Raw genomic sequence first — 57,671 nt, forward strand, 5'->3', positions numbered from 1 at the left:
CTCGGCGCCAACAGCTATGTGCGCAAACCCGTGGACTTCTCTGAATTTGTCGAAGCGGTCAAGGTGCTCGGCATCTATTGGCTCGCGCTCAATCAAATGCCGCCGTGGCCGTCCTCGTCATGAATGAAGTACAGCCGATCAAGGTTCTTGCCATCGAAGATTCGGAGAACGATGTCCGCCTGGCCATGCGCCTGTTGCGTCGGGCCGGTTTTGATCCGGACTGTCATCGCGTCGAGGATCTGGCCGCGCTGCGCTTGGCGTTGGACCAAATGGACTGGGATGCGGTGATCTCCGACTTCAGCATGCCCGGCTTCAGCGGGCTGGAGGCCCTTCATACGTTCCGGGCCGCGGGCCTGGATATTCCCTTCATCTTTGTCTCCGGCACGATTGGCGAGGAGACCGCAGTCGCCGCGATGAAGGCCGGAGCGAGCGACTACGTGATGAAAGACAACATGAGCCGGCTGGCGCCGGTGCTGGAGCGTGAGCTTGTCCAGTCCGCGCGCCGTGCGGCCCATCGCGAGGCGGAAGCGGAACTGAGACGCTTTGAACTGCAACTGGCCGAAGCGCAAAAGATGGAGTCGCTCGGGACATTGGCGGGTGGCATCGCCCACGACTTCAACAACATCCTGAGTGCGATTCTTGGCAACGTCGAATTGGCCCGGGGCCAACTCGGACCTGACCATCCGGTGCTGGTGTTGCTCGGCGAGATCCAGAAGTCCGGTCTTCGTGCCCGCGATATGGTCCGCCAGATCCTGACCTTCAGCCGCCGCGAGCCTCAGCAGTTGCGCCAGATTGCCCTGCATACCATCATCCAGGAGACCTATGGCCTGCTGCGCGTGACGCTGCCTGCCGTGGTGGACCTCGAATTGCTCCTGAGCGAGTCGCCGCTGCACGTCAACGGCGACGCCACGCAACTCCAGCAAGTGCTGATGAACCTGAGCACCAATGCCTGGCATGCGCTGCCTGGGGAGGCTGGCAAGATCGTGATCGGTCTTGAGCTGATGGATCTCGACGCCGCTGCGGTCAAGGCGCTTTCGGGCCTGGCAGCGGGGGCCCATGCGCACTTGTGGGTCAGCGATAACGGCATGGGCATGGACGACGCGACGCGCAAACGGATCTTTGAACCCTTCTTCACCACCAAACCCACCGGCAAGGGGACCGGCCTCGGTCTGTCAGTCGTTCACGGCATTGTCACCGCGCACCATGGCAGCATTGCCGTGGACAGCTGGCCTGGCCAGGGCAGCACCTTCCATCTCTACCTGCCCATCGTCCCGTCTCCCGCGCCAGCGACGAACGTTCATCCCGGCCAAGAGGCGCCCATCCGAGGGAACAGCGAGCACGTGGTCTACCTGGACGATGATGAGACCGTTTCGCTGGTGGTCGTTGGTCTCCTGGAACGCGCCGGCTACCGCTGCAGCAGCTTTACCGAGGCTGCTGCAGCGGTCGCCGCCATTGCCTCCCCGTCGGATACGGTGGACTTGTTCGTGACCGACTACAACATGCCAGGCCGCACCGGCCTCGACGTCGCCCGAGAGGTGGCTTCCCTGCGGCCTGCGTTGCCCATCGTGATCAGCTCCGGGCTGATCACGGATGAACTGCGCGAGAGAGCCGCAGAAGCGGGCATTCGCGCGGTGCTTGAAAAGGAAGACACGTTTCGCGACCTCACCACCTTGGTGAGAGAGGTGTTGGCTTCGCGACAATGAAAGCTGGCGCCAAGACAGGTCGATGCGCCGCGAGGATCTGGCGGCGATTCAGCGCTTTTTGGCTTTCAGTGGCGCCACGCTCTGTTGCAGGCGCCGCCACTCGTCCACCTCGGCGGCGGACTTCCCGCCCGGTGCCGCTGGTTTGCCTGCAGCGGAGGCGGTGGCACCCGCACGACCTGCGGACGGCGCGGGAGGTGCTGGTGCATGTGTAGGTGCGGGTGCCAATGCAGCCATGCCAGGGGTCAATACTTCGCCCAGCAGATCCAGCAGCCGGGTGCGTGCCCGCTGCGGGTGCCGACGGTAATACGTCAGCACCAGACCGACGATGAAACGCTCATCATCGTCCTGGGGCAGCCCGGAGGGGGGCTCGGCCCCACCCGACAAACCCGGCGCGCCTGCTGAACCTGCTGAACCTGAAACAGCCGCAGCAGTGTTCCCAGGCCCATGCTCCTGATCCATCCACCCCATCGGTTTGTGGCTCAGCTGTTCAAACTGGCGTGCCAGGCGCTCACCGATCTGCCGCGAACGGCTCTTGATCTGGCTCCAATAGCTGGGTTGGATCTGCAAACGCTCGGCAAAACGCCGCTCCAGCCCGCGCAGGGCGGCGGCGTCCGGATGTTTGATGGTGGCGGCAACGAATTCGTCGAACAAGCGCATCGCGTTGTCCAGTCGGATCTGCGCGACGTCGCGGGGGGCGGAACACATGTCCCCATGATAAAGCTTCGTTCACCTTTGCTGCGGCCGCCCCCGTCCACAGCCGTAGGTTTCTTGAGGAAACCAGGCTACTCCTCATCCTTCCATTGGTATTGAGACGCCAACTGCGCCTGCACCGTGGGCGGCACCGCTTCGTAATGGGACAGCTCCAGCGTGTAGCGGCCCTGGCCGCTGGTCAGCGCATTGAGCCGGTTTTGATAGGCCAACAGCTCCGCCAACGGGGCCGAGCCCTGCACCACGATCTGACCCGGCACCGAACTGCGGGTGCCGCTGACCTGCCCCCGGCGGGATGCGAGGTCGCCGGTGATGTCGCCGGTGGCCGCTTCCGGTGCGGTGATCTCCACCTGCACGATCGGCTCCAGCACCAGGGGCCGGGCCTCGCGCACCGCTGCCACCACAGCCTTGCGCGCCGCCGTGATGAAGGCCACCTCCTTGGAGTCCACCGAGTGGTGCTTGCCCTCCAGCACCGTGACCCGCAGGTCCTGGAGCGGGTAACCGGCCACCACGCCCTGTGCCAAGGCCTGGCGCACACCTTTTTCCACCGCTGGCATGAACTGCCCCGGAAGAGTCCCGCCCTTGACCTCGTCCCGGAACTCAAAACCCGCGCCGCGTTCCAGCGGCTCGACTCGCAGCCACACCTCGCCAAACTGGCCGGCGCCGCCGGTCTGCTTCTTGTGCCGGTGGTGCCCCTGGGCCGGGATGGAGATCGTCTCGCGATAGGCCACCCGGGGCGGCTGGGTGTGCACCTCCATCTTGTACTGATCTTTCAACCGCTCCAGCAGGGTGCGCAGATGCAGTTCCCCCAGCCCATACACCACCGTCTCGCTGCTTGGCGAGCCGCCCCCGTCGTGCTCACCGCCACGCTCCAGCCGCAGGCAGGGGTCTTCCTCCACCAGGCGGCCCAGCACCTCCCACAAGCGTTGCTCATCGCCATGGCGAGTGGGGCGGAGGGACACACCATGCACGGGGGCCGGCAGGCTCAACGGGGCCAGATGCAGATGCTCATCTTCCGGTGCGTCATGCAGCACGGCATCGTTCTGCAGCTCGTCCAGTTTGGCCAGTGCGCAAAGGTCGCCGGGCAGGGCATGGTCGATCTCCACATGCTCCTTGCCCTGCAGCCGCAGCAGATGAGCCACCCGGACCGGCTTGCGTGCATGGCCCACATACAGCTGCGCATTGCGCCGCAGCGTGCCCTGATGCACGCGCACCATGGCCAATTTGCCGAGGTAGGGGTCGGACTGGATCTTGAACACGTGGGCCACCACGTGCTGCGCCGGGTCCATGGCCACCTGCAGCGGCTCAGCCTCCGGGCCTTCCCCGCGCAGGAACTGGGGCGGATTGGCCTCATAGGGATTGGGCAGCAGCTTCTCGATGATGCCGAGCAACTCCTGCACGCCCACGCCCTGGCGGGCGGAGGTGAAGCACACCGGAATCAGATGGCCCTCGCGAAAGGCCTGTTCCAGCGGGGCATGCAGCTCGGTGGCGGGCACGTCACCGTCGTTGAGGTAGCGGTCGACGAACGCCGGGTCCACCTCCACCACCTGCTCCACCAGGGCCCGGTGAGCGGCCTCCACGGATCCGAAGTCCGCCTCGCCGCTGCATCCGAAGAAGCAGTCCTGCACCCGGGTACCGCCGTCGGCAGGCAGATTCAAGGGCAGGCATTCTCGGCCGAAGGTCTGCTGCACCTGGGCCAGCAGGCCTGCAGCATCCACCCCGGGCGCATCGATCTTGTTGATGATCACCAGCCGCGTGAGCCCCCGCTGGGCGGCGGCATCCATCATCCGTTGCGCCATCAGCTCAATGCCGGTCTGGGCATTGAGCACCACGGCGACGGTCTCCACCGCCTCCAGGGCCGGTAGTGCCTGTCCGATGAAATCGGGGGCGCCGGGCGTGTCCAGCCATCGCAGGTGGACGCCATCGTGCTGCGCATGCAGCAGCGACGTCTGCAGGGAATGCTGTGCCCGTCGCTCCTGCGGGTCGTGATCGCTGACGGTGTTGCCCTTTTCCACCGAGCCGGCAGATTGGATGGCGCCCGCTTTGAGCAGCAAGGCTTCAGCCAGGGTGGTCTTGCCGGCGCCTGCGGGGCCGGTCAGTGCCAGTGTGCGGATCGCCGCGATGCCCGGATGCGGGCGCGAGTCCGGGGCATTCGCGGCGCTGGATCGGCTGCCCGCTGTGGGGCCCTCCGATCCCGCAAGGGACGGGGATGGGGTGGTGGGCATGGCTCGTTCCTCTCGTTCAAGAGTTGGACTGCGTAAGAGCCTGACTACGGCCAGCGTAGAGGAAGCGCGACGCGGGCACAAGGCTGCAAGTGCGGGGCGAACGGCTGGGTCGTCCTGCGGCGTTCCCCTCGGATGTTGCGCAGGAGGGGACAGACGGACACTCGCCTGCGAGCCGCAGCGTCCACAGGTCTCGACATAGACTCCTCCTTTGGACACAACGACAGGGAGACACGGTGATGGTCAGTGGGGAATGCCGGACGGAATGCCGGACGGAATGGCGGACGGAATGGCGGACGGAATGGCGGACGGCTCGGCAGACGACAGGGGCTTCGCAGGCGGGTCGTGTGAGTCCGGTGTGTGGCGAGACACAGACCCGGCTGCCCACGCAGGCCACCCTTCCCGTGCCCATGCCCATGCCCATGCCCATGCCCATGCCCATGCCCATGCCCGTGCCCGTGACACGCCAAAGCCATCCCGCGCGCTCGCCTGCGTCCCTGCTGTCCGCCCTGGTGTTGTCCCTGGCGGCCCTGGGCGGTGCGTCCCCCGTGCAGGCCGCCGCACCACTGATGCAGGACAAGGTCGGCACCGAAAAGCCCGACGCCGAGATCCCGCTCCAGACCCTCAACAGCGAGCTGGACCGCCCCTGGGGCCTGGCCCAACTGCCTGGCGGCGATCTGCTGGTCACCCAGAAAGGCGGCGTCCTGCTGCGGCTCAGCGCCAGCGGCAAGACGCTGACCCCCATCACCGGCGTACCCGCCGTGAACGACCGAGGCCAGGGGGGGCTGCTGGGCATCGCCATCGACCCTGATTTCGGCGCGGGCAGTCCCTGGGTGTATCTGTCGTATTCCGAACCTGGCACGGGCAAGGAATCCGGTCTGGCCGGCACCTCGGTGGCACGTGGCCGCCTGGTGGGGCAGGCGTTGGTCGATGTCCAGGTCATCTTCCGCCAGCAACCCAAGGTCGAGGGCGCCGGGCATTACGGCTCCCGCCTGGTGTTCGGCCGTGACAAGACCCTGTTCATCACCACCGGCGAACGCATGAAGGGCGAGCCGTCTCAGGACCTGATGCAGACGCTGGGCAAGATCATCCGCCTCCAGCGCGACGGGACCGTGCCGGCCGGGAACCCGGACTTTGGCAAACCCGCGCTGCCCGGCGTGTGGAGTTATGGCCACCGCAACGTGCAGGGCGCCGCACTGCATCCGGTCACCGGCGAGTTGTGGATCACCGAACACGGGCCGCAAGGCGGTGATGAACTCAACATCGCACGTGCTGGCCGCAACTACGGCTGGCCGGTGAAGAGCTACGGCTGCCCCTACGGCTCACCGGTGGGCGAAGCCTGCCGCATCGGTGGTGGGACGCAGTCGCCGCAGTTCGAGGAGCCGCTGATCACCTGGGTGCCGCTGTCGATGGCGCCGGCCGGGCTGACCTTCTACACCGGCGCCATGTTCCCGGCCTGGCGGGGCAAGCTGTTCTCCGGTGCATTGGCCGGGCAGGCGCTGTGGCGGCTGACCCTGGATGGGGACAAGGTGGTGTCCCGCCAGCGGCTCTATGCCAGCCTGGGGGAACGCTTCCGGGATGTGATCCAGGCGCAGGACGGGGCGCTGCTGATGCTCACCGACAGCGGCAAGCTGCTTCGGCTGGCCCGTTGAACCGGCCGGAACTCTGGAACCATAGGAACCACAGCAGGCTCTGGCGGTGGCGTAATGACCAAACGCGATTCAGGCCAGCAGCTTCCAATACAGCGCCGTCGCATGCAGGCTGCCATCCGGGTTGGCGGCGAAGTTCGGAATCTCGCCGGTACGCTGCCATCCCTGCGACCGATAGAAGTCTTCAGCCGGTGACTGGGCCTCGGTGTCCAGCACCAGCAGGCTGAGCTCAGCCTCCCGGGCGGCGGCCTCCACCGCTTCCATCAACTGGGCTGCCACGCCGCGCCGACGCGCATCGGGATGCACCATCAGTTTCTGCACCTCGGCGCGATGCCGCCCGTTCGGCTTGCCACAAAGAGCCAGTTGCACGGTACCGAGCACCTGGCCGCGTTCCTGCAGCACCCACAAGCGGTGGCGCGGCCCGAGCTGGTCGAACACCGCCTCCCAATACTCGCGCATCTGCGGCTCATCCACATCCGACAGAAAGCCCAGCGAGGCGCCGCCATCCACCACCTGGAAGAACACTTCGCCGAGCGCGGGGATCCATTCCCGGTCTTTCGGGGTGAGCGGAATCAAGGTCATGAGCTCAGTCGTGTTTGTGGGACAGCACACTCTAGGTGTGGATGATCGGCAAGGCGGTCGGACAACAGGCCGTCACACCAGGTGGGGCAGCCGCTTGTAGTAGATGGCCACATTCTGCAGTTGGCCTTCGGCGCCGTGGCAGTGATCCGGAATCTGGCCGGCCCGCTGCCACCCCAGATGGGCGAACACCGCTTCGGCCTGGGAGTCGGCGCAGGTTTCGAGTTGCAGCAGATACCGCCCCTGGGTGGCGGCGGTGCATTCCACCCGGCTCATCAACTGGCTGGCCACGCCACGTCCGCGTTCATGCGTATGCACCATCAACCGCTGTACCTCCCCACGGTGGTGCGCATTGGCCAGCGGGCACAGGGACAGCTGCACCGCACCGAGCAAGCGGCCGGGCCCGTCGGATTCGCAGGCGATCCACAGGCTGTGATGCTGGCCCAGGCGGGCGAACACACCGTGCCAGTAGTCGAGTGCGGCATAACGCGACAAGGGCGCCAGAAAGCCCAGCGTGGCGCCTTGATGAACGTTGTCGATCAGCAAGTTGGTGAGCGCTGGCAGCCATTGAAGATCGCGTGAAGTCAGCTTGACGATCTCCATCGGCGCGCGCTGCGTGGCGGGTGCAACAACGACATCGCTGGCCAGTGTGGTGGGCGTGCGGGGCGCACGGACAGGCACGGTGACGGGGCTGAGGGCAAACATCAACAGGCAACTCCAGGTCGGAACGACTTCACCGTCTTGTGGACGGGACCTGGAAAACCCTGACGCAAGGCGTGTGCCAACGCACAGTCCACGCGAGCGGATGGCGCGACGTGTGGGCGGCAATCGCGCAAATGGCCCGGGTCAGGCGGATGCGGCCACGCTGAGTTCGGCTTCCAGTCCCGGCTCCGCACACAGCCGTCCGCGCCCCTGATGCTTGGCGGCATACAGGGCGGTTTCGGCGCGCCGCAACAAGTCCTCCAGATTGCGATCCCCGGGGCGGAGCTTGCCCCAGCCGGCAGAGAAGTTCAGCGCAATGCCCAAGGCCTGGGGGGCGGCTTCCTGCAGGGCCTGGCGAAGTCGTCGGTCCAGCGCCGGTGGTCCCACCAGATCTGACCGGGCCATCAGCACTGCGAATCGCTGGCCATCAATCCGGGCCACCAGGTCCCCGAGCCGTTTCTGCTCATCCAGGCAGCGGGCAAACCATTGGATGGCCGCGTCGCCACGATCCTCCCCGAGGTCGGCATTCAGCGTCTTCAACCCATCCAGGTCGATCACCACCAGCATCAGCGGCTCGTTGTAGCGGCGCGCCATGGAAATCATGTCCACCGACCGCTGCTGAAACGCCCGCCGGTTGGCCAGGCCGGTGCTGGTGTCCACCTGGCTGAGCTGCCGCAACGCCGCTTCGCTCTCCCCACGCCAGGCGACCAGCACACCGATGGCTGCGGTCAGCACACACACGTTGGCGGTGAGCGCAAACACCACATTGAGCGGATGCGGTGCATCGAAGCGGGGCAGGGCGCCCGTGTCCATGCCCGCCAGCCAGGCGCGAGCCAGGTTGAGCAGACCCGCCAGCCCCAGGCTCACCGCCAACAGCAGCCGCCAACGCAGGTGACCCACGGGCCCTCGCTTCACCGGCTGCATCAGGCTGGCCGCCAGCGCCAGCATCTGCAAGCCCAGGCAGCCGTTGGACCAGGCCAGCCGGAAGCCCGGGTTCTCCCACCCCAGACCGAATCCCAGCATCACCACCCCTGGCATGCCCCAGTGCAGCCAGCGCCCCAACCGGCCGGGCAGCCAGTGGTAGGTGGCCCTCCACAGCAGGCTGAGGCTGGCGCTGAGCAGCCCCAGGGCCAGGGTGGCCGTCGGCCGATGGATCTCTTGCGGCAGCAGCAGCAGTGCCCAGCCCGCCGCCTGGGCCGCCGCACTGAGTTGCGCATGGCGGGCACCGAGGCTGTGGCGCCAGCCCAGTTGCAGCGGCAGCAACACAGCCAGCGCCAGTGACAGGATCAACAGCAGACTGAACAGGGTCGGGACATCGAAGCGCATCGCGAAGGGGCCGGGCGCAACTGCCGGCCGGGAATGGGCTGACCCATTGTGACCTCTGGTCGACCGGGGCGGCGCTGGGGGCCACCCGGCGCCTTGACGCACGTCATCCGAATTGGCGACGGTAGCGGGACGGCGCCGGCAGCCCCAGCTGACGGAAGTGGCGACGCAAGGATTCGGGCGACCCCAGCCCGGAGAGGTCGGCCACGGCCTCCACATCCAGCTGCGGACGCGTTTCCAGCAGTTCCTTGGCCAGGCCCACCCGCTCGCGCACCAGCCAGTCCATCAGCGCCAGGCCGGTGCTGGCTTTGAAATGCCGCTGCAAGGAGCGTGGGCTCATACCGACATGACGCGCGAGGCTCTCCACGCGATGGTCGTCGCGCGGATGGGCCCGCAGGTGGGCCTGCAGGCGCGCCATCGGGCTGTCGGCGCGGGACGGCATGGGGCGCGGCACGAACTGGGCCTGACCGCCTTCCCGCTGCGGCGCCATCACCAGCCGTTGTGCGACGGCATTGGCCACCTGGCTGCCGTGGTCCTTGCGCACCAGGTGCATGAGCATGTCCAGGCCGGCGGCCGATCCGGCCGAAGTGATGACCTGGCCCTCGTCGATGTAGAGGGAGGAGGAATCGACCTGGATGGAGGGGAAGGTGTCGGCCAGCCGCTGCGCATAACGCCAATGGGTCGTTGCGCGGCGGCCCTCCAGCAGCCCGGCATGGGCCAGCACAAAGACACCCGAGCAGATGCTGCAGATCCGGGCGCCGCGTGCATGCGCCTTGCGCAGGGCCGCCAGCAGCGGTTCCGGGGCACGTTCCGCCGGGTCGCGCCAGCCGGGCACCACGATGGTGTCGGCGCGGCGCAGGGCGTTGAGCCCATGGGGGGCCTGGACCTGGATGCCGCCGGTACCGCGCAGCGGACCCGGCTCCACCGCGCAGATCAAATGCTGATACCAGTCCACCTCCAGCTCCGGACGCTCCAGGGCAAACAGCTCGACGGCGCAGCCGAATTCGAACATGCAGAGGCGGTCATACGCCAGGATCGCGACACGGTGAGGCATGGCGTGATCTTACTGATCACTGTCAGAAGCGCCACTGGCCAACAGCGACGGCGACCGGGACACTGACGGACATCACAGCCGTCATGCCCCCCTGGTGCGACGCCGTTGTGCCCCACCCTTCGTCCTTGTCTGCCCAGGAGCCCTTGATGCCGTCTTTTGTCTCCACGCCCCCCGCCGCCAGCAGTGCCGAGGCCTTGACTCATTTCGAGCAAGCGCTTCGCTTCGAAACCGACTGCTGGGATGTGCATGCCTCCATGTCTTCCGGGGCGCCCGACTATGTGCTGCTGGATGTGCGCAGCCATGAGCTGTTTTCACGCGGCCATGTGCCGGGCGCGCTCAGCCTGCCGCATGGCAAGATCACGGAGGGCAAGCTGGCCCATTACCCGCCGGACACGCTGTTTGTGGTGTATTGCGCCGGGCCGCATTGCAATGGCGCCCACCGGGGCGCGGCTCGTCTGGCTCGCCTGGGACGGCCGGTCAAGCTCATGATTGGCGGCATCACCGGCTGGGTGGATGAGGGCTTTGTCCTGCAGGTGGACGCCGCCCTCTGATCGGCGGGGGCAGCCTCCCCTGCGATCACTTCAGCGGGATCGGCGTGCCACGGTCCACCGGCACGGCCGTGACGCTGTTCTGAGGCGACCCCTCGATCACCCGATCCGAATAGGTCAGGTACACCAGCGTATTGCGCTTGGGGTCCACCATGCGGACCACCCGCAGCCGTTTGAAGACCAGCGAGCGGCGTTCAGAAAACACTTCTTCCTTGCGTGGCAGCGGCTTGGGGAAGCTCACCGGGCCCACCGCGCGACAGGCAATCGATGCTTCGGACTTGTCTTCGGCCAGCCCTAGCGCGCCCTTGACGCCGCCGGTCTTGGCCCGCGACACATAACAGGTCACGCCCTGCACGCCGGGGTCGTCGTAGGCGTCCACCACGATCTTGTGGTCGGGCCCGATCCACTTGAAGACGGTGTCCACCTCGCCGATGGCGTCGGATTCGACCGCATGGGCGGCGCCGGGCCCGGCAGCGAGCAAGGCGATCAAGGCGATGCCAGCGGCCGCCATCAGCCCAGACGCGGCCAGCCGTTGGACGAGCCGGTGCTGGTGCGCAGCGGGCGCGTCCGGTGAAGCGCCTCGATGAAGAGCCGCAGCGCGGGCCTGGATGGGCCGGCGGAGCTGGGTACGGTCAGAACGCGGATCGTGGGATGAATCAAACATGCGGAGCACTCCTCGAATGCGCCGTTGTAGCACGAGCGTTGCAAGCTGCCAGTGTGGTGCCCGTGTGGTGCCGGAGCCCCCTGCGGGCACCGGCTTGCCGTCATGATTCGGTTGAGCATCGAACTCAGCCGGCACCGCTCTGCGCTGATCAAGCGCTGGCGCCTACGCCAGGCCGCCGCGCACTCAAGGTCACCCGCTGCGGCGAGACGCGGCGGCATGGACTGCTGGAGGATTCATGAGCACAAGCATGGGCACCATCCGGGCAGCTTCCGGGATCCGGCCTTCCTGGCGTCGCTGCGACAGCACCACGTGGGGGTGGTGTTCACCGAGTCGGAGGACTATCCGCCGATGCCGGACCTCACCAGCGATATCGTCTGCACCCGCATCATGCGCACCCGATCGGCGCTTGTCACCGGCATTGATGACACGGTGCTGGACGGGCTGGCCCGATGCACACGTGCCTGGCAATCCGGACATCAGCCCACCGGCCTGGCCCTGATCGACCCCAGCCATGTGCCACCGATGCAGCCGCGTGATGTCTATGTCTTCTTTATCAGCGGAGCCAAGGAGCGCGCACCGGCTGCGGCCCAGGCGCTCCTGAGCCGCCTGCGCTGATGTCGATGAGGACCTGATGCCCTGATGCCCTGATGCCCGGATGCCCGGATGCCCGGATGCCGCTGACGGTCCCCCGTCTCGCACCTTGACCCAGGGTGTGGACCGCCCGCCACGGCCCGGCGGCAAGCCCGAGTGCGCACGTCTGGTGCGGCAGCCAAAAGCGGCGGGGCGGCGTTAGGATGTTTTGATGATTCACATCCCCACATTGATGCTGGCCCTGCTCAGCGGATTTGCGATGCTGGGGATTCAGCTTTGGATGGCGCGCCGCAGCCGGCTGCGTTATCTGGACCTGGGGGTCTGGACCTGGGGCTCCTGGATTCTGCTGCTGGGCTTTTCGATGTTGGCGTCGCGGGTGTTTCTGCCCACCTGGATTTCGGCGCTGGCAGGGAACGGGCTGATTGCCCTGGGCATCGTGGTGTATTGCGAGGGCATCTACCGGCATGTGCTGGGGCGTTCCATGCCGCGCTGGTGGTGGTGGTGCGGCCCCGGCGCGGCCTGGTTGCTGACTGCGTGGATGCTGACCTGGCCGCTGTACCTGCGCACGGCCGCCATTTCGCTGGTCTTTGCGAGCCTGCTGCTGCCGGGCATCGCGGTGCTGCTGAGCGTCGGCTGGCGTTCGGAATATTCCCTGCGCAGCGTGGGCATCACGCTGGTCATGGCGGCGGCCAGCCTGGTGCTGCGGGCGGTGCATGCCTGGCGCCATCCCGAGGACTATCAGAACCTCATGCAAAGCAGTCTGGGCCAGGGCCTGACCTTCCTCTTCAGCTTCATCTGCCTGATCGGCGCCGGCTTCGGATTTGTGCTGGCCAATTTTGAACGGGTGGCGCGGCGCATGGAGGACATGGCCTCCATCGATGCGCTGACCGGCTGCCTCAACCGCGGCACGGCAGACGCACTGCTGCGGCACGAACTGGAGCGCGGTCGCCGCGAATTCCAGCCGGTCGCCTTGGTGCTGCTGGACCTCGACCACTTCAAGGTGATCAACGATACCCACGGTCACAGCGCGGGCGACACCGCCCTGCAGTACTTCGTGACCGAAGTGCGGCAACGGCTACGGGCCTCCGATGTGATGGGCCGCTGGGGCGGGGAGGAGTTCGTGCTCGTACTGCCCGGCACCGACACGGTGGGGGCCACACGCCTGGTGGAGCAGATCCGCGAGGGCGTGGCCGCGCTGCAGATCCGCCATGACGGTGGGGAGCCCTTTGGCCTGACCGTCTCCGCCGGCATCGCGGTGGCCCAGCCCGTGCAGCAACTCGGCGCGGAGCAACTCTTCACGAGGGCCGATCAGGCGCTGTATGTCGCCAAGGGCGAAGGGCGCAATCGCGTGCATGTCTATCAAGAAGGCATGACCAGCCGGGCGCATCCCCAGGATCCCGCAACGGCTTGAACCCAGGGCCTGAGCAAGCGTCGTCTATGCTTGGCCCATGGCCCGAACCTCACACTCCTCCACCTCCTTCCTGGCTCGTCTGCCTGCGGCGCTTCCCCTCTGGACCTTGCTGTCTCCGGTCGCTGCCGTCGCGGGCCTTTTGGGGCTGGGCAACAGCGGCAGCTGGATGGTGCTGTCGCTGGTCAGCGTGCTGCTGATCGCGGCGGTGCTGGCTGCCGTACACCATGCGGAGGTGGTGGCCCACCGCGTGGGTGAGCCGTATGGCTCGCTGGTGTTGGCCGTGGCGGTCACCATCATCGAAGTGGCGTTGATCGTGTCGCTGATGCTGGCCGGCGGCGAATCCACCAACACGCTGGCGCGGGACACGGTGTTTTCCGCCATCATGATCGTGTGCAACGGTGTGCTGGGCCTTTGCATCTTGGTGGGCGGCTGGAAGCATCAGGTGCTGAAGTTCCGTGTGGACGGCACCAGCCCCACCCTGGCCGTGCTGGCCGCCTTGTCGGTGCTGACGCTGGTGCTGCCGGCCTTCACCACCAGCTCCCCCGGGCCGACCTTCACCCGTACCCAGCTCTTCTTCGCCGGGGCGGTGTCCCTGGTGCTGTATGGGGCTTTCGTGTTTGTGCAGGCCATCCGCCACCGCGATTACTTCCTGCCGGAGACCGGCGCGGATGACCAGCATGCACATGCGGAGCCGCCCAGCAACCAGGTGGCGCTGGTCAGCCTGGCCCTGTTGATGGGCTGCCTGGTGGGGGTGGTGGGGCTGGCGAAACTGCTGGCCCCCACCATTGAGCAGGCGGTGAGCGGCATCGGTGCGCCGCCGTCGCTGGTGGGCGTGATCGTGGCGCTGCTGGTGCTGCTGCCGGAAACCCTCGCGGCGGTGCGGGCGGCGCTTCACAACCGGCTGCAGACCAGCCTCAACCTGGCCTTGGGATCGGGCCTGGCCAGCATCGGCCTCACCATCCCGACGGTGGCGGTGCTCTCGCCGCTGTTCCCGCATTCGCTGGTGCTGGGCCTGTCGCCTTTGAGCATGGTGCTGCTGTTTCTCACCTTTCTGGTGGGCGGGCTGACCCTGGGCGGGGGACGGGCCACCGTGCTGCAGGGGGCCGTCCACCTGGTGGTGTTTGCCGTGTTCCTGTTCCTGGCGGTGATTCCCTGATCAATGACGCGCCAGACGGAAGGCACTCACCAGTTCATTGAGCTGTTGCGCCTGGTTCTGCAGGGACCCGGCTGCGGCGGCTGATTCCTCGACCAGCGCTGCATTCTGCTGCGTCATTTCATCCAGGCGCTGCACAGCCACGTTCACCTGGCCGATACCACCGCTCTGCTCCGAGGCAGCGGTGGCGATCTCGTTGACGATTTCCGCCACGCGGCGCACGCCCTGAACGATCTCGCTCATGGCCTCGCCGGCATCCGTCACCAGCCGGGTGCCCGACGCCACCCGGTCCACGCTCTCGCCGATCAGCATCTTGATCTCCTTGGCAGCCGTGGCGCTGCGTTGGGCCAGGGCCCGCACCTCGCCGGCCACCACTGCAAATCCGCGCCCCTGCTCCCCGGCCCGCGCGGCCTCCACGGCGGCGTTCAGCGCCAGGATGTTGGTCTGGAAGGCAATGCCATCGATCACGCCGATGATGTCGCTGATCTTGCGCGAGCTGGTTTCGATCTGCTGCATCACCTGCACCACTTCGCCGACCACGGCGCCGCCCTTGGAGGCAGAGCTGCGGGCCTCGCTGACCAGTTCGTTGGCCTGACGGGCTGAACTGGCGGTGTGCGCGACGGTGCCGGTCAGCTCTTCCAGGGACGATGCGGTCTCTTGCAGATTGGAAGCGGTGGATTCGGTCCGTGCTGACAGGTCCTGATTGCCGGTGGCGATCTCGCGGGTGGCCACATTGATGGTCTCCGTGCCTTCGCGCACCTGGCTCACCATCAGGCGCAGCGAATCCTGCATGCGGCTGAGTTCTCGCAGCAGCACACCGATTTCGTCGCTGCGTTCAACGTGGATGTCCTGGCTCAGGTCGCCGCTGGCAATCGTCGCGGCCACCGCGCCGGCATGCACCATCGGGGCCCGCACCGAACGGGTGATGCGCCATGCGATGACGATGCCCAGCACAACGGCCAGGGCGGTGAGGACCAGCATCAGCGTGGCGGCCTGCTGGGCCTGCACCGCCTGCTGCTTGGCAAAGGCGTCGGTGTCTTCCGCAATCAGCGAGGCCAGCTTGTCCACGCTGGACAGGTACTCCGCCGCAACGGGCGCGAGGGTCTGATCCACCTGGCGCTGGCCGGCGGAGGGATCGGCCTTGATGGCCTCCATGACCGACTTGCGGATGTCCACGTAACGCTTGCGCGCCTGAGCAATGACGGCCAGCTGGGCCTTCTGCTCCGAATCAGCGATGCCGCGCTCCAGCGTGGCCTGCAGTTCGTTGATGCGCTCGGTGGTCTTTGCCATCTGGCCGCCCAGATAGTCGCTGAGCTGCTGTTGGCCGCCGGACTTGGCCATGGACATCACCCGGTTGAGGTTGAGCTCGGTCGCGCCTCGCCACTGGAACGCCAGGGTGCGCCGTTGCTCTTGTTCGTGCAGGGCATCGCTGAGGCGCATCATCTCGCGCAGTTTGTACACCCCGACGCCGGTCATCAGCGCCGCCATCACCAGCACCGCCGCAAAGCCGACCTGCAGCAGCGTGGTGATCTTCATCCGGTTGAGTCTTTGGAACAGCATGGAGACCCCCAACGTCGTTTGATCTATGTACGATCGATTATGGGAGTGGCGTTTGCCGCGCTGCAAGCGGCGGCGCCCCCGTGGCTGCGGCACTTGTCACGGCGGCAGTGACCGTTGGGCACGGACTTTTCCCCGATCTACGGGGGAAACGTTGTCATCGGGCCGCGAGTGCCGTGGGGCAGCACACGCGACCCGCTTGAACACCCGCACCAGGCTGGTTGGTTGCTCCATCAACGCTGCCTGTTGGCGCCGAGCGCCGCCCCCAGCCGGACCGTTTCATCGATGCTTGAACCCACCTGGCGCTCTTGCAGGTCGCCACCGGAGGGCTTACATGCTGCGGCGGTACTGGCCGCCGACCTCGAAAAGCGCCGCCGTGATCTGGCCCAGCGAGCACACCCGCACGGCGTCCATCAGCACCTCGAACACGTTGCCGTTGTCGATCACCGCCTGCTGCAGGCGCTGCAGCAGGGCCGGGCTGTGGGCCGCGTGGCGGGTCTGGAAGTCCGCCAGGCGCTGCAACTGGCTGGTTTTTTCCTGCTCGGTGGAGCGCGCCAGCTCGATGTGTTCAGGCACCGGATCACCCTGCGGATTGCGGAAGGTGTTCACACCGATGATGGGGTATTCGCCGGTGTGCTTGAGCATCTCGTAGTGCATCGATTCCTCCTGGATGCGGCCGCGCTGGTAGCCGGTCTCCATCGCACCCAGCACGCCCCCCCGCTCGGCAATGCGTTCGAATTCTGTCAGCACCGCCTCTTCCACCAGTTCGGTCAGCTCTTCGATGATGAAGGCACCCTGGCTCGGATTCTCGTTCTTGGCCAGTCCCCATTCCCGATTGATGATCAACTGGATGGCCATGGCGCGGCGCACCGATTCTTCGGTCGGTGTGGTGATGGCTTCGTCGTAGGCGTTGGTGTGCAGGGAGTTGCAGTTGTCGTAGATGGCAATCAGCGCCTGCAGCGTGGTGCGGATGTCGTTGAACGCGATCTCCTGCGCATGCAGGCTGCGACCGGAGGTCTGCACGTGGTACTTCAGCTTCTGGCTGCGCTCGTTGGCACCATAACGGTCCCGCATGGCCACGGCCCAGATGCGGCGGGCCACACGGCCAAGCACGGTGTATTCCGGGTCCATGCCATTGCTGAAGAAAAAGCTGAGGTTGGGCGCGAAGTCGTCGATGTGCATGCCTCGCGCCAGATACGCCTCCACAAAGGTGAAGCCGTTGGAGAGGGTGAAGGCCAGCTGAGAGATCGGGTTCGCGCCCGCTTCGGCAATGTGGTAGCCGCTGATCGACACCGAGTAGAAGTTGCGCACGTTGCGCCGTACAAAGTAGTCGGCGATGTCGCCCATCACCTTGAGCGAGAACTCGGTCGAGAAAATGCAGGTGTTCTGGCCCTGGTCTTCCTTGAGGATGTCGGCCTGCACCGTGCCTCGCACCTGGGACAACACGGTGGCCCGGAGGGCAGCGTCTTCGTCGGGCCTGGGGGCGCGCCCCTGCTCGGCCTTGAAGCGGTCCAGCCGCTGATCGATGGCCGTGTTCATGAACATCGCCAGGAGGGTGGGCGCCGGGCCATTGATGGTCATGGAGACGGAGGTGGCCGGATCACACAGGTCAAAGCCGTCGTACAACACTTTCATATCGTCCAGCGTGGCGATGCTCACGCCGGAGTTGCCGACCTTGCCGTAGATGTCCGGCCGGGGCGCGGGATCGGCGCCGTACAGCGTGACGGAATCAAAGGCGGTGGACAGGCGCTTGGCCGGCATGCCCTCCGAGACAAGCTTGAAGCGGCGGTTGGTGCGGAAGGCATCCCCTTCACCGGCAAACATCCGCGTGGGATCTTCCCCTTCCCGCTTGAACGGGAACACACCTGCGGTGAACGGGAAATAGCCCGGCAGGTTCTCCAGCATCAGCCACTTCAGCAGTTCGCCATGGTCTTCATAACCCGGCAGCACCACCTTGCGCACACGCGTGCCTGAAAGGCTGGTGGAGACCAGCGACGTGCGCTGTTCACGGTCGCGGATCTTCACCACGAATTCGTCACCGGCATAGGCCTGCTGCACGTCGGGCCAGCGGGCCAGCAACTGGCGGGCGTCGGCATCCAGACGGGCCTGGCGCTCTTCGGCCAGGCTCTGCAGGGCGCTGACGTCGGCCCCGGCCTGCGCCTGCGTGAGCATGGTGGCGCTGGCCTGGAGCTGCTGCACTTCACGGGCCAGCCGCGCCTGGGCACGTGCGCGCCGCTTGTAGCCCCGCACCGCATCGGCAATCTCGGCCAGATAACGGGCACGGGCCGGTGGGACGATGGGGGTCTGATGGGTGCTGAACCGGGTGGGGGCCACGGGCAGACGGCCACCGGTGAGCGAAAGCCCCAGCTCGGCCAGCCGTGGCTTGAGGGCCTGATACAGCGCGGTCACGCCGTCATCGTTGAAGCGGCTGGCCATGGTGCCGAACACCGGCATCTCCTCGGGCTTGCGGCCCCAGGCTTCGCGGTTGCGCTGCACCTGCTTGGCGACATCACGCCAGGCATCGGCAGCGCCCTTGCGATCGAACTTGTTGATGGCCACGAACTCGGCAAAGTCGAGCATGTCGATCTTCTCGAGCTGGCTGGCCGCACCGAATTCGGGCGTCATCACATACATCGGAACATCCACATGCGGCACGATGGCGGCGTCACCCTGGCCGATGCCGGATGTCTCCACAATCACCAGATCAAAGCCAGCCACCTTGGCCGCAGCGATCACATCCGGCAGTGCCTTGGAGATTTCCGAGCCGAAGTCCCGCGTGGCCAGGGAGCGCATGTACACCCGCGGGCCTGCCGCCCACGGACTGATGGCATTCATGCGGATCCGGTCACCCAGCAGCGCGCCGCCGCTCTTGCGCCGGGAGGGGTCGATGGAGATCACGGCCACACGCAGCCGGTCGTCCTCATCCAGCCGCAGGCGACGGATCAATTCGTCGGTCAGGCTGGATTTGCCAGCGCCACCCGTGCCCGTGATGCCCAGCACGGGCACGCGCACACCCGCAGCGTGATCGCGCAGGGCCTGGGTGAACGTGTGGAAGTCCGGATCGGACTGCTCGTTCTCCAAGGCGGTGATGGTGCGGGCCAGGGCCCGCCAGGCGGCTTCATCATGGCCCTGCAGCGATTCCAGCCGATAGGGGGCCTGTGCAGCCAGGGCCCGATCGCAGCGCATCAGCATCTCGCCGATCATGCCCTGCAGGCCCATGCGCTGCCCATCTTCGGGGCTGTAGATGCGCACGCCATGTTGGTTCAGGTCGCGGATCTCGGCCGGCACGATCACACCGCCGCCGCCACCGAACACCTGGATGCCCTCACCGCCGCGCTGCTTCAGCAGCTCGACCATGTACTTGAAGTATTCAACATGGCCGCCCTGGTAGCTGCTGACGGCAATGCCCTGGGCATCTTCCTGGAGCGCAGCGGTCACCACTTCATCCACCGAGCGGTTGTGCCCCAGGTGGATCACCTCGGCGCCCATGCCCTGCAGAATGCGCCGCATGATGTTGATCGCCGCATCGTGCCCGTCAAACAGGCTGGCGGCGGTCACGAAGCGGACCTTGTGGGTGGGGCGGTACTCGGCCAGGGCCTGGTACTCGGCGGACAGCTCGGTCATGGGTAGTCTCCAGCACGGCCACCCGCGTCCGTCATGCTTGCGGACTGTGCCGCTCGTGGCGGCGCTGGGTGTTCCGGTTGCGCTTGATTCTAGGCGCCGATTGACGTTAACGTAAACGGTATCCGAGGGTATACCCTCGATGGAATCACACAGAGAGAGGGCGAGCGCGGGGGCCGGTGCAGCGAGGGGCTTGAAGATGTTGCCGGGCGGGACGGCATGAAACTTGCGCCGCGCCGGTCGTGAATGCTCCCCGTCCACCCTCCTCTCCACCGGCCGGCCCCGGCGAAGGCCCGGAAGCGTCTCCACCGGCGACGCAGGGCCTGCGGGTGCTGCTGATCGATGACGGCGCCCATCGGGTGCATCTGCTCAGCGAGGAACTGGCCCGGCAGGGCTGCGAGGTGGTGGGCGTGATTGAGCAGGCCACGCTGATCCATGACTGTGTGCTGCGGCTGCAGCCGGACGTGGTGATCGTGGATGCGGAATCGCCCACGCGTGACACGCTGGAGAACCTGGCCACGCTGTCGGCGCGCATGCCGCGCCCGGTGGTGGTGTTTGCCGAAGATGCCGACCAGACGCCGATGCGCCGCGCCATCAAAGCGGGTGTGAGCGCTTATGTGGTGGCCGGGCTGCAGACGCAACGCCTGGCACCGGTGCTGCAGGTGGCCATTGCCCGCTTCGAACAGGACCTGGCGCTGCGGGAGGAGCTGAACAAGGCCCAGGAGCAACTGGCCTCGCGCAAGCGCATCGAACGGGCCAAGGGCATTTTCATGAGCGAGATGGGACTGGATGAGGACAAGGCCTATCAGCGCCTGCGCAAGCTGGCCATGGACCGGGGCGAGACGCTGGTGCAGGTGGCGCAGCGGGTGATCGATGCGCATGAGCTGTTGCGGCCGGGTTGATGGGGGCGGACGTCGATCGACCGGGCTTGTGCGAGCGTGCGGCGGTGAGATGTCCGGGGAACTCCGTGCGATGCACCAGCCCCGCGCACCAACTCAGCGCGCTGTGCCACCAAAGTGTGCGCCCCAGGCCCCTGCGGCCGGCATCGCTGTGAGGGCTTCTCTCTGAACGCCAGTGCTGCGCGGCGCTGGCATGCTTCATGCAATATCTGCGGTGAGGCCCACAACGGCGTGGGCCTCGAGCCATCGGCGAAATTGGACAAAGGCGTCTGATCCGGTGCCCGTCGCAACTTGCGGCGTGCACGTGATCGGCGCCTTTTTTGTTTTTGTCTGTCGACTTCCGCGTGCAGTGATCACGCGGCTTCGGAGGTCTTTCGCATGCAGCAAGGTTCGAGTGGTTCCCAAGGTTCCGGAACATCCAGGGAGGGTCTGATGAGTGCTGAGCGTCGCCAGTTGCTCGCCACGGGCGCCGCGTTGTCCGGCTTGTCGGCGGTGCCGGCGGCCTGGGCTGCAGGGTCGGACAAGCCGGAGAAGGAAGAAGTCCGTATCGGCTTCATCCCGCTGACCGACTGCGCCTCCGTGGTCATGGCCGCCACCTTGGGTTTCGACAAGAAGTACGGCATCAAGATCGTGCCGACCAAGGAAGCCTCCTGGGCTGGCGTGCGGGACAAGCTGGTCAATGGCGAGCTGGACATGGCCCATGTGCTGTATGGGCTGATCTACGGGGTGCATCTGGGCGTGGCCGGTCCGAAGAAGGACATGGCCATCCTGATGACCCTCAACAACAACGGCCAGGCCATCACCTTGTCGCGCAAGCTGGCGGACGCAGGCGCCACTGACATCACGTCGCTGGCCAAGGTGATGCAGAAGGACAAGCGGGACTACACCTTCGCCCAGACCTTCCCCACCGGCACCCATGCGATGTGGCTGTATTACTGGCTGGCCAGCGCCGGCATCCATCCGATGAAGGATGCCAAGGTCATCACCGTGCCGCCGCCGCAGATGGTGGCCAACATGCGGGTGGGCAACATGGACGGCTTCTGCGTGGGGGAGCCCTGGGGGCACCGCGCCATCATCGATGGCATCGGCATCACGGCCGTCACCACGCAGGACATCTGGAAGGACCATCCCGAGAAGGTGCTGGGCACCACCGGGGACTTCGTCAAGAAGTATCCCAACACCGCGCGGGCCGTGATCATGGCCGTGCTGGAGGCCAGCCGCTGGATCGATGCCAACCTGTCCAACAAGCAGAAGATGGCCGAGACGATTGCCGACAAGGCCTATGTGAACACCAGCGTGGATGCCATCAACCAGCGCATCCTGGGCCGCTACCAGAATGGCCTGGGCAAGACCTGGGATGACCCCAACTACATGAAGTTCTTCAACGACGGCGCGGTGAACTTCCCGTATCTGTCGGACGGCATGTGGTTCCTGACGCAGCACAAGCGCTGGGGCCTGATCAAGGAGCATCCGGACTATCTGGGTGTGGCCCGTCAGATCAATCAGATTGATCTCTACCGCAGTGCAGCGTCGGCCCTGGGCGTCAATGTGCCCAAGGAAAGCATGCGCAGCAGCAAGCTGATGGACGGTGTGGTGTGGGACGGGAAAGACCCGGCCCGCTATGCCGACAGCTTCAAGATCAAAGTGTGACGGGGCTTGTACCCCGCCCAGCCTCGCGGCTTCCAGGCCACCCGGAGAGCGACATGGTCAGTGCAGTGTTCCATTCCCCCCGCGACAGCAGCCCCGCCCCGGTGACGGTGGCGGTGCTGCCGCCACCGCCGGCCCCGGCCGGAGCGGCCCGTCCGTCCGCAGGCGGCAAGGGCGATTCATCGTCGCAGCGGCAGCGAGCCTCACAGGCCCTGCGCGCCATCGGCATGCGTGTGCTGCCCCCGATGGCCGGCCTGCTGCTGTTGCTGCTGCTGTGGCACATCGCCACGCTCAAGGGCGGCGCGTTTCCCACGCCGGCGTCCACCTGGGAAGCGGCCGTCAAGCTGTTTGCCGACCCGTTTTATCGCAATGGCCCGAATGACCAGGGCATCGGCTGGAATGTCCTCAACTCGCTTCAGCGGGTGGGGGTGGGGTTTGGCCTGGCCGCTGCCGTGGGCATTCCGCTGGGCTTTCTGATCGGCCGCTTTGAATTCGCCAGCCGCATGCTGAACCCGCTGATCAGCCTGCTCAAGCCCGTGTCCCCGCTGGCCTGGCTGCCCATCGGCCTGCTGGTGTTCAAGAGCGCGAATCCGGCCGCCATCTGGACCATCTTCATCTGCTCGATCTGGCCGATGGTGGTGAACACGGCGGTCGGTGTGCAACGGGTGCCGCAGGACTATCTCAATGTGGCCCGGGTGCTGCGCTTGTCGGAATGGAAGCTGGTGACGCGCATCCTGCTGCCGGCAGTGCTTCCTTATCTGCTGACCGGTGTGCGCCTGTCGGTGGGCACCGCCTGGCTGGTGATCGTCGCCGCCGAGATGTTGACCGGCGGGGTGGGTATCGGCTTCTGGGTCTGGGACGAGTGGAACAACCTCAACGTACAGCACATCATCATCGCCATCTTTGTGATTGGCATCGTGGGCATGTTGCTGGAATGGGCGCTGGTGTCGATGGCCCGCCGCTTTGAATGAGGAGCCGATCATGAACCCAGCCTTTGTGAGCGTTCAGCAGGCCGAGATGACCTTCATCACCCCGCAGGGCCGCTTCCCGGCCCTTCGGGACATCAACCTGGACATTGGACGGGGGGAATTCGTGTCGCTGATCGGCCATTCCGGCTGCGGCAAATCGACCCTGCTCAACCTCATCGCGGGGCTGCTGCGCCCCACCTCCGGCGGGCTGCTGTGTGATGGACGCGAGATTGCCGGCCCCGGCCCCGAACGCGCGGTGGTGTTCCAGAACCATTCGCTGCTGCCGTGGCTGAGCTGCTTCGACAACGTGATGCTGGCGGTGGAAACGGTGTTCGGACCGCGTGAAGGCAAGGCGCGCCTGGCCGAACGCACCGAGGCGGCGCTGCAACTGGTGGGCATGGGCCACGCCATGAGCAAGCGGCCGCATGAGATTTCCGGCGGCATGAAGCAGCGGGTGGGCATTGCGCGCGCCCTGGCCATGGAGCCCAAGGTGCTGCTGATGGATGAGCCCTTTGGCGCGCTGGATGCCCTGACCCGCGCCCATCTGCAGGACGAGTTGCTGAAGATCGTGGCCGCCACGCAGAGCACAGTGGTGATGGTCACCCACGATGTGGATGAGGCCGTGCTGCTGTCGGACCGCATCGTGATGATGACCAACGGACCGTCGGCCACCATCGGCGAGATCCATGCGGTGGCGCTGCCGCGTCCGCGCGACCGGGTGGCACTGGCCGAAGACCCGGTCTACATGCAGGCCCGCAAGGCGGTCATCGACTTCCTCTACACCCGCCACCGCCACGGCGAACCCTCGGCGGCCTGAGCTGAGGCCGCGCCCTGCGCGACTCGCCGGTTCAACGCTGCCCGGACAAGGCCGCGACGGGCCCCTGTTTTCTCCGGAGATTCCCCCATGAAGAAGATGAAGCTGGTGATGGTGGGCAACGGCATGGCTGGTGTGCGCACGCTGGAAGAGCTGCTCAAGATCGCCCCGGATCTCTACGACATCACCGTGTTCGGCGCCGAGCCGCATCCCAACTACAACCGCATCCTGCTCAGCCCGGTGCTGGCGGGGGAGCAGACGCTGGACGAGATCATCCTCAATCCGCTGAGCTGGTATGAAGAGCACGGCATCACGCTGCACCTGGGCCAGCGGGTGGACCGGATCGACCGGGTCCGCCGGCAGGTGGTGACCGAAGACGGCACGGTGGCCGATTACGACCGCCTGCTGCTGGCCACCGGCTCGACGCCGTTCATCCTGCCGGTGCCGGGCAAGGATCTGGCCGGCGTCATCGCCTACCGCGACATTGCTGACACCACCACCATGATCGAGGCGGCCCGCAAGTACCGCCATGCCGTGGTCATCGGCGGGGGCCTGCTGGGCCTGGAGGCGGCCCATGGCTTGATGCTGCGAGGCATGCAGGTCACCGTGGTCCATCTTCATCCCTGGCTGATGGAGCGTCAATTGGACGATCAGGCCGGTGAGCTGCTGCGCAAATCGCTGCAGGACCGGGGCCTGCGTTTCCTCCTGGGCGCACAGACCGATTCGCTCATCGGCGGCGCGGACGGTCGGGTGATGGCGGTGCGGTTCAAGGATGGCCAGGAGATTCCGGCCGATCTGGTGGTGATGGCCGCCGGCATCCGCCCCAGCACCGCGCTGGCGGAACGCGCCGGCCTGCACTGCCATCGCGGCGTGGTGGTCAGTGACACGCTGCAGACGGTGACCGATCCCCGCATCTACGCGGTCGGCGAATGTGCGGCCCATCGTGGCATTGCTTATGGGCTGGTGGCCCCGCTGTTTGAGCAGGGCAAGGTCTGCGCCAATCATCTGGCCCAGTTCGGCATCGGTCGATACCTCGGCAGCCAGACCAGCACCAAGCTCAAGGTCACCGGCATCGACCTGTTCTCCGCCGGAGACTTCATGGGCGGGGAGGGCACCGAAGAGATCGTCATGAGCGACCCGTTTGCCGGCGTCTACAAGAAGCTGGTGATCAAGGACGATCGGCTGGTGGGCGCCTGCCTGTATGGAGACACCGTGGATGGCAGCTGGTATTTCAGGCTGCTGCGCGAGGGCCGCAAGATCGGCGATATCCGCGACAAGCTGATGTTTGGCGAGAGCAATATCGGGGATGTCGGCCATCAGGGCCACAACAAGGCTGCCGCGATGGCCGACAGCGACGAGGTCTGCGGCTGCAACGGCGTCAGCAAGGGCGCCATCTGCAAGGCCATCAAGGACAAGGGCCTGTTCACGCTGGAAGAGGTGAGAAAACACACCAAGGCCAGCGCGTCCTGCGGGTCCTGCACCGGGCTGGTTGAGCAGCTGCTGATGTTGACGGCCGGTGGGGACTATTCCGCCGCACCGCGCAAGAAGGCAATCTGCGCTTGCACCGAGATGAGCCATCAGGACGTGCGCGAGGCCATCGTTGCCGAGCATCTGGTGCGCATGGGCGATGTGTTCACGCGCCTGCACTGGTCCACCCCCAACGGCTGCGCCACCTGCCGGCCGGCGCTGAACTACTACCTGATCTCCTCCTGGCCCAAGGAGGCGGTTGATGACCCGCAATCGCGCTTCATCAACGAGCGCAGCCATGCCAACATCCAGAAGGACGGCACCTATTCGGTGATCCCGCGCATGTGGGGCGGCGAGACCAGCGCAGCCGAGCTGCGCCGCATTGCCGATGCGGTGGACAAATACCGCATTCCCACCGTGAAGGTCACCGGCGGCCAGCGCATCGATCTGTTGGGCGTTCGCAAGGAAGACCTGGTGAACGTGTGGCGGGACATCGGCATGCCCAGCGGCCATGCCTATGCCAAGGCGCTGCGCACGGTGAAAACCTGCGTGGGCTCTGAATGGTGCCGCATGGGCACCCAGGACAGCACCCAGATGGGCAAGGACCTGGAACGGGCGATGTGGCGGATGTATGCGCCGCACAAGGTGAAGTTCGCCGTGAGCGGATGCCCGCGCAACTGCGCCGAAGCGGGCATCAAGGATGTCGGCATCATCGGCGTGGATTCCGGGTGGGAGATGTACATCGCCGGCAACGGCGGCATCAAGACCGAGGTGGCCCATTTCTTCACCAAACTCAAAACCGCCGAGGAAGTGCTGGAGTACACCGGCGCCTTCATGCAGCTCTACCGCAAGGAGGGCTGGTATCTGGAGCGCACGGTGCATTACGTCAGCCGAGTGGGCCTGGACCATGTGAAGCAGCGCATCCTTGAGGACCACGCGGGTCGCAAGGCTTTGTGGGCCGAGTTGCAGTTCGCGCTCGATGGTGAGCCGGACCCGTGGTTCGAATTCACCCAGGCGCAGGTGGACCTGCGTCAGTTCGAGGCCTTGCCGGCCCTGTCTTCTACCCGCTGAGCGAGCACCATGCCGACCTGGATCCCCATCTGTACCGTCTCCGACATCCCCGTGCTGGGCGCGCGCCGCGTGGCGCGGGCACGAGGTCCGGACGTGGCCCTGTTCCGCACCTCGGACGATCAGGTGCATGCGTTGCTGGACCGTTGTCCGCATCGGGCCGGACCGCTCAGTCAGGGCCTCGTGTTTGGTGCTGCAGTCGCCTGCCCGCTGCACAACTGGACGATTGCGCTGGACAGCGGCTGCGCCCGCGAGCCGGATGAAGGCCGGACGCCGGTCTTTCAGGTGCGGGTGGAGGGCACGCAGGTGATGCTGGACCGTGAGGAGCTGGACACCGTCGGCATTGACCTGGCGCCGGTGCAGGCCGGCCCCTGCACCCGCATGGCCTGCTGAGCAACGAAGCATGAATCGCACCACCCGTTCGACCTGCCCGTACTGCGGCGTCGGCTGCGGCGTGCTGATCGATTCCGTTCATGATGACCAGGGCGAGCGCATCACCGGCGTGCGCGGCGACCCGGACCATCCGGCCAATGCCGGGCGCTTGTGCACCAAAGGCTCGACGCTTCACCTCACGGCGACACCGCTGGTGCGGCAGCATCAACGGCTGCTGCAGCCGGCCTGGCGCACCGACCGCCGGGCACCTTTCGAGCCGCTGGGCTGGGAGACGGTCCAGCAGCAGCTCGCCGACCGGCTGCTCGCGGTGCGGGCGCAACATGGACCCGATGCGATCGGCTTCTACATTTCCGGCCAACTGCTCACCGAGGACTATCACGCCTTCAACAAACTGGCCCGGGGGCTGATAGGCACCAACAACATCGACAGCAACTCGCGTTTGTGCATGAGTGCGGCGGTGGTGGGCTACAAGCAGACGCTGGGTGCGGATGCACCACCGGCCTGTTATGACGATCTGGATCAGGCCGATTGCCTGTTTCTGGCCGGTACCAACACGGCATGGGCCCATCCGGTGCTGTTCAGGCGGATTGAAGCGGCCCGGCAGGCCCGGCCCGGTGTGAAGATCATCGTGGTGGACCCGCGCCGCACCGAGACAGCGGAATTCGCCGACCTGCATCTGGCGTTGCGGCCTGGCACCGATGTGGCGCTGTTCCAGGGCATGCTGCATGCGTGCATCTGGGAAGGCTGGATTGATCGGGCGTTCATCGACCAGCACACGGAAGGCTTTGATGCACTCAAGGCGCTGGTGCGCGTAATGACACCCAGCGAATCGGCGCGGCTGACCGGGCTCAAGGAAGCGCAGGTGCTGGAAGCAGCGCAGTGGTTTGCACGCTCGCCGGCCACCTTGTCGCTCTACTGCATGGGCCTGAACCAGAGCAGCAGCGGCGCAGCCAAAAACACCGCGCTGATCCATCTGCATCTGGCCACCCATCAGATCGGACGCCCGGGAGCCGGGCCTTTTTCCTTGACCGGCCAGCCCAATGCGATGGGCGGGCGGGAGACGGGCGGCATGGCCACGCTGCTGCCCGGCCACCGCGACCCGATGGTGGCGGCGCATCGCGATGAAGTGGCGGCGCTGTGGGGCAGTGACCCCTTGCCCGACCGCCCGGGCAAGACCGCAGTGGAGATGTTTGAGGCCGCTGCGCGCGGTGAGATCAAGGCCTTGTGGATGGCGTGTACCAATCCCGCCCAGTCCATGCCGGATCAGGCGCTGGTGCGTGCGGCGCTGGCCCGCTGTGAACTGGTCATCCTGCAGGAGGCGTTTCAGGGCACGGCGACCGCCGGGTATGCCGATGTGCTGTTGCCGGCCGCCACGTGGGCAGAGAAAGAAGGCACGGTCACCAACAGCGAGCGGCGAATCAGCCGGGTGCGTGCGGCGCTGGCACCGGCGGGGGAGTCTCGTGCGGATTGGGAGATCGTGCGGGATGTGGCCCGGCGGATGGAAGCCCGGTTGCGGCCGCAAAGGCCCAGCCTGTTTGCCTGGGAGCAGCCGCAGGCGCTCTGGGAAGAACATCGTGCCGCCACGCGCGGGCGGGATCTGGATATCACTGGGCTGAGTTATCCCATGCTGGAGGCTGCGCCTCGGCAGTGGCCATGGCCGGAAGGCGCGGATCAGGCCCAGGCGCGCTTGTATGAGGACCGACGATTCGCCCATCCCGATGGCCGTGCCCGCTTCGTGTCGCGGCCCTTTGTCATGCCGATGGATCGGCAGGACGCCCGGTTTCCGTTGGCCCTCAGCACAGGCCGGATGCGGGACCAATGGCACGGCATGAGTCGCAGCGGGACGGTGGCGCGCCTCTTTGCGCATGATGGATCGCCAGCGCTGGGGCTGCATCCGGCCGACATCGAGCGGCGCCGTCTGGTGGACGGGGATCTGGTCCGGGTGCAGTCCCGGCGGGGTGAATTGATCGTGCCGTTGCGGGCGGACGCGGGCTTGCCCCCCCAAACCGCCTGGCTGCCCATGCATTGGGGTCAGGAGTTTCTCGGCGGGCAGGGCCAGGCGGGCGTGAATGCGCTGACACAGCCCGCGTTCTGTCCGGACGCGCGTCAGCCGGAATTGAAGTTCGCCGCCATCTCGGTGTCTGCGGTGGATCTTCCCTGGCGGGTGGTGGGGGCAGCCTGGGTCGAGCCGGGGGCAGGGGCGGCACTGCGCAGCCAGTTGCGCGCCCTGATGGATCAGGCCGCTTATGCGAGCTGCCTGCCGGCCGCCGGTGCAGGCCCACAGGAAGGTTGGCTGCTGGACATGGCCTTGGCCGAACGCCCCAGCGATGCGGTGGTGCAGGCGCTGGCCCGTGCGCTGGGACTGACCGGCGCCGGGGTGCTGCGTTATGCCGACGGGCGACGCGGACGCAGCCGGATGCTGCGTCTGGAGGGTGAAGGCCAGGAGGCGCGGCTGCAGGCGCTGCTGCGGGTTGGAACCGGCCAGGAGGCCCGTTGGCTGGATGCGTTGTGGCGGGATCGGGTCCCAGTGGCGCCTTTCAGCCGGCGCTTGCTGGCGCCGGAGGCGGATCAACCGGCACCGCCGGCCAGCCCGCAGGTCTGCAACTGTTTCGACGTGCGGGAGGATGCCATCAAGGCCTGCCTGGCCCGCCAGCCCGCCGGCAGCCCGACCGAGCGTCTGGCCGCCTTGCAGGCGACGCTGCGTTGCGGCACCTCCTGCGGCTCCTGTCTGCCTACGCTGCGGCGCTGGGTGCAATCAACCGAGGACGTGACATGAGCAGGACTCTCGATGGGCACACTCGCAGCTGCACCCACGGGAACAGCGGCGTCGGCACTGACGCGGGCACGGGCGCCCACCCGGGGACTGGCCCCGACCCCCATGGCGGCGGCCATGACCTGCAGCGGCGCTCACCGATGGTGTCTCTGGTGGGGGCTGGCCCGGGGGATCCGGAACTGTTGACGATCAAGGCCCTGCGATGCCTTCAGCGCGCCGAGGTGGTCCTCACCGATGACCTGGTGGACGCGCGGGTGCTGGCATGCGTGCCGCCGCAGGCGCGTGTGCTGAAGGTGGGCAAGCGTGGTGGATGCGTATCGACCGAGCAGCGGTTCATCCACGAGCTGATGATTCGCGAGGCCCGAGCGGGAGCGCGGGTGGTGCGGCTCAAGGGCGGCGATCCGTTTGTGTTCGGACGCGGCGGAGAAGAAGTGGACGCGCTGCGCGAGGCGGGGCTGGAGGTGGAGGTGATCAACGGCTTGTCCGCCGGGTTGGCAGCGCCAGCGTCGGTGGGCGTGCCAGTGACGGATCGCCGCTGCACGCCGGGCGTGGCCTTTGTGACCGGACACAACGGCGAGCAGGGCACGCAGCCGGATTGGGCCGTGCTGGCGCGCTGCCGCCTGACGCTGGTGGTCTACATGGGTCTGACGCGGGCGGCGGTGATCTGCGACGCGTTGAAGGCAGGCGGGCTGGCCGCAGAGACGCCTGCGGTGATCGTCAGCGCGGCCCATACGCCTCGGCAGCGGGAGTGTTTCACCACGCTGGGCGAGCTGCCGGCGGACATCGAGCGACACGGCTTGCCCAGTCCGGCGTTGCTGGTGATTGGCACGGTGGTGGCGTTGTCGGAGGGGTGGCGGGCGGCAGTGGGGCTGGGTGGATTCAACGGGGCCGTTCCCGGCGTTTTTCCACCTGTTGAAGAGCGACCACAAGCATCAGCCCGATGACCAGCACCAGCGCCGTGACCCATAAGGCACCGCGATAGCTGCCGCTGGCCTGGGCCATGGCGCCCGCCAGCGCCGGTGCCGTGACCTGCGCGGCACCATAACTCAGCGTCAGCCGTGCCATGGCCTTGCCGGGATTGCCGGGCGAGCGTCGGCCCACCAGCGCCAGGGTGAGGCTGACCAGTCCGATGAAGGTGGCCCCGTAGAGCAAGGCGCCGGTCAGTGCCGCTGCAAGGTTGTTGGACAGGGCCGGTAGCACCACCGACACGGTCTGCAGCGCAAAGGCGGTGATCAGTGCCTGCAGATCACCGAAGCGCCGCGCGATCCGATCCCAGACAAAGACGGCCGGCGTGGCCGCAACACCCACGAGCAGCCAGGCCCATGGGCCCTGACCCTGCAGCAGCGGCTGGCGCTCGACGATGGCCACGGTGAAGGTGGCATGGATGACAAAGCCCCAGCCCGCACAGAAATAGGCCGCCAGCATCAAGCGCATCCAGGTCTTGCCGGGTGCGCCTTGCGGCATGGCGCTTGGCGCGGTGGGGGGCGGCAACGGGGGGCGCCAATGCCAGGCCACAGCCAGCAGGGCCAGCCCGATGCCGACAAACCCCCACCAGTGGGCCGCCCAGTCCCAGCGCAGGGCGTCCATGGCCATCGCCCCGAGTGCGGACAGCACGATGCCCAAGCCCAAGCCCATGAAATGCACACCCAGCTCCGGGCGCCGACCGGAGCGCATGAGAAATCCCAGCACGAGGCCAGAGCCCAGCAACATGGCGGCGGCGCCCGCGAGCCCACCGAGATAGCGCGACAGGGCCCACAACCCGACCGAGGTGCCCAGCGGCATCAGCGCGGTGGACATCAGGCCCAGCAGCAGCCCGGCCAGATAGAGCCGGTAGCGCCAGTGCGGGGCTTCCACCAGCGAGGCGATGAGCGCACCGCTCATGTAGCCGGCATAGTTGATGGCCGCCAGACCACCCCCTAGCGCATCGCCCACGCCTGCCTGCGCCTGCATCAGGGGCAGCAGAGGGGTGTAGGCAAAGCGGGCGATGCCCACTGTGAGCATCAGGGCGGTGATGCCGCCGATGGAGACCTGCCAGGGCTGGCGGGCATTGGAGGGCATGGCGTCATGAGAGGGCATTCCGCAGAGCTTACGCTGCTCCCGCAGCACGGGCTTAGCGGCCCGTCATCCGAAAATGCGCCACCAGTGCCGTCAGCCGTCGCGCCTGCTCATTCACTGATTCCGCTGCAGCCGCCGACTCTTCCACCAGCGCGGCGTTCTGTTGCGTCATCTGGTCCAGTTGCGCCACGGCGCCGTTGACACTGCCGATGCCCTGGCTCTGCTCCACCGTGCTGGCGCTGATCTCGCTGATGATGTCGGACACCCGCTGGACGCTGGCCACGATCTCCTGCATGGTGGTGCCCGCCTCGCGGACCAGCTGTGACCCTGCTTCCACCTTGGAGACGCTGTCCCCGATCAGGGTCTTGATCTCCTTGGCCGCACCGGCGCTGCGCTGCGCCAATGCACGCACCTCGCTGGCCACCACCGCAAAGCCTCGACCCTGCTCACCCGCCCGCGCGGCTTCCACGGCCGCATTGAGCGCGAGGATGTTGGTCTGGAAGGCAATGCTGTCGATGACGCCGATGATGTCGCTGATCTTCTTGGCGCTGGCATCGATGTCCCCCATGGTGCCCACCACCTGCCCGACGACCGCGCCGCCGCGCTGGGCCACTTCCGCCGCGCTGCCCGCCAGTTGATTGGCGGTGCGTGCACTGTCCGCGCTTTGCTGCACCGTGCCCGTCAACTGCGACAGGGACGACGCGGCCTGCTGGAGGTTGGACGCGGTCTGTTCGGTGCGATGGCTCAGGTCGGCATTGCCGCTGGCAATTTCCTGGCTGGAGGTCTGCATGCTTTCCACGCTGCTGCGGAAGCCCTGGATCACGGTGCGCAGGGATGCGGTCATCTGCTGCAGGGCGCGCTGGACTTCACCGATTTCGTCGCTGCGCAAGTCCTGCGGTTGATCGGAGAGGTCCCCCTCGCCGATACGGCCGGCCTGCACCACCAGCTGCTTCAGCGGCCAGGAGATGGTGCGCACGAAATACGCGGTGGCCACCGCCAGCAACAGCACGATGAGCCCCATCACCGCCGAGACGCCCCAAACGGTGCGCATGCGTTCCGCGCCGCCGGCCTCGCGCAGGGCGGTGGCCTTGGCCTGCTGGAGCTTGATGAAGGCCTGCTGGGCTTCCAGGTATCGGTCGATGGCCGGCACCACCTTCTGCTTGAGCGCTGCATGGGAGGCTTCGACCTGACCCGAGCTCTTGAGCTTGCCGGCCTCGTTGCGCGCGGCGATGTAGGCTTTGCGGCGCTCAGCCACCGTCGCCATGGCGGTTTTGTCGGCCTCATCTTCGACCAGCGCTTCCAGCTCCTTCTGGATGCCGCTGATGATGTCGGTGGTACGGGCGATGTCGGCCTTCAGCGCGTCGGCCACCGCCGAGTCGTTGGCCGCCAGGCCGCCCTGCACACGGCTGGCATTGGCCTCCGTCAGGCCGCGCCAGCGCAGGGCCAGTTCAAACCGCTGCTGCTGCCGTTCCTGTGTGGTTTGTGAAACCGCCAGCAGGGCCTTGGTACGGACCGCCGCCCCCACGGACATCACAACCGTCATCACCGCCATCACGATCACAGGCATCCACAGGCGCGTGGCAATCGAAAACTTCATCGTTGGTGCTTTCGAAGAAGCCGGGGAAAGGGCTGCAAAGCCCCGTTGCCCCGGTATGGTGCATCAAGAACCGGAAAAAAGAGAGGCAGCTCTCCAACCCCAGTCTCTTCGACGACAGCGTGCACCGTCTTGAGGAAAAACGCTGCTACCCTGCCGGTCTGTCGCAGCGTAGCGCGTGAACTTATGAGCTTTTTGGCCATCGACATCGGTAACACCCGCCTCAAGTGGGCGCTGTATGCCGGGCCTCAGCCAGGCTGCCCGATGCTGGCGCATGGGGCCCAATTCCTGGAAAACATCGAGAAGCTGGCCGAGCATGACTGGGCCAGCCTGCCCCCGCCGGGCAGCCTGCTGGGCTGCAATGTGGCGGGGGATGGCATGCGCCATCGGGTGGAGGAGCAGCTGGAAGAGCTGTGGGACCTGGAACCCCGCTGGGTGGCGTCGTCCGCGCAGGCGGGGGGCGTGGTGAATGGGTATGACCATCCGACCCGCCTGGGCACGGACCGCTTTGTGGCGATGATCGGTGCCCGCCACCATGTGCTGTCACGCTCTCAGGGCCGCGCGCCGCAGCCGGTGCTGGTGGTGATGGTGGGCACGGCGGTGACGGTGGACGCGTTGGACGCGGAAGGCCGTTTTCTGGGCGGCCTGATCCTTCCGGGCCACGGCATCATGTTGCGGGCCCTGGAGGGCGGCACAGCAGGTTTGCGGGTTCCTACCGGGGAGGTGCGGGAGTTCCCCACCAACACGTCGGATGCGCTGACCAGCGGTGGCAATTACGCCATCACTGGCGCCATCGAGCGCATGCATCGGCACATGGTCCGACGCTGCGGGCAAGTGCCCGTCACCTTGATGACGGGGGGCGCCGGTTGGAAGGTGTCGCCAGCCTTGGACATTCCGCACGAGCTGGTCGATTCACTGATCTTCGACGGGCTGCTGGCGTTGCAGTCGCATCGCCTGGCCCTGTGAGCGGCCACTCAGCCCCAGGTTTCCTGCAGCACCGTACGGAAAAGTTCTGACAGCAGCGGCTCCACTTCCGCGCGTGGTTGCGGGTCGGGACGAAGGCTTTCGAGCCGCTGGAGCTCCTGTTCAATGAAGTGCTGGATCGGGGCCACACGAGGGGAGAGCCCCATTTCCGGGGAGGCCTGTTTCAAGGCCAGCAGGTCCTGGATGGCCGAGAGCAGCGCCTTGTCCTTGTCGATCATTTCCAGCAGGCGTTGGAACTCGATCGGTGCCGGCCGCTGGTAGCGCTCCAGCCAGCGCACCGACAGCAGCGGGCGCAGGACGTAGAAGTATTTCTTCAGCGGCACCTGGTCGTTCAGCAGATGACCCCGATAGTTGGTCTGGGCCATGCTGCGGTAGTGATAGATGCCGCGCTCCACCGAATAGACGGTCGGCAGCAGGGCCAGCGCCCGGCGATGGAAGCTGCCATGCTTTTCGTAGACGATTGGCGACTGGACCCATTCCACAAAGCCCGGATTGGACTTCCAGAACAGCCGCAGGGCCTTGCGCAGGTCCCAGCCGTTGATGTCCATGTCATCAACGATGGGGTATTCGATGACATCGCGCTGTTCTTCCAGGCCGACGGACAGATAGCGCTTGGGGCGATGCACGTAGATGAAGCGGGCGTCGTAGTCGCTGTTGGGCGAGGCGAACCCCCAGGCGCGACTCCCGGATTCCACCGCCAGCAACACCTTGGCCTCATGTTCAATTTCGGCGCGCCGCAAGCGGGCCTGGACTTCTCGTCGGGCGGAATCGTCAATCATGATGCTTCAAACGGATGAGGACGCGCGGCGGTTGTCCGTGCAGGGGAAGGCCGGATGCGGCCTGAGGCGCTGGCGGCGGACTGTAGGCATTTCCGAAGTACCGCCAATGGAAAAAACGCCAGGGGAGACCCTGGCGTCTTGTTTTTGCGACGAAGCTGTGGAAAGTCCTGACTGGCGGTGTACGCCAGTCGTCGCTCAGAGGATGAAGCGGCTCAGATCTTCGTTCTGCGCCAGGGCGCCCAGTTTGTCGTCCACGGAGCGGCCGTCCAGCGTGACGGTCTGGCCGGCATGCTTGTGGGCGTCGAAACTGATGTCGTCGAGCAGGCGCTCCAGCACGGTGGAGAGGCGTCGGGCGCCGATGTTTTCGGTGCGCTCGTTCACTTCGTAGGCAATCTGTGCCAGGCGGCGGATGCCGTCGGCACTGAGTTCCAGGGTGAGGCCTTCGGTGGCCAGCAGCGCCTGATACTGTTTGACCAGGCTGGCGTGGGTGCTGGACAAGATGGCTTCAAAATCATCCACCGAGAGTGACTTGAGCTCCACCCGGATGGGGAAGCGGCCCTGCAGTTCGGGGATGAGGTCGCTGGGTTTGCTGAGGTGGAAGGCACCGGAGGCGATGAACAAAATATGGTCGGTCTTGACCATGCCATATTTGGTGTTCACCGTGGTGCCTTCGACCAGCGGCAGCAGGTCGCGCTGCACGCCCTGGCGCGAGACATCGGCACCGCCGTGCTCGGCCCGGCTGGCCACCTTGTCGATTTCATCGATGAAGACGATGCCGTTGTCCTGGGCGTTGGCCAGGGCGGTGGCCTTGATCTCGTCTTCATTCACGAGTTTGGCGGCTTCCTCTTCCACCAGCAGCTTCATGGCTTCGCCGATGCGTACCTTGCGGGTCTTGCGGCGACCCTGGCCCATCTGGGAAAACAAGCCCTTGAGCTGCTCGGCCATTTCTTCCATGCCCTGGGGCCCCATGATTTCCATGGTGGGCTTCGGTTCAGCCAGCTCGAGTTCGATTTCCTTGTCGTCGAGCGAGCCTTCACGCAGGCGCTTGCGCATGGTCTGGCGTGCGGTGCCTTCTCCGTTGGGGGAGGCGGTGGCGCTGGTGTCGCTGGGGGCGAATCCGGTGGAGGAGCGGGGCGGTGGCACCAGCACATCCAGGATGCGCTCTTCCGCAGCATCTTCGGCGCGGGTGCGCTGGAAGCGCATCTGGCGCTCGCGCTCTTGTTTGACCGCAATGTCGACCAGGTCGCGGACGATGCTGTCAACATCTTTGCCGACATAACCGACTTCGGTGAATTTGGTGGCTTCCACCTTGATGAAGGGCGCATCCGCCAGCTTGGCCAGGCGGCGCGCAATTTCGGTCTTGCCGACGCCCGTGGGGCCAATCATCAAAATGTTCTTGGGCGTGATTTCAGAGCGCAGCTTGTCATCGACCTGCTGGCGACGCCAGCGGTTGCGCAGGGCAATCGCCACCGCGCGCTTGGCATCCGCCTGGCCCACGATGTGGCGGTCCAGCTCAGAGACGATTTCCTGGGGTGTCATGCCAGAGCTCATTCAAGGACCTCCAGCGTGTGGTTGCCATTGGTGTAGATGCAGATCTCGCCCGCAATGACGAGCGATTGCTTGACGATGTCGGCGGCGCTCAACTCGCTGTGGTTGAGCAGCGCCTTGGCCGCCGCCTGGGCATAGGCACCACCAGAACCGATGGCCACAATGCCTTGCTCCGGCTCCAGCACATCGCCGTTGCCAGTGATGATGAGCGAGGCGGAACGGTCCGCCACCGCCAGCATGGCCTCCAGGCGCCGCAGGACACGGTCCGTCCGCCAGTCCCGCGTCAGTTCCACAGCCGCCTTCGTGAGGTTGCCCTGGTACTTCTCCAGCTTGGATTCAAAGCGCTCAAACAAGGTGAAAGCGTCCGCCGTGGCGCCAGCAAAACCAGCGAGGACCTGGCCCTGGTACAGCTTGCGGACTTTGCGGGCCGTGGATTTGACAACGATCGTTCCGAGGGTGACCTGACCGTCCCCGCCGATAGCAACCTGGTTGCCGCGACGGACACTGACGATGGTGGTGCCGTGGTACTGCGGCAAGGGTGAAGATGCTTGTGACATGGCTTGGCTGGGGGTCATCACAGGCCCAAGTGTGGGGCTGAAGTGGGAATCACAAGAGGGAAGGCAGGTTGGGGGTGGGGTTTGTGCGAGGTGTGGATGCTGCCCTTTGCCTTTTGCCCAGTGCCCAGTGCCCAGTGCCCAGACCGAGGCGGCGGGGCATGCCGATGCCTGCGGGGCGGGTGAGTCCGGAGGTCTTGAGGGCCCCCGCCCTCAAGACTCCCCTGCGGTGCTCAGGAGTCGGGGCGGGCCCAACTCGCTTCGCTCACCTTCGGCTCGCTTCGCTCAAACAGCCGGTCCCTCTAGCTAGTCATTGATGCGCGCTCCGCCCGCCCCCCGACTCCCTCCGCTCCTCGGCTCCTCCCACACCCACCCCGCAGGCATCGGCATGCCCCGCTTTTCATCACCGTGGTCATCACATCCCACGCATTGGGAGCATCGTGCAGTGCAGTGCCGTGCACGGCCACTTGCGCTCAGCAGAATCCCACGAGCGAAAGGGACAGCGGTGCGGTGCGGTGCGGTGCGCTGAACTGAACTGAGAAGGCGGTCGAGGGAGCGTTGGGGCAGAGGGTCCGTGAGGCGCCTGGCAGTGGCAGCTCACCACCTCCCTCATCAAGACCCAGCAGCCCGGTTCGTCGGCTCCTCTGCCACACAGGGCAGAGAAGCGCGGGACGGCGTCAGACGTGCCGGACTTTCACCCGCGCATGCTCGTTGATGCCCATGGCACCAAAGAACAGTGCGACAAGGCGGTGCGCGTCGGTAAATTGCACAGCGCGGTTTTCGCTGCGGCGAGCCAGGACCCAGTTCAGCAGGTCGCCCGCCGCCATGAAGTCCAGACGGATCAGCTTGGGGCAGGCAATGTTGACCAAGGAAGCCGGGCCGAGCTGGTCGGTCATGAGCTTCAAGGTTTCACTGATGTCGCCACTGAGCTGACCCGATAGTTCCATCTGGGCTGCAGTACTGAGCGCGTCAGTGATGGTCGATTCGAGGAAGCTGATGCCAGTGTCCATCGCCGGCAGCACCGACGGTTGGGGAGACGCTGTCGAGAGGCTGTTACCGCTGACACGCACATGCGCCTCGGCCTTCTCCCAGGAGGGCGGTGACACTTCGTAGGTGACGCAGTAGTCGATGGCCACTTCGTCGAACTGGTCCGGGCGGTTCGCCAGGCGCAGAGCCTCCAGGCGAAGCATCCAGTACACCGGGTCCGCATCCCGTGCCCCCACCGGCGCCTGATCCTTCAGCACCTGGAAGAAGTGGTCTCCGGCCAGCCAGCGCAGGTCCAGGGCCTGGGGAGCCCAGGCACGGAAGACTTCACGCATGCGCGCGCAGGCTTCGGGGTCGATCTGGCGCAGGTTCTGGAAGTCCAGCACCCAAGGCAGCGGCAGGTTTTCGCAGCGGCTGCGCATCTGCAGCACACCGTCCACGTCCAGGTATTCCGGCGCGGACCAGGCCACCGTGTTGGTGTGGCCCCGCGGCGCACGCTCCTGCTGCACCGCTTCCGCCACCAGCTTGGGCAGGGAGAACCATTGCGGAGAAGAGAGGCCGAATTGTTGGGCGTAGTCGTTGGCCAGGTGTTCGAACTTGCCCTGCTGGCCGGTGGCCCGGTAGAGGTCAAAGAGCACCAGCCACGTCTCTGCATGGGTGTGGCGGGCGCCACCTTCACGCGTCAGGTCGGACAGGCTGCGTTCGCAGTGTTCATAGTCGCCGTTGGCAAAGGCAATCACAGCCTCGTCCAGCTCGGCGTCATGCACCACTTCGTTGACCTCGACCTCGGCCGGGTCCGGCACATGGAAATTCAGGGTCGGGATGGCCGTCTTGAGTTCCGGGATCGGCGCGGCGCCTGCAGCACTCTGCGGCGACAAACCCTTGCCCATGTTGGCGGACGCCGGGGCGGGCGACAGGTTCAGGCGGTCAACGCTGGCCGGCGGTGAGGTGAAGTCCGCCACACGGGCCGAAATCTGGTCGTCCGGCAGGGTCGGGTTGAAGTTGACCGGACGAGTGCTGGTCTCGAAGAAGGCGGGCGGGTGTTGGCCCTGCACCTGCGTCGGCGCAAAGCTCTCCCCCACCATCTGTTGCTCGATCTGGTCGATCTTGGACTTGATGCTGGTCTGGCTGCCGTTGATCTCGCTGATCCGGCCCAGTTCGTCGATGCCCGAGGTGGCATGGCCGCCCAGCGCCGCCAGTTGCTCCGGCGTCAAGCCTTCGCGGCGGATGCGGCGCAGCATGTCCAGCTCACGCTTGCGGACGAAGTCATTGCGCCGCTTGCGCTCGACCATCGCCCGCAGTTCGGCCTTGGCCGCATCCGCTTCCGGATCGTCCTGGCGCGAGTTGATTTCCGCCCAGTCCGTCGTCGGGTTGGCGACAAAACGGGCCACCTTGCGGAAGAAGCTCTCGCCGTCTTTGGTGGTGGGATCGGTCATGCTGGGTGGCGTCTCTCTGGGCAGTCTCGGAAAAGTCTCAGGACAGGTCAGCAGTCCAGGCTGTCAGTGGCAGGCAGCAGCGCCGGGAATCAATCCCCAAACATCTTCTGCTTGAGCTCACGGCGCTGCTGCGCTTCCAGCGACAGGGTCGCCGTCGGACGCGCAATCAGCCGGCCCAGACCAATGGGCTCGCCGGTTTCATCACAGTAACCATACTCGCCGCTGTCCAGACGGGTCAGCGACTGCATGATCTTTTTCAGCAACTTGCGCTCGCGGTCACGCGTGCGCAGTTCCAGGGCATGTTCTTCCTCGATCGTGGCCCGGTCAGCCGGATCGGGAACGATGGAGGTGTCTTCACGCAGGTGCTCGGTGGTTTCACCGGCGTTGGACAGGATGTCTTCCTTGAGCTGGGTCAGCTTGGCGCGGAAGAACTCCACCTGCTTGTCATTCATGTACTCGCTGTCCGGCATGGCCAGCACTTCAGCGTCTGTCAGTTCAGCACCGGGCTTGGATTTCCAGGCATTGGCGAGTTTGGGATCGGCTTTCACGGCGGGGCGGGGGTTCTGATTCAAGGTTGAAGAGGCAGTCGCGCGATGGACGGGTGCGTCCAGCGTGGCGACCGAACTGTCTGGAGCGTCCGCTTCAGGGGCGTCAGCGGCACTGGCGGCCTTGGCCGCCACAGGCTTGGCAACCTTGGCGCCTGCCTTCGGCGCAAGGGTCTTGGAGGCCGGGGTCTTGCTCACGTTCACTCTCCTAGCGGCTCTTTATACCTGCTCGTGGGTGCGGGACAACGCGACGCGCTGACGCCAAACCCGCCCGGGTTCGGGACAATTCCCGGTCCGCCAGGGCGGACGTGCCAGTCCGGTCATGGGCGCGGCGATTGTAGCCACGTCCACAGACCCCGGACCGGTCAATCAGTGTGTCACTAAGCCAGGCAGCCATCCAGCCCCTGGAGCAGGATGTCTTTCGGCAAATCAATACCAATGAACACCAATTTGCTGATCCGGGGCTCGTTGGGCGCCCACTTGGGGCCCAAGTCCGAGCCCATCAGCTGGTGGACACCCTGGAAAATGACCTTCTTGTCGGTGCCCTTCATGTTCAGGACACCCTTGTAACGCAGCATCTTCGGCCCGTAGACCTGGACGATGGCGCCCAGGAAGTCCTCCAGCTTTGCCGGGTTGAAGGGCCGGTCCGAACGGAAGACAAACGACTTCACATCATCGTCATGATGATGGTGATGCGGATGGTCGCAGTGCTCCCCATGGGCGTGATCGTGGCCGTGATCATGATCGTGGTGGGCATGGTCGTGGTCATGACCATGGTCATGTTCGTCCACATTCAGGAATTCCGGGTCGATTTCCAGCTTGGCATTCAGATTGAAGCCGCGCAGGTCAAACACCTCGGAAATGGGCACTTCACCAAAATGCACCCGGCGCTGCGGCGCCCGCGGGTTCATGTGCTTGAGACGGTGCGCCAGGGCCTCCACCGCCGCGTTGTCCACCAGATCGGTCTTGCTCAGGAAGATCTGGTCGGCAAAACCCACCTGACGGCGTGCCTCCTGCCGGGTGTCCAGCTGTTCACCAGCGTGTTTGGCATCCACCAAGGTCAGGATGGAGTCCAGCAGAAACGTTTCTGCAATTTCGTCATCCATGAAAAAGGTCTGCGCCACCGGGCCCGGATCCGCCAGACCCGTGGTTTCAATTACCACCCGCTCAAAATCCAGCTCGCCCGTGCGGCGGCGGCGGGCCAGGTCGGCCAGCGTGGTGCGCAGGTCTTCGCGGATGGTGCAGCACACGCAGCCGTTGCTCAGCTGGATGATCTGCTCCTGCGTCTCGCTCACCAGGATGTCGTTGTCAATGTTTTCCTCGCCGAATTCGTTTTCGATCACGGCGATCTTTTGCCCATGCGCCTCGGTCAGCACGCGCTTGAGCAGCGTCGTTTTGCCCGAGCCCAGGAAGCCGGTGAGGATGGTGGCAGGGATCAGGCTGGTGGAACCGGGGGCTCCACCTGGAGTGTCATTCGGTGCGGCTGTCGACATGATGTACGGCAAAAGTAGGAAGCTTGGGCCCGACAAATGGGGGCGAAAGACTGTGGTTCAAGCGAATGTCAATGTCAATCGGTTATTCTGACGCCTCATCAACGACGGCACACACTGCAGTGTCTGAACCTCAGCCTAGTCGGCCCGCCAAACATGGCGGGCGTGGCAACGACCATCGCGGTCTGCTGGACCGCGTCCTTGAATTCCTCCATCCCGGGCCGGACTCCACCAGCGAGTTGATCGAGACCCTGGCGGAGGCCGAAGAGCGTGAACTCATCGCACCCGAGTCCCGGCAGATGCTGGAAGGCGTGCTGCGCATGGCCGAGCTGAGCGCCGGCGATGTGATGGTGGCCGCTCCCCGCATGGACCTGCTGGACATCCACGCCACGGTGGATGACCTGCTGGCCGCGGTGATCGACACCGGCCACTCCCGCTTCCCCGTGTATGACGGTCAGCGGGACAACATCATCGGCATTCTGCTCGCCAAGGACCTGCTCAAGCTCCAACGAGCACCCGAGCTGAACCTGCGTGCGCTGCTGCGCCCGGCAGTTTTCGTGCCCGAGAGCAAGGGCCTGAACGAACTCCTGCGGGATTTCCGTTCCAACCGCAACCACCTCGCCATCGTGATCGATGAGTTCGGCAATACCGCCGGGCTGATCACCATCGAGGATGTGCTGGAGGAAATCGTCGGGGAAATCGAGGACGAATTCGATGTGGGTGACGGCGACGCCGGCATCTACACCCTGGCCGATGGCAGCTACCGGGTGGCCGGCGATGCCACGATCACCGCCGTGAACGATGCCTTTGGCCTCACGTTCTCGGACGAGGATTTCGACACCATCGGTGGCCTGGTCGCCCAAGAGCATGGCCGGGTGCCCCGGCGCGGCGAGGCGGTGGAAGTGGGCGGCCTGCGTTTTGCGGTGATGATCAACCGTGGCGGCGCCGTTCGCTGGTTCAAGGTCACCCGTGCGCCGACGTCCGAGGCGGACGACAACACCGGTTGATGGCAGTGTTGGGTCGTTTCCGCAGGCACGGTGCTGCGTCGGGCGCCCCCTCTGGGGCCCCGTCGGGCGCTCCTTCCGATGCGCCCCCGAGGGCTTCCGGGCTCACCTGGCTGTCCGCATTTCGCCATCCCTGGGTAGCGCTGCTGGCCGGCGCGGTCCACACCGGTTCCTTCGCGCCCAGCCCGGCCTGGTGGCTGCAGCCGCTGGCTCTGGCCTGGCTGTGCTGGGCGGCTCTTGGGGCCCGTCCCCGTCGGGCCGCCCTGCTGGGCGGGTTGTTCGGCGTGGGCTGGCTGGCGTCCGGCCTGTGGTGGCTCTACATCAGCATGCATGATTTCGGCCACCTGCCGGGGGTGGTCTCCGGTCTGGCGGTGGTGCTGCTGGCGGCCTTTCTGTCGCTGTATTACGCCTTGGCGGTCGGGCTGGCTGCACGCGGGTCCGGCCCCCCATGGGCTCGGGCCCTGGCATTTGCCGCCCTCTGGCTGGCGGCCGAACTGGCACGTGCCACCCTGTTCACCGGCTTCCCCTGGATTGCCAGCGGGTATGCCCATACCCAGGGGCCGTTGGCGACGTTTGCCCCCTGGGTGGGGGTGTACGGCATTACCGCCTTGTCCGCCTGCGCGGCATCGGCGTTGGCCACTCGCGCCTGGCGGCTGTTGGGCGTGATGCTGCTGATCGTGTCGCTGGGGCAGGTACTGCCCTCCGGCTTCACCCAGCCTGCCGGCGAACTGGCGGTGTCGCTGGTGCAACCCAACATCCCGCAGGACCAGAAATTCGATCGGGACCGGTTTGAAGACAACCTCAACCAGCTGTCCACCCTGATCGAAAGCGCCCGGGGGCAACTGGTGATCACGCCGGAATCGGTGCTGCCGCTGCCGCTGGCCTGGCTGGATCCCGTCCAGACGGAACGGCTGCAACGCGCGGCCGCCCAGCGTCCGCTGCTGCTGGGCACCTTCCTGGGCAATGAGCAGGCGGGGTACGTGAACTCGCTGGTCGCCCTGGGTACCCCGGCACCGTACGACTACGGCAAGCGCCATCTGCTGCCCTTTGGTGAATTCATCCCTCCCGGCTTCCACTGGTTCGTGCGCGCCATGCGCATTCCCATGGACGACCAGGCTCACGGCACCCATCAACGGGCCTTGAGCTTCGCCGGGCAGCGTCTTCGCCCGCTGATCTGTTATGAAGATCTGTTTGGCGAGGATGTGGTGGCCAGTGCGCTGGACCAGGGCGAAGCTTCGGCCACCGTGCTGGTCAACGCCAGCAATCTGGCCTGGTTCGGCCCCCGCATGGTGCAGGACCAGCATCTGCAGTTCTCGCAGATGCGCGCCCTGGAGTTCCAGCGTCCGCTGGTGCGGGCCACCAACACGGGGGCGACCGCCCTGGTGGACCACGAGGGGCGGGTGGTGTCCCGGCTGCCCGCCGAGCAGGCCGGTGTGCTGGAGGTGCGGGTGCAGGGACGCCGCGGCGAGACCCCGTATGCCCGCTGGCTGGCGGCTTTTGGCCTCTGGCCGCTGTGGGCGCTGGCGGTGCTGGGGCTGGTGCCCGTGCTGATCCATCGCCGCCGGGCGCGCTGAGTCGACCGGATCGCGCCTCATCCGGCCGGATCCGGGCTGATCCGAGCGGGTCTGGCCCAAAGCGCGAAGCGCATGGGCGGGGGAGAAGCCCAGAACTTCCCTAGAATGGGTTCTTTCTCCAATATGCCCCGTTGTCCAGGGGGCCATGCTCCATGCTGACTTTCCAGCAACTGATTCTTCGCCTGCAGGAATACTGGTCCAAGCAAGGCTGTGCCTTGCTGCAACCCTACGACATGGAAGTCGGTGCCGGTACCAGCCACACCGCCACCTTCCTGCGCGCGCTCGGTCCGGAGCCCTGGAAAGCCGCCTATGTGCAGCCCAGCCGCCGCCCCAAGGACGGTCGCTACGGCGAGAACCCGAACCGCCTGCAGCACTATTACCAGTTCCAGGTCGTCCTCAAGCCGGCGCCGGACAACATCCTCGAGCTCTACCTGGGCTCCCTCGAGGCCCTGGGTTTCGATCTGAAGAAGAACGATGTCCGTTTTGTCGAGGACGACTGGGAGAACCCCACCCTCGGCTGCTGGGGCCTGGGCTGGGAGGTCTGGCTCAATGGCATGGAAGTGACGCAGTTCACCTACTTCCAGCAGGTCGGCGGCATCGACTGCAAGCCGATCACCGGCGAGATCACCTACGGCCTGGAACGGCTGGCGATGTATCTGCAGAACAAGGAATCGGTCTACGACCTGGTCTATTCCGACGCCACCTCGCCGTCCGGCCGCGTGCTGACCTACGGCGATGTGTTCCACCAGAACGAGGTGGAACAGTCCACCTACAACTTCGAGTTCAGCGACGTGGACTTCCTGCTGCAGGCCTTCGGCGCCTACGAGAAGCAGTCCAAGTTCCTGATGGAACAGCAACTGGCCCTGCCGGCTTATGAGCAGTTGCTCAAGGCGGGCCACACCTTCAACCTGCTGGACGCCCGCGGCGCCATCAGCGTCACCGAGCGGGCCGCCTACATCGGCCGTATCCGCAATCTGGCGCGGGCGGTGGCGCAGAGTTATGTGGACAGCCGCGCGCGCCTGGGATTCCCCATGGCACCGAAGGACTGGGCCGATGACGTGCTCGCCCAGATCGAGAAGAAGAACAACGACAAGAAGGCGGCCTGAGCCCGATGAGCGACATGAGCAACATCAGTACCTCCAATCTTCTGGTTGAACTCTTTGTCGAGGAACTTCCGCCCAAGGCGCTGAAGAAGCTCGGCGAATCCTTCGCCCAGGTGCTGGCCGACAGCCTGCGGACCCAGGGTCTGACTGGCGCCGAAGCCACCGTCACCCCCTTTGCCACCCCGCGCCGTCTGGCGGTACACATCACCCAGGTGGCCGCCAAGGCGGCGGACCGCGCGGTGCAGCAGAAGCTGATGCCGGTGAGCGTGGCCCTGGACGCCTCCGGCCAGCCGACGCCTGCCCTGCTGAAGAAGCTGGCCGCCGCTGGCGCCGACGCGTCGGTGGTGCCCCAGCTCAAGCGCGCCCCGGACGGCAAGGCGGAAGCCCTGTTCCTGGACACGGTGGTGCCGGGCGTGACGCTGGCCCAGGGCCTGCAGAAGGCGCTGGACGAATCCCTGTCCCGCCTGCCCATTCCCAAGGTCATGACCTACCAGTTGGCGGACGGCTGGAGCGATGTGAAGTTCGTGCGCCCCGCCCACGGCCTGGTGGCCTTGCATGGCGATGCCCTGGTGCCGGTGTCGGTGCTCGGCCTGCAGGCCGGCCGCACCACCCGCGGCCATCGCTTCGAGGCGCGCAGCGCGGAGATCCAGCTGCGCCAGGCAGACACCTATGAGCAGCAACTGCGAGAAGAGGGCGCGGTCATCGCGTCCTTCGACCAGCGCCGCGCCGACATCGTTCGCCAGTTGCAAGCCAAGGCTGACCCGCTGGGCCTGACGCCGATCGACGCGCCCGAGCTGCTGGACGAGGTCTGTGCCCTGGTGGAGCTGCCCAACGTGCTGGCCTGCCAGTTCGAAGCCGAATTCCTCGCCGTTCCGCAGGAATGCCTCATCCTGACGATGAAGGCCAACCAGAAGTACTTCCCGCTGCTGGACAGCCACGGCAAGCTGACTCACCACTTCCTGGTGGTGAGCAACATCCATCCGGCCGACGCCAGCGCGGTGGTGGAAGGCAATGAGCGTGTGGTGCGTCCACGCCTGGCCGACGCCAAGTTCTTCTTCGACCAGGACCGCAAGCGCAAGCTGGCGGACCGGGTGGACGGCCTGTCCAAGGTGGTTTATCACGGCAAGCTGGGCAGCCAGGGTGAGCGCAGCGAGCGCGTGCGCGCCATTGCCCACGGCATCGTCAATCAGCTCCGCATGGCCACGCTGCCCTACACGGTGGAAGCCAAGGACGAGTTCGATGTGCTGGACAGCAAGGTGAAAGAAGCCTCGCTGCTGGCCAAGGCCGACCTGCTGACGGACATGGTGGGCGAGTTCCCCGAGCTGCAGGGCATCATGGGAGGCTATTACGCCCGCCATGAAGGCCTGCGCGACGGCGTTGCCATTGCCATCGAGGACCATTACAAACCCCGCTTTGCCGGCGACGCCCTGCCGCGCAACCACACCGGCACGGTGGTGGCCCTGGCGGACAAGCTCGAAACCCTGGTGGGTCTGTTTGGCATCGGCCAACTGCCCACGGGCGACAAGGACCCGTTCGCCCTGCGCCGCCACGCCCTGGGCGTGATCCGCATCCTGGTGGAAAAAAATCTGCCGCTGGACCTGCCGGCGCTGATCGAAGCCGCCGTGCCGGTGTTTGGCGACCTCATCCAGAACCCGACCGAAGCGCTGCTGGGCTTCTTTGCGGACCGCCTGGCGGTCAGCCTGCGGGATCAGGGCTTCAGCGCCCAGGAAGTGGATGCCGTGCTGGCCCTGTCGCCCGCACGCCTGGGCGATGTGCCGCGCCGTCTGGAAGCGGTGCGCAGCTTTGCCGCGCTGCCGGAATCCGCCTCGCTGGCGGCGGCCAACAAGCGGGTGGGCAACATCCTCAAGAAGATCGAAGGCACGCTGCCGACCGAGGTCAAGCCGGAACTGCTGCAGGAAGCAGCCGAACAGGCGCTGGCCGCCGCGCTCGCCACGGTGGGCCCGCAGGCCGACCAGCTGTTCGAGCAGCACGACTATGCCGGTTCGCTCAAGGCCCTGGCGGCCCTGAAGGCGCCGGTGGATGCGTTCTTCGACGGCGTGATGGTCAATGCGGACGATGCGGCCCTGCGTGCCAATCGTCAGGCGCTGCTCAAACGTCTGCATGACGCCATGAATCGCGTGGCCGACCTGTCGCGCCTGGCGGCGGCCTGATCCACCAAGGATTGCAAAATGCCCAACCGGTCCGAGCATCCGCATGGCATGAAGCTGGTGATCCTGGGCCGGGATGGCACCATCAACCGCTATCGGGATGACCATGTGAAGGCGCCCGAAGAGCTGGAGCCGCTGCCCGGCGCGCTGGAAGCCGTCGCCCGGCTCAACCATGCCGGCTGGCACACGGTGATGGCCACCAATCAGCCTGGCATCGGCCGGGGCCTGCTGGACATGGCCTCGCTGAATGCGGTGCACCTGCGGCTCAACCAGCTGCTGGCGGAAAAGGGCGGGCGGCTGGACGCCGCCTTCTTCTGCCCGCATGCCCCCGAAGACAACTGCAATTGCCGCAAGCCGCTGCCCGGCCTGATCGAGCAGATCGGCGAACGCTTTGGTGTCGACCTTCCCCAGGTCCACATGGTGGGCGCCACCATGCGGGATGTGCAGACGGCGATGGCGGCCGGCTGCCGCCCGCACCTGCTGCGCAGCGAGCGCATGGCGGGTGTTGATGAGCAGCAGTTGCAGGAGCAGCTGGCCCTGGTGCCTGGTGTCAAGGTGCATGCGGACCTCTCCGCCTTTGCCGATGCACTGATCCATGAAGAGCGTCGTGCCCGCGCGGATGCGCGTGGCGAGACGCCTGTCCCCGATTCCCGTCCTGGAGAACTGAGCTGATGCTCGTCGCCCTGCGTTCCCTGTTGTTTGTCCTTTGGCTCACCGTGACTGTCATCCCCTGGGGAACGGCGGTGGTGCTGGTGTCTCCCTTCCTGAGCAGCACCCGGCTCTATTGGATGTGCGCCGGCTGGCTCACCGTCGCCATGTGGGGCGCACGGGTGATCTGTGGCGTGCGTTGGAAGGTGCGCGGCATGGAGAACCTGCCCACCGGCCCTCAGGAATCGGTGATTCTGCTGTCCAAGCATCAATCGACCTGGGAAACCTTCGCCTACCCGATGCTGATGCCGCGCCCGCTGGCCTACGTGTTCAAGCGCGAACTGATCTATGTGCCGTTCTTCGGCTGGGCCATGGCCCGGCTGGACATGATCCACATCGACCGCAGCAAGCGCAGCCAGGCCTGGGCCAAGGTGGCGGCCCAGGGCAAGCGCCTGGCCGCTCAGGGCACCTGGGTGATCATGTTCCCGGAAGGCACACGTATCCCACGAGGCGAAGCGGGCGACTACAAGACCGGCGGCACGCGCCTGGCCTGCGAAACCGGGCAGCCGGTGGTGCCAATCGCGGTCAACGCGGCGCGCTGCTGGCCGCGCAAGAGCTTCCTGCTGCGTCCCGGCGTGGTGGACATTTCGGTGGGCCCTCAGATCCCCAGCACCGGACGCGCGCCGGCCGAGCTGATGAGGGAAGTGCAGGGCTGGATTGAAGCGGAAATGCACCGCATTGACCCCGAAGCCTATCCGACCAGCGCCCCGGCTCCCGTGGCAGCCCCTCCCGCATCGGCATCGGCCTGAGTACACTCGTCGCCCATGCCGCCTTCCAAGCTGCGGGGCCTGGCCGAGCTGCTGAAGTTCACCCAGCTGTCCCTGTTTGACAGCGCCCCACCTCCTGCCTCCGAGACGTCGCCCGCACCGGTGGCGTCGCCCGAGTCACGTGTGTCGCCTCGTGGCCTGATGCCACCGGCGCCGCCGCCCATGCCAGCGCCGGACCCGGGCCTGGCGCCGTCACCACGGGTCCGGGCTGACGGTGCGGCCACCCGGCAGGTGCTGCTGCACGGCCAACCCATCCCTTACGAACTCAAGCGTGCGCGCCGCCGCAGCATCGGCTTCACCGTGAGCGAGGATGGCCTGCGGGTGTCCGCGCCCAAGTGGGTGGCGCTGGGCGACATCGACAAGGCCTTGCAGCAAAAGGCGGAATGGATCCTGCGCAAGCTGGTGGAGCAGCGCGAACGCGCTCGCCGTACACAGGCTGCACGCGTGAATTGGGGCGACGGCTGCAGCCTGCCCTTCCTCGGTGAGCCGCTGATCGTGGTGCTGAATCCCAGCCAGACCGGCGCCCGGCTGGATGAAGGCCGCACCGATGCCCAGGGCACGCTGTCCACCGTGCCGCGCCGCATGCTGTATCTTGGTCTGCCGCAGCACGCCACGCCGGACCAGATCCGCGACACCGTCCAGGCCTGGCTGCAGCGTCAGGCCAAGGCCTGGTTCGAGCCGCGGTGCCGGCACTTCGCCGCGCAACTGGGCGTCACCATGACCGGCCTGCGCCTGTCATCCGCGCAGACACGTTGGGGCAGTGCCAATGCCGATGGGGTGATCCGCCTGAACTGGCGCTTGATCCATTTCTCGCCCGCCTTGATCGACTACGTGGTGGCCCACGAGTTGTCGCATCTGCTGGAGATGAACCACAGCCCGCGCTTCTGGGCCGTCGTTCGTTCGGTGATGCCGGACTATGAACTCGCGCGCGATCGGCTCAAGCAGGCCGTGCTGCCGCTGATGGACCCCTGAGGCCTTGGGCGCCCAGGTGGTGTCCCTCGATCCGTCCTGGCTCCCCTCGAACCGCGACTTCCGCACGGGCTTCCCCCTTAGGGGGGCTTGTCCCCCATTCAGGGTGGGATGCACACTCGTTAACGCTGTCATCACCGCATCTGAGCATCTGTTTGGAAGATGCTCCGGGCGGCGCCAGGATTCCGCAGCCTGCGCTGTGTTCGGTCGATCCGCGCTGACTTGATGCATACAAGGCTCAGCGCCGCCGCCCCCGGAAGGGGCGGCGGCGACTGGTTTCAAGCCGAGAACCGATACACCCCGTCTTCATCCAGGCTGCGCCGCAGCTGTCCACCCAACCACAGGTGGTTCAGGTGCGCCACCGCTTCGCCCATCGCAAACGTCGTCTGGTGCAGATCCAGCGGCCGACGGAACATCATCGGCAGCAGCTCCGCCGCATGGCTGGGTTGGGCGGTGCAGGCCGCCACCACCTCGGCCAGCCGCTCGGCATGGTGTTCCTGCAACTGGTCGATCCGCTCATGCAGGCCCTTGAACGGCTTGCCGTGGGCCGGCAGCACCAGCGTGTCGGCGGGCAGCGGCAGCAGCCGCTCCAGGGAGTCCAGATAGAGCCGCAGCGGGTCCGCTTCCGGCTCCACATCCACCACCGAGACGTTCGTCGAGATCCGCGGCAGCACCATGTCGCCCGCGATCATCACGCCCAAGGACGCCGAGAACAGGCTCATGTGCTCCGGTGCATGGCCATGGCCGACCAGGCAGCGCCAGTCGTGCTCCCCGATGCGCAGCACCTGGCCATCCATCAGGCGACGGAAGGCCGACGGTACGGCCGGCACCATGTTCGGGTAGTAGCTCGCGCGGCCACGGATCTTGTCCAGCGATGCCGGGTCCGTCAGGCCATGGCTGCCGAAGAAGGCCGCAGCGGCTTCGCCACCCATGCCCACCGTGGAGGACGAGGCCAGCCGCGCCAGTTGGTAGTCCGTGGCGCTCATCCACAGGCGGCAGTTCCAACGCTCCGTCAGCCAGTGGGCCAGGCCCATGTGGTCCGGATGGAAATGGGTGACCACCACCCGCAGCACCGGCAGACCTTCCAGATGCTCCGCAAACACCTGTTCCCAGTGGGCCTGCGTGGCTTCGTTGTGGATGCCGCAGTCCACGATGGTCCAGCCGCTGCGCCCGTCCACATCGTCCTTCAGCAGCCACAGGTTGATGTGGTCCAGCGCAAACGGCAGGCCCATCCGCAACCACCGCACACCGGGCAGCACCTCCAGCACTTCGCCGGGAGCGGGCAAACGGTCACCCAGGGGGTAGGAGAGTTCTGATTCGCGGGGATTGGCCATGGCGATAGACTTGAGGTTTACGTTTACGTCAACGTCACCGCAGTGTAGCCATGAGCACCGAGTCCCGCCCGTCCCCTGCCGCAGACCCTCTGGAGGGTGCGAACTCCATGTCCGACAACGACACGCTGCCGGAGGCCAATGTCGCCGCCGGCCCGCTGTTCACCATCACCGAGCTGGCGGCGGAATTCGACATCACGCCCCGGGCCATCCGCTTTTATGAAGACATGGGCCTGCTCACGCCGGCCCGCGCGGGTCGCAACCGCGTCTACACCCAGCGAGACCGCACCCGGCTCAAGCTGACGCTGCGCGGCAAGCGGCTCGGCCTCTCCTTGCAAGACGTCAAACAACTTGTGGACATGTACGACAGCCAGTCCGATACCGCGCCCCAGTTGCGCGCCTTTTTGTCCGTGCTGGATCAGCATCGGCGCCAACTGCGTCAGCAGCTCAGCGACATCGAAGTGACCTTGGCGGAAATCAGCCAGCACGAAGAACGCTGCCTGGCCTTGCTGGCCGAGGCCGGTCAGCCGGCCGAGCGGCCAACGGCCCTGGACGGCTGAGGGAAGGACACCGGCCGTGCAGGCCCTGCGACCCTCATCGGCCGCATCGGCCGCATCGGCTGCAACCGCTGGAACCGCTCCCACGGTCTCATCTGCGGCCTACACTGCCCGACCATGAACGGACTGCATCTCACCGCCGACCTCAGTGGCTGCGCCGACCTGGCGCTGCTGGTGGATGCCTCCGGCCTTGCTCAGCAATGCCGCGCCGCCACCGAAGCCAACGGCCTCACCGTGGTGGGAGACCACTGGCACCGCTTTCCGGACGGACCGCAGGGCCAGCTGGGCGGGCTCACCGGCATGCTGCTGCTGGCGGAATCCCACGTGGCCCTTCACACCTGGCCCGAACTGGGCGCCGTGACGCTGGATGTCTATGTCTGCAACTATGGCGCGGACAACTCGTTGAAGGCGAGGTCCCTGATGAGCGCCCTGGTGGCCCTGTTCCGTCCGCAGCAGGCGGACTGCCAGGAACTGCAGCGCGGGCGCCGACCCGACTGACACCGTCGGCGCCTGGTCCCGAGGCGGATCCTGCGCCGGCGACGCCTACGCAGTGCCCGCTGCCCACCACCCGCTGCCCGCTGCACGCCGCACGCCGCACGCGCCGACTCAAGCCCGCCCGTCCGCCGATCGTTGATAACGTGTCGAAATCGACATTTCGGCGGCTTCCTTCACATCTGTACCGCTACCAACAGGGTTTCCACCACCCTCGACTTCGCACACGCTGGCGAGGTCTCTCCTAGACTGCTTCTCATTGCCCGCGCAGACGGGACAGGGGAGTGACGTGAAAGAGAGCAAGACCCGCCACTGGGAGGCCGGGCCGCGGCACGTGCCGTCATCCGGAACCGCAAAACCTGGCACTGACTCAAACGCTCGACCGTGGGCCATGTGGTCCGCCGCGTTGAGCGCGGCCGAAGCGCGCGCTCGGCAGCGTGGCCTATGGCCCGCCGACCGGACACAGGGGTCCCTCGCCCAGCAGGCCCAGGAGGACACCGGCCACGAGGAGGACTTCGTCAGCACGCTGCCCTCGGACCTGTTCGATGACGTGCCCGTCGATATCCTCCTGTCGTCGACGGGCTTGTTTCCGCCCGCAGCAACAGCAGCTCCAACGGCGGCACCAACAGCGGCACCTGCAGCCTCATCCAAGGCTGCACGCGCCACTGCATTTTCGGCGCCAACCACCCCGTCACCGCCCCCTTCGCCCACCCCTGCACTGGCGCCCGCATCGACGCTGTCCTCGTGGCGCGTTCGTCCCGTGGCCGGTCATGCCGACGCGTGGCCCCATGCCCAGGACACGGCGCGGCGCGTGCCACTTCCCAGGGGACCCTCCTCCCGCCTGCATGACAACGGCCCCGACACCGCGCAGTTCCCCGCCTTCCCCGCCTTTCCCGCATGGACGCCCTGCAGCAGCCCGCGGCTGCACTTCACCGGCACCGGCAGCGAATACTTTCGTCTCTGGGTGATCCACACCCTGCTCATCGTGCTGACCCTGGGGCTTTATTCCGCCTGGGCCCAGCAGCGCCAGCTGCGCTGGTGGGCGCGTCACACCGTGCTGGACGGTGACCCGTTCGACTTCCACGGTGCCCCGCGCCGCATGCTGATGCACCGCCTGTTTGCACTGGTGCTGCTGCTGGGCGTGTGGCTGGCCACGCTGCAGACGGTCTGGATGGCCTGCACGATGCTGGGCGTCATGGCCCTGGGGGCATCCGCCCTGATGATGCGGACACGGCGCTTCCGTCTGCATCACATGAGCTGGCGGGGGGTGCGCTTTGGGCAGCGCGCCCGCGCCAGTCAGGCCGTCGCCTCACGGCTGCCGCTGGCCATGGTCGGTGGTCCGCTGGGGCCGCAGCCATCCCGGGCGATGCTCAAGCTGCTGCTCACGCAGGGTTGGCTGGTGCTGCTGACGCTGGGCCTGTATTGGCCCTTCCTGGCAGTACGGCTGGTGCGGCTGCGCCTGGAACTGCTGACGCCTCGGGCCGATGACCTGCGCGCGGCCATCGACCTGCCGGCCCGGTCCCGCGCCGCGATCTGCAACCGAGCCACGGGCCCGGCCCTGGGCCTGGATCTGGGATGGTAAGCATGGGCGACATCTATTCCACCAACGCCCGCTGGTTCAATGGCAAGGACCGTCGGCCGCGCATGGCCCTGGTCCGCATCCATGGCCAGCATCTGGAACTGGTGCCCCATTCCAGCGAGGCATTTGCCCATTACTTCGCTGCGGATGGCGCCGACGCAGGAGAGTCTTCGGCGGACCTCCGCGACCCACTGGTGCCGCTGGAAAGCTCGGCGCGCCGGTATGCTCGTGCGCTGCTGAAGGTGGGCGAGCGCTGGCGCGGGACCCCGGTGCCTGTGCAACTGCCGGATGGTGGCACGGTGCTGCTCAGCGCGGACAGCGCAGTGGCCAAGGTCCTGGCCCCGCAGAGCCTGGCCTCGCGCATGATGGGCAGCTGGCCGGGTGTCGTCACCGGCCTGCTGCTGCTCATGGTGGCGGTGCTGTGGCTCAGCACCGTGGGCGCCGGGTGGATGGCGCGCCTGCTCGGACTCGCCTGACGCCCCGCCGCCCCGGCCCCCCCGGGGGCACCGCCTTGATGCGTCAATCGGCTTTGGTGCTGGCCGCCGCGCCTGCGGTGGTCGCTGCCGTGGCCTTTGCAGCGCCTGGCTCCACCGGCTTGAACAAGCCCATCACATCGCGCTTGCCGCGCTCCAGATAAGGCACCGGCTGGTCCATCCATTCCGGGCGGGGCGCGCCGAGCAGGAAATGGTCGAAGAACTCGCCCATGTGCACCGTGTAGTGCTTCATGTGGTCGCGGTCCTTCAAGCCGTGTTTCTCGCCGTTGTAGTTGAACCAGTAGGCTTCCTTGCCCAGGCGGCGCAGGGCGGTGAAGAACTCGATGCCTTGATACCAGGGCACTGCGTCGTCATCGTCGTTGTGGATGGTCAGATACGGGGTCTGCACCTTGTCGACCCGGAAGATGGGGGAGTTCTCCACATACAGGTCGGGGCGTTCCCACGGCGTGGCGCCGATACGGCTCTGGCCGTGCTCGTACTGGAAGGCCCGGCTGATGCCCGCGCCCCAGCGGATGCCGCCGTAGCCACTGATCATGTTGGCCATGGACGCGCCGGCTTCAGCCGCACGGAACATCGTCGTGTGGGTGATGAGGTAGTTGATCTGATAGGCGCCCCAGCTGTGACCCTGGATGCCGATGCGCCTGGGGTCCACATGGCCCTGGGCCACCACCTGACGGATGGCCGGCAGCACCGTGTTCATCGCACTTTGGCCGGGATGGCCGGTGGTGTAGACGATGTCAGGCCGCAGCACCATGTAGCCATTGCTCACATAGCGCGTCACATTGATGTTCTGGCTTGGCGCCGGCGGCACATAACGATAGCGGTTGTCCGACAGCTTCTCGTAGATGTAGACCATCAGCGGATACTTCTTCGACGGGTCGAAGTTGTCGGGCTTGGTCAGCAGCGCCTTGAGCTTGCGGCCATCGGCCGAGGTGTATTCAATCTGCTCCTGCGTGCCCCATACGAATTGGGACTGCTGCGGATTGGCCTGGCTGATGCGCACCGGCTGGCGCAGGTCCAGGCGGGAGGTCCAGAGGTCCGGGAACTCGCGGAAGGTCTGCTGGGTGAAGACGATGCGGTCGGCGGCCTTGGCCTTGATGAGCCCCCCGATCATCTTCTGGTCCTGGATCAGCACCTCGGGTTGCCCGCCAGTCGCCGCCACGCGGTAGTAGCCACTGTCACGCGTCTGGTCGTTGGTGCCGGTCAGCATCCAGGCGTCGGTGGACAGCGGCCGCTTGTCGGCGTCTTCCGGGTCCAGCGCCACGGCGCGCAGTTGCACATGCTGACGGCGGCCCCAGCCCTGGGTGAGGTTGGCGGATTGGCCGGTGGCGGGGTTCACCTGCCAGAGGTCGTAGCGGTCATAGAGCACCACGCTGGTGTCATCGGCGGTCCAGCCGGCCACGCCGTAGGGTTCGGGCAGGTCGGGAACGTCGCGCTCGTCATTGTCAAAGCGGGCGGCAATGCGGGCGGTGAGCACGCTGGCGGCGCCGGTATCGGTCCGCCAGGCCACCCAGCGGCGATGGGGGGCATCAAATCCCAGGATGTAGCGGCCCGCTGGTGACAGGCTCGGCATGTGGCGCAACTTGCGTGCGACCCGTCGGGACTCGCCGGTGCGCAGGTCCACCGCATAGGCATCGGTGTATTCACCTTCCCAGGAACGCAATGGCCGGTAGGGCAGGTCGCTCAGGCCCAGGGCGACGGTCGCGTTGTCGTTGAGCTGGATGGTGGGCATGTCCTTGCGAGCCAACTGCACAAAGCGGCTCTGGTCCGGCGTGGCCCCCAGGTGCACCACCGCGCGGTAGCTGCGCTGCTTCTCACGCTCCGCCTTGGCCTTCTGCGCGGACTGCAGTTCCGGGTCCTTCCAATGCCACAGGTCCACCTTCACCGGCTCGGGGGCGTCGGCGGGATCGGCCTTGGGGGTTTCGGCAGTGCCCAGGAACAGGCGCTGCCCATCCTTGCTGAAGCTCAGCGGCGCATGTTCGCTGGGGCTCCAGCCTGCCGGCATGCCGGCGGTGTCGGCGCTGACCAGCAGGGTGGCCGTATCAGCGGAAGCAGCCTGGGAGGACGATGTGCTGCCGGGCGCCGCCGGGGCTGCGGCTGAGAGGGCCGAAGCATCAGCCCGACCACTGCGCCAGAGGTACAGCTTGTAGGGCGTGGGACCGGGTTTGGTTTCTGCAGCCTTGCCGGTGGCGGCAGATGTGGCGTCAGCTGCGCCCCCGGAAGCGGCTCCAGACGCGGCGGACCGGGCCACCTTCGCTTCGGCGGCCTTGGCTGCCGCGCGTTCGGCGATGGCATCACGGTTGCTGACGAAGGCCAGTTGTTCGCCTTTGTCGTCGAACTTCAACTGGCGGTAGCTGCCGGCGCCCGTGGCCAGGGCCTGGACCTGCTGGGGTTGGGCCGGATTCAGCAGATAGACACCTTCCCGGTCGGTGCCCGGGGCGACAGCGGTCGCATCGGTCAGCAGCGGCACCACCGTGGAGGAAGCGGCGGAAGACGCCGGAGCGGCCGTTGCCTCCCCCGCCTTGTGCCTGGCTGCTGGCGTGTCCTTCACCGACACCCCATACGCCAGACGCCGTCCGTCATCAGACCAGGCAAAGTCCGCCACGTCCTTGATGGCATGGCGACGGTGGGTCACCACGTCCAGCAGCACGAGTTCCGTGCCGGGGGTCTTCTTGGCGGCAGCGGCGGCGCCGGCCTCCCCTGAGGCTTCCTGGTCGTCCGTCCGGGCGGCTTCCGGGTCCTTGGCAGCCGCGTCCTTCCTGGCGGGCGCTGCTTCCATCAGCAGCGCCAGCACCTGGCTGCCGTCCTTGGGCCAGGCGAAGCGTTTGACACGCTCCACCACTTCCACTTGGCCCGTGGCGAGGTCCATCACGGCGGCGCCGGCCTTGGGCGCCTCATCGCCCTTCTTCTTGTCCTTCTTGGCCTGATCCAGCGCCGCCCGAGTCGGCTGCACCGCAAACGCCACATAGCGACCGTCGGCGCTGAACACCGGAGCGGTCCCGCGTGGGGAGCGCCATTCGCGGTCATCGGTCAGATGGCGCACCACCAGTTCCCCATCGGCCTCCTGGGCCACCAGGGCATACGCCACCCATTGCCCATCGCGGCTGAGCTGCGTGCCCTGGATGCTGCGCCAGTGGGCATAGACGTCATAAGTCAGCGGACGGGCGGCTGACGTGGGCACGGCAGACACCGCAGCGGCCACGGGTTTCAAGGCCTGGGGCGGTGCCGCCGGTGTGTGGGTGGCGGCATGCAGCCCGGCGGGCACGCTGCCGAACGCCAGGGAGACCGCCAGCAGCTGGGTCCATGGGAACGCCCGGGGCGGCAGGGGTGGCAGGGCGGAGCGCAGGGGCGAACGGGAAGAACGCAGCGAACGCAGCGAACGCGGCAAAAGGGGCATTGAAGTCATGAACCGGGAGCAGGGCCCAAAGGCCGGCGGAGGCGA

Annotated in this window: 46 protein-coding genes (1 of these 46 running past the window's edge); 27 read left to right on the forward strand and 19 right to left on the reverse strand. The window is 66.3% G+C overall.

Features of this window, described 5'->3' with window-relative positions; genetic code table 11:
• Window positions 1-123: the 3' end of a response regulator gene (locus OU995_RS07940; protein ID WP_267834985.1), read on the forward strand. It extends 333 nt beyond the left edge of the window; only the last 123 of its 456 coding nucleotides appear in the window; its start codon lies beyond the left edge, outside the window; it ends in the stop codon at window positions 121-123.
• The gene (locus tag OU995_RS07945) at window positions 120-1,703 is read left to right on the forward strand and encodes a hybrid sensor histidine kinase/response regulator (protein ID WP_267834986.1); all 1,584 of its coding nucleotides are present in this window, start codon (window positions 120-122) and stop codon (window positions 1,701-1,703) included. Before OU995_RS07940 ends, OU995_RS07945 begins: the two co-directional genes overlap by 4 nt.
• A 48-nt stretch (window positions 1,704-1,751) precedes the next feature.
• Here the strand turns inward: OU995_RS07945 and OU995_RS07950 are convergent, their stop codons facing one another.
• Window positions 1,752-2,408 carry a hypothetical protein gene (locus OU995_RS07950; RefSeq protein WP_267834987.1) on the reverse strand — a complete coding sequence of 219 codons (657 nt, stop codon included), beginning with the start codon at window positions 2,406-2,408 and terminating at the stop codon, window positions 1,752-1,754.
• A 77-nt stretch (window positions 2,409-2,485) separates the two neighbouring features.
• A complete protein-coding gene (fusA, locus tag OU995_RS07955; RefSeq protein WP_267834988.1) occupies window positions 2,486-4,636 on the reverse strand; it encodes an elongation factor G in 2,151 nt (716 codons plus the stop codon).
• 344 nt (window positions 4,637-4,980) lie between these two features.
• Between fusA and OU995_RS07960 the strand changes: the two genes are divergently transcribed.
• A complete protein-coding gene (locus OU995_RS07960) occupies window positions 4,981-6,285 on the forward strand; it encodes a PQQ-dependent sugar dehydrogenase (RefSeq protein WP_267834989.1) in 1,305 nt (434 codons plus the stop codon).
• Window positions 6,286-6,354: 69 nt separating this feature from the next.
• Here OU995_RS07960 and OU995_RS07965 read toward each other — a convergent pair whose 3' ends face one another.
• The 4 genes from OU995_RS07965 to ftrA form a co-directional block, all read right to left on the reverse strand.
• On the reverse strand, window positions 6,355-6,864 hold the full coding sequence (locus OU995_RS07965; RefSeq protein ID WP_267834990.1) for a GNAT family N-acetyltransferase: 510 nt from the start codon (window positions 6,862-6,864) through the stop codon (window positions 6,355-6,357).
• Window positions 6,865-6,936: 72 nt separating this feature from the next.
• Entirely contained in the window at window positions 6,937-7,566 is a 630-nt protein-coding gene (locus OU995_RS07970) for a GNAT family N-acetyltransferase (RefSeq protein ID WP_267834991.1), read from the reverse strand.
• A gap of 141 nt (window positions 7,567-7,707) precedes the next feature.
• Window positions 7,708-8,889, reverse strand: coding sequence for a GGDEF domain-containing protein (locus OU995_RS07975; protein ID WP_267834992.1), 1,182 nt, complete (start codon window positions 8,887-8,889; stop codon window positions 7,708-7,710).
• A 103-nt stretch (window positions 8,890-8,992) separates the two neighbouring features.
• Window positions 8,993-9,940, reverse strand: a complete 948-nt coding sequence (gene ftrA / locus OU995_RS07980; RefSeq protein ID WP_267834993.1) for a transcriptional regulator FtrA — start codon at window positions 9,938-9,940, stop codon at window positions 8,993-8,995.
• A 146-nt stretch (window positions 9,941-10,086) separates the two neighbouring features.
• Between ftrA and OU995_RS07985 the strand changes: the two genes are divergently transcribed.
• Window positions 10,087-10,491: a rhodanese-like domain-containing protein gene (locus tag OU995_RS07985; RefSeq protein ID WP_267834994.1), complete on the forward strand. Its 405-nt coding sequence runs from the start codon at window positions 10,087-10,089 to the stop codon at window positions 10,489-10,491.
• A 25-nt stretch (window positions 10,492-10,516) separates the two neighbouring features.
• On the opposite strand, the gene OU995_RS07990 is transcribed toward OU995_RS07985, so the two are convergent.
• On the reverse strand, window positions 10,517-10,999 hold the full coding sequence (locus OU995_RS07990) for a CreA family protein (RefSeq protein ID WP_267836204.1): 483 nt from the start codon (window positions 10,997-10,999) through the stop codon (window positions 10,517-10,519).
• Window positions 11,000-11,254: 255 nt separating this feature from the next.
• Between OU995_RS07990 and OU995_RS07995 the strand changes: the two genes are divergently transcribed.
• From OU995_RS07995 to OU995_RS08005, 3 genes are all read left to right on the forward strand, one after another.
• Complete coding sequence (locus OU995_RS07995) at window positions 11,255-11,767, forward strand: DUF72 domain-containing protein (protein WP_267834995.1); 513 nt, start codon at window positions 11,255-11,257, stop codon at window positions 11,765-11,767.
• A 187-nt stretch (window positions 11,768-11,954) separates the two neighbouring features.
• The gene (locus OU995_RS08000) at window positions 11,955-13,154 is read left to right on the forward strand and encodes a GGDEF domain-containing protein (RefSeq protein ID WP_267834996.1); all 1,200 of its coding nucleotides are present in this window, start codon (window positions 11,955-11,957) and stop codon (window positions 13,152-13,154) included.
• Window positions 13,155-13,191: 37 nt separating this feature from the next.
• On the forward strand, window positions 13,192-14,310 hold the full coding sequence (locus OU995_RS08005) for a calcium:proton antiporter (protein ID WP_267834997.1): 1,119 nt from the start codon (window positions 13,192-13,194) through the stop codon (window positions 14,308-14,310).
• Here the strand turns inward: OU995_RS08005 and OU995_RS27450 are convergent, their stop codons facing one another.
• Together OU995_RS27450 and icmF are read right to left on the reverse strand one after the other, a co-directional pair.
• On the reverse strand, window positions 14,311-15,867 hold the full coding sequence (locus OU995_RS27450) for a methyl-accepting chemotaxis protein (RefSeq protein WP_324288725.1): 1,557 nt from the start codon (window positions 15,865-15,867) through the stop codon (window positions 14,311-14,313).
• A 327-nt stretch (window positions 15,868-16,194) separates the two neighbouring features.
• Window positions 16,195-19,488 (reverse strand): fused isobutyryl-CoA mutase/GTPase IcmF, encoded by a 3,294-nt coding sequence (gene icmF, locus OU995_RS08020; RefSeq protein ID WP_267834998.1) that lies wholly within the window; start codon window positions 19,486-19,488, stop codon window positions 16,195-16,197.
• Window positions 19,489-19,727: 239 nt separating this feature from the next.
• Between icmF and OU995_RS08025 the strand changes: the two genes are divergently transcribed.
• From OU995_RS08025 to cobA, 8 genes are all read left to right on the forward strand, one after another.
• Complete coding sequence (locus tag OU995_RS08025) at window positions 19,728-20,387, forward strand: ANTAR domain-containing response regulator (protein WP_267834999.1); 660 nt, start codon at window positions 19,728-19,730, stop codon at window positions 20,385-20,387.
• 429 nt (window positions 20,388-20,816) lie between these two features.
• Complete coding sequence (locus OU995_RS08030) at window positions 20,817-22,034, forward strand: CmpA/NrtA family ABC transporter substrate-binding protein (RefSeq protein ID WP_267835000.1); 1,218 nt, start codon at window positions 20,817-20,819, stop codon at window positions 22,032-22,034.
• A gap of 53 nt (window positions 22,035-22,087) precedes the next feature.
• Window positions 22,088-23,002, forward strand: coding sequence for a nitrate ABC transporter permease (ntrB, locus tag OU995_RS08035; protein WP_267835001.1), 915 nt, complete (start codon window positions 22,088-22,090; stop codon window positions 23,000-23,002).
• A 10-nt stretch (window positions 23,003-23,012) separates the two neighbouring features.
• The gene (locus OU995_RS08040; RefSeq protein ID WP_267835002.1) at window positions 23,013-23,816 is read left to right on the forward strand and encodes an ABC transporter ATP-binding protein; all 804 of its coding nucleotides are present in this window, start codon (window positions 23,013-23,015) and stop codon (window positions 23,814-23,816) included.
• A gap of 87 nt (window positions 23,817-23,903) precedes the next feature.
• Window positions 23,904-26,351: a nitrite reductase large subunit NirB gene (gene nirB, locus OU995_RS08045; protein WP_267835003.1), complete on the forward strand. Its 2,448-nt coding sequence runs from the start codon at window positions 23,904-23,906 to the stop codon at window positions 26,349-26,351.
• Between the two features lie 9 nt (window positions 26,352-26,360).
• A complete protein-coding gene (gene nirD / locus OU995_RS08050) occupies window positions 26,361-26,741 on the forward strand; it encodes a nitrite reductase small subunit NirD (protein WP_267835004.1) in 381 nt (126 codons plus the stop codon).
• Between the two features lie 10 nt (window positions 26,742-26,751).
• Window positions 26,752-29,517: a nitrate reductase gene (locus OU995_RS08055; RefSeq protein ID WP_267835005.1), complete on the forward strand. Its 2,766-nt coding sequence runs from the start codon at window positions 26,752-26,754 to the stop codon at window positions 29,515-29,517.
• Window positions 29,514-30,458, forward strand: a complete 945-nt coding sequence (gene cobA, locus OU995_RS08060) for a uroporphyrinogen-III C-methyltransferase (RefSeq protein WP_267835006.1) — start codon at window positions 29,514-29,516, stop codon at window positions 30,456-30,458. Before OU995_RS08055 ends, cobA begins: the two co-directional genes overlap by 4 nt.
• Here cobA and OU995_RS08065 read toward each other — a convergent pair.
• The gene (locus tag OU995_RS08065) at window positions 30,394-31,590 is read right to left on the reverse strand and encodes a YbfB/YjiJ family MFS transporter (RefSeq protein WP_267835007.1); all 1,197 of its coding nucleotides are present in this window, start codon (window positions 31,588-31,590) and stop codon (window positions 30,394-30,396) included. The genes cobA and OU995_RS08065 overlap by 65 nt on opposite strands.
• 34 nt (window positions 31,591-31,624) lie before the next feature.
• Window positions 31,625-33,166: a methyl-accepting chemotaxis protein gene (locus tag OU995_RS27455; RefSeq protein WP_324288726.1), complete on the reverse strand. Its 1,542-nt coding sequence runs from the start codon at window positions 33,164-33,166 to the stop codon at window positions 31,625-31,627.
• A gap of 183 nt (window positions 33,167-33,349) precedes the next feature.
• Between OU995_RS27455 and OU995_RS08080 the strand changes: the two genes are divergently transcribed.
• The gene (locus tag OU995_RS08080) at window positions 33,350-34,129 is read left to right on the forward strand and encodes a type III pantothenate kinase (protein ID WP_267835008.1); all 780 of its coding nucleotides are present in this window, start codon (window positions 33,350-33,352) and stop codon (window positions 34,127-34,129) included.
• Between the two features lie 8 nt (window positions 34,130-34,137).
• Here the strand turns inward: OU995_RS08080 and OU995_RS08085 are convergent, their stop codons facing one another.
• From OU995_RS08085 to OU995_RS08110, 6 genes are all read right to left on the reverse strand, one after another.
• Window positions 34,138-34,926, reverse strand: a complete 789-nt coding sequence (locus OU995_RS08085) for a nucleotidyltransferase domain-containing protein (protein ID WP_267835009.1) — start codon at window positions 34,924-34,926, stop codon at window positions 34,138-34,140.
• 195 nt (window positions 34,927-35,121) lie between these two features.
• The gene (gene hslU / locus OU995_RS08090) at window positions 35,122-36,477 is read right to left on the reverse strand and encodes an ATP-dependent protease ATPase subunit HslU (protein ID WP_420714832.1); all 1,356 of its coding nucleotides are present in this window, start codon (window positions 36,475-36,477) and stop codon (window positions 35,122-35,124) included.
• The gene (gene hslV / locus OU995_RS08095) at window positions 36,474-37,010 is read right to left on the reverse strand and encodes an ATP-dependent protease subunit HslV (protein ID WP_267836205.1); all 537 of its coding nucleotides are present in this window, start codon (window positions 37,008-37,010) and stop codon (window positions 36,474-36,476) included. Before hslV ends, hslU begins: the two co-directional genes overlap by 4 nt.
• Before the next feature lie 695 nt (window positions 37,011-37,705).
• Window positions 37,706-39,448, reverse strand: a complete 1,743-nt coding sequence (locus OU995_RS08100; protein ID WP_267835011.1) for a hypothetical protein — start codon at window positions 39,446-39,448, stop codon at window positions 37,706-37,708.
• 89 nt (window positions 39,449-39,537) lie between these two features.
• Complete coding sequence (dksA, locus tag OU995_RS08105) at window positions 39,538-40,191, reverse strand: RNA polymerase-binding protein DksA (protein ID WP_267835012.1); 654 nt, start codon at window positions 40,189-40,191, stop codon at window positions 39,538-39,540.
• A gap of 182 nt (window positions 40,192-40,373) precedes the next feature.
• Complete coding sequence (locus OU995_RS08110) at window positions 40,374-41,486, reverse strand: CobW family GTP-binding protein (protein ID WP_267835013.1); 1,113 nt, start codon at window positions 41,484-41,486, stop codon at window positions 40,374-40,376.
• Between the two features lie 119 nt (window positions 41,487-41,605).
• On the opposite strand from OU995_RS08110, the gene OU995_RS08115 reads away from it, so the two are divergent.
• From OU995_RS08115 to OU995_RS08145, 7 genes are all read left to right on the forward strand, one after another.
• Window positions 41,606-42,490: an HlyC/CorC family transporter gene (locus tag OU995_RS08115; RefSeq protein ID WP_267835014.1), complete on the forward strand. Its 885-nt coding sequence runs from the start codon at window positions 41,606-41,608 to the stop codon at window positions 42,488-42,490.
• A complete protein-coding gene (lnt, locus tag OU995_RS08120) occupies window positions 42,490-44,061 on the forward strand; it encodes an apolipoprotein N-acyltransferase (protein WP_267835015.1) in 1,572 nt (523 codons plus the stop codon). Before OU995_RS08115 ends, lnt begins: the two co-directional genes overlap by 1 nt.
• A gap of 152 nt (window positions 44,062-44,213) precedes the next feature.
• Complete coding sequence (gene glyQ, locus OU995_RS08125) at window positions 44,214-45,167, forward strand: glycine--tRNA ligase subunit alpha (protein WP_267835016.1); 954 nt, start codon at window positions 44,214-44,216, stop codon at window positions 45,165-45,167.
• 14 nt (window positions 45,168-45,181) lie between these two features.
• Window positions 45,182-47,335: a glycine--tRNA ligase subunit beta gene (gene glyS, locus OU995_RS08130; protein ID WP_420714833.1), complete on the forward strand. Its 2,154-nt coding sequence runs from the start codon at window positions 45,182-45,184 to the stop codon at window positions 47,333-47,335.
• Window positions 47,336-47,353: 18 nt separating this feature from the next.
• Complete coding sequence (gene gmhB / locus OU995_RS08135; protein ID WP_267835017.1) at window positions 47,354-48,004, forward strand: D-glycero-beta-D-manno-heptose 1,7-bisphosphate 7-phosphatase; 651 nt, start codon at window positions 47,354-47,356, stop codon at window positions 48,002-48,004.
• Window positions 48,004-48,789, forward strand: coding sequence for a lysophospholipid acyltransferase family protein (locus OU995_RS08140; protein WP_267835018.1), 786 nt, complete (start codon window positions 48,004-48,006; stop codon window positions 48,787-48,789). The genes gmhB and OU995_RS08140 overlap by 1 nt, the downstream gene beginning before the upstream one ends.
• A gap of 15 nt (window positions 48,790-48,804) precedes the next feature.
• Complete coding sequence (locus OU995_RS08145) at window positions 48,805-49,779, forward strand: M48 family metallopeptidase (protein WP_267835019.1); 975 nt, start codon at window positions 48,805-48,807, stop codon at window positions 49,777-49,779.
• Between the two features lie 275 nt (window positions 49,780-50,054).
• Here the strand turns inward: OU995_RS08145 and OU995_RS08150 are convergent, their stop codons facing one another.
• A complete protein-coding gene (locus tag OU995_RS08150) occupies window positions 50,055-51,110 on the reverse strand; it encodes an MBL fold metallo-hydrolase (RefSeq protein ID WP_267835020.1) in 1,056 nt (351 codons plus the stop codon).
• Between the two features lie 107 nt (window positions 51,111-51,217).
• On the opposite strand from OU995_RS08150, the gene OU995_RS08155 reads away from it, so the two are divergent.
• The 4 genes from OU995_RS08155 (at window position 51,218) to OU995_RS08170 (ending at window position 54,211) form a co-directional block, all read left to right on the forward strand.
• Window positions 51,218-51,667 (forward strand): MerR family transcriptional regulator, encoded by a 450-nt coding sequence (locus OU995_RS08155; RefSeq protein WP_267836207.1) that lies wholly within the window; start codon window positions 51,218-51,220, stop codon window positions 51,665-51,667.
• Between the two features lie 114 nt (window positions 51,668-51,781).
• A complete protein-coding gene (locus OU995_RS08160) occupies window positions 51,782-52,162 on the forward strand; it encodes an S-adenosylmethionine decarboxylase family protein (protein ID WP_267835021.1) in 381 nt (126 codons plus the stop codon).
• Window positions 52,163-52,547: 385 nt separating this feature from the next.
• Window positions 52,548-53,738 (forward strand): DUF898 family protein, encoded by a 1,191-nt coding sequence (locus OU995_RS08165; RefSeq protein WP_267835022.1) that lies wholly within the window; start codon window positions 52,548-52,550, stop codon window positions 53,736-53,738.
• A gap of 2 nt (window positions 53,739-53,740) precedes the next feature.
• Window positions 53,741-54,211 (forward strand): DUF7092 domain-containing protein, encoded by a 471-nt coding sequence (locus OU995_RS08170; protein WP_267835023.1) that lies wholly within the window; start codon window positions 53,741-53,743, stop codon window positions 54,209-54,211.
• Window positions 54,212-54,254: 43 nt separating this feature from the next.
• Here the strand turns inward: OU995_RS08170 and OU995_RS08175 are convergent, their stop codons facing one another.
• On the reverse strand, window positions 54,255-57,626 hold the full coding sequence (locus OU995_RS08175) for a prolyl oligopeptidase family serine peptidase (RefSeq protein WP_267835024.1): 3,372 nt from the start codon (window positions 57,624-57,626) through the stop codon (window positions 54,255-54,257).
• Window positions 57,627-57,671 lie beyond the last annotated feature (45 nt).

The sequence above is a fragment of the Roseateles sp. SL47 genome, from assembly GCF_026625885.1.
GTDB lineage: Bacteria > Pseudomonadota > Gammaproteobacteria > Burkholderiales > Burkholderiaceae_C > Roseateles.

Coding starts and splice junctions, on each gene's coding strand:
- OU995_RS07945 (WP_267834986.1), top strand. CDS start 120: ATGAATGAAGTACAGCCGATCAAGGTTCTTGCCATCGAAGATTCGGAG.
- OU995_RS07950 (WP_267834987.1), bottom strand. CDS start 2,408: ATGTGTTCCGCCCCCCGCGACGTCGCGCAGATCCGACTGGACAACGCG.
- fusA (WP_267834988.1), bottom strand. CDS start 4,636: ATGCCCACCACCCCATCCCCGTCCCTTGCGGGATCGGAGGGCCCCACA.
- OU995_RS07965 (WP_267834990.1), bottom strand. CDS start 6,864: ATGACCTTGATTCCGCTCACCCCGAAAGACCGGGAATGGATCCCCGCG.
- OU995_RS07970 (WP_267834991.1), bottom strand. CDS start 7,566: ATGTTTGCCCTCAGCCCCGTCACCGTGCCTGTCCGTGCGCCCCGCACG.
- OU995_RS07975 (WP_267834992.1), bottom strand. CDS start 8,889: ATGCGCTTCGATGTCCCGACCCTGTTCAGTCTGCTGTTGATCCTGTCA.
- ftrA (WP_267834993.1), bottom strand. CDS start 9,940: ATGCCTCACCGTGTCGCGATCCTGGCGTATGACCGCCTCTGCATGTTC.
- OU995_RS07985 (WP_267834994.1), top strand. CDS start 10,087: ATGCCGTCTTTTGTCTCCACGCCCCCCGCCGCCAGCAGTGCCGAGGCC.
- OU995_RS07990 (WP_267836204.1), bottom strand. CDS start 10,999: ATGGCGGCCGCTGGCATCGCCTTGATCGCCTTGCTCGCTGCCGGGCCC.
- OU995_RS07995 (WP_267834995.1), top strand. CDS start 11,255: ATGATTCGGTTGAGCATCGAACTCAGCCGGCACCGCTCTGCGCTGATC.
- OU995_RS08000 (WP_267834996.1), top strand. CDS start 11,955: ATGATTCACATCCCCACATTGATGCTGGCCCTGCTCAGCGGATTTGCG.
- OU995_RS08005 (WP_267834997.1), top strand. CDS start 13,192: ATGGCCCGAACCTCACACTCCTCCACCTCCTTCCTGGCTCGTCTGCCT.
- OU995_RS27450 (WP_324288725.1), bottom strand. CDS start 15,867: ATGCTGTTCCAAAGACTCAACCGGATGAAGATCACCACGCTGCTGCAG.
- icmF (WP_267834998.1), bottom strand. CDS start 19,488: ATGACCGAGCTGTCCGCCGAGTACCAGGCCCTGGCCGAGTACCGCCCC.
- OU995_RS08030 (WP_267835000.1), top strand. CDS start 20,817: ATGAGTGCTGAGCGTCGCCAGTTGCTCGCCACGGGCGCCGCGTTGTCC.
- ntrB (WP_267835001.1), top strand. CDS start 22,088: ATGGTCAGTGCAGTGTTCCATTCCCCCCGCGACAGCAGCCCCGCCCCG.
- OU995_RS08040 (WP_267835002.1), top strand. CDS start 23,013: ATGAACCCAGCCTTTGTGAGCGTTCAGCAGGCCGAGATGACCTTCATC.
- nirB (WP_267835003.1), top strand. CDS start 23,904: ATGAAGAAGATGAAGCTGGTGATGGTGGGCAACGGCATGGCTGGTGTG.
- nirD (WP_267835004.1), top strand. CDS start 26,361: ATGCCGACCTGGATCCCCATCTGTACCGTCTCCGACATCCCCGTGCTG.
- OU995_RS08055 (WP_267835005.1), top strand. CDS start 26,752: ATGAATCGCACCACCCGTTCGACCTGCCCGTACTGCGGCGTCGGCTGC.
- cobA (WP_267835006.1), top strand. CDS start 29,514: ATGAGCAGGACTCTCGATGGGCACACTCGCAGCTGCACCCACGGGAAC.
- OU995_RS08065 (WP_267835007.1), bottom strand. CDS start 31,590: ATGCCCTCTCATGACGCCATGCCCTCCAATGCCCGCCAGCCCTGGCAG.
- OU995_RS27455 (WP_324288726.1), bottom strand. CDS start 33,166: ATGAAGTTTTCGATTGCCACGCGCCTGTGGATGCCTGTGATCGTGATG.
- OU995_RS08080 (WP_267835008.1), top strand. CDS start 33,350: ATGAGCTTTTTGGCCATCGACATCGGTAACACCCGCCTCAAGTGGGCG.
- OU995_RS08085 (WP_267835009.1), bottom strand. CDS start 34,926: ATGATTGACGATTCCGCCCGACGAGAAGTCCAGGCCCGCTTGCGGCGC.
- hslU (WP_420714832.1), bottom strand. CDS start 36,477: ATGAGCTCTGGCATGACACCCCAGGAAATCGTCTCTGAGCTGGACCGC.
- OU995_RS08100 (WP_267835011.1), bottom strand. CDS start 39,448: ATGACCGATCCCACCACCAAAGACGGCGAGAGCTTCTTCCGCAAGGTG.
- OU995_RS08110 (WP_267835013.1), bottom strand. CDS start 41,486: ATGTCGACAGCCGCACCGAATGACACTCCAGGTGGAGCCCCCGGTTCC.
- lnt (WP_267835015.1), top strand. CDS start 42,490: ATGGCAGTGTTGGGTCGTTTCCGCAGGCACGGTGCTGCGTCGGGCGCC.
- glyQ (WP_267835016.1), top strand. CDS start 44,214: ATGCTGACTTTCCAGCAACTGATTCTTCGCCTGCAGGAATACTGGTCC.
- glyS (WP_420714833.1), top strand. CDS start 45,182: ATGAGCAACATCAGTACCTCCAATCTTCTGGTTGAACTCTTTGTCGAG.
- gmhB (WP_267835017.1), top strand. CDS start 47,354: ATGCCCAACCGGTCCGAGCATCCGCATGGCATGAAGCTGGTGATCCTG.
- OU995_RS08140 (WP_267835018.1), top strand. CDS start 48,004: ATGCTCGTCGCCCTGCGTTCCCTGTTGTTTGTCCTTTGGCTCACCGTG.
- OU995_RS08145 (WP_267835019.1), top strand. CDS start 48,805: ATGCCGCCTTCCAAGCTGCGGGGCCTGGCCGAGCTGCTGAAGTTCACC.
- OU995_RS08150 (WP_267835020.1), bottom strand. CDS start 51,110: ATGGCCAATCCCCGCGAATCAGAACTCTCCTACCCCCTGGGTGACCGT.
- OU995_RS08155 (WP_267836207.1), top strand. CDS start 51,218: ATGTCCGACAACGACACGCTGCCGGAGGCCAATGTCGCCGCCGGCCCG.
- OU995_RS08160 (WP_267835021.1), top strand. CDS start 51,782: ATGAACGGACTGCATCTCACCGCCGACCTCAGTGGCTGCGCCGACCTG.
- OU995_RS08165 (WP_267835022.1), top strand. CDS start 52,548: ATGTGGTCCGCCGCGTTGAGCGCGGCCGAAGCGCGCGCTCGGCAGCGT.
- OU995_RS08170 (WP_267835023.1), top strand. CDS start 53,741: ATGGGCGACATCTATTCCACCAACGCCCGCTGGTTCAATGGCAAGGAC.
- OU995_RS08175 (WP_267835024.1), bottom strand. CDS start 57,626: ATGCCCCTTTTGCCGCGTTCGCTGCGTTCGCTGCGTTCTTCCCGTTCG.